This is a genomic window from Microbacterium sp. UFMG61, from assembly GCF_015354505.1.
Taxonomy (GTDB): Bacteria; Actinomycetota; Actinomycetes; order Actinomycetales; family Microbacteriaceae; genus Microbacterium.
The window spans coordinates 54,698-103,431 of sequence record NZ_JACAFP010000004.1 but is presented as its reverse complement, the minus strand read 5'-3'; the positions used below and the strand labels follow the sequence as shown (position 1 = coordinate 103,431).

The 48,734-nt window shown below is 67.2% G+C and carries 48 protein-coding genes, 1 tRNA gene and 1 pseudogene (1 of these 50 cut by a window edge); 29 read left to right on the top strand and 21 right to left on the bottom strand.

Going from position 1 to position 48,734, the window contains the following annotated elements:
* A pseudogene (locus IXW21_RS18220) lies at window positions 1–586 on the bottom strand (ABC transporter permease); the annotation flags it as partial.
* Window positions 587–853: 267 nt separating this feature from the next.
* Between IXW21_RS18220 and lepA the strand changes: the two are divergent.
* From lepA to hemW, 4 genes are read left to right on the top strand one after another with little or no spacing between them, the layout of a single operon-like run.
* Window positions 854–2,707, top strand: coding sequence for a translation elongation factor 4 (gene lepA, locus IXW21_RS05795; protein WP_194763317.1), 1,854 nt, complete (start codon window positions 854–856; stop codon window positions 2,705–2,707).
* A gap of 1 nt (window position 2,708) precedes the next feature.
* Window positions 2,709–3,230, top strand: coding sequence for a DUF1990 family protein (locus tag IXW21_RS05790; RefSeq protein WP_323742174.1), 522 nt, complete (start codon window positions 2,709–2,711; stop codon window positions 3,228–3,230).
* 10 nt (window positions 3,231–3,240) lie between these two features.
* Entirely contained in the window at window positions 3,241–3,894 is a 654-nt protein-coding gene (locus IXW21_RS05785; protein WP_194763316.1) for a DUF1990 family protein, read from the top strand.
* A gap of 16 nt (window positions 3,895–3,910) precedes the next feature.
* The gene (gene hemW / locus IXW21_RS05780) at window positions 3,911–5,128 is read left to right on the top strand and encodes a radical SAM family heme chaperone HemW (RefSeq protein WP_194763315.1); all 1,218 of its coding nucleotides are present in this window, start codon (window positions 3,911–3,913) and stop codon (window positions 5,126–5,128) included.
* Between the two features lie 16 nt (window positions 5,129–5,144).
* Here hemW and IXW21_RS05775 read toward each other — a convergent pair whose 3' ends face one another.
* Window positions 5,145–6,560: a carboxylesterase/lipase family protein gene (locus IXW21_RS05775; protein WP_228528211.1), complete on the bottom strand. Its 1,416-nt coding sequence runs from the start codon at window positions 6,558–6,560 to the stop codon at window positions 5,145–5,147.
* 90 nt (window positions 6,561–6,650) lie between these two features.
* Between IXW21_RS05775 and hrcA the strand changes: the two genes are divergently transcribed.
* The 12 genes from hrcA to IXW21_RS05715 are packed head-to-tail and all read left to right on the top strand — an operon-like array spanning window position 6,651 to window position 16,681.
* Window positions 6,651–7,682, top strand: coding sequence for a heat-inducible transcriptional repressor HrcA (gene hrcA, locus IXW21_RS05770; protein ID WP_194763313.1), 1,032 nt, complete (start codon window positions 6,651–6,653; stop codon window positions 7,680–7,682).
* A 36-nt stretch (window positions 7,683–7,718) separates the two neighbouring features.
* Window positions 7,719–8,837, top strand: a complete 1,119-nt coding sequence (gene dnaJ, locus IXW21_RS05765; RefSeq protein WP_194763312.1) for a molecular chaperone DnaJ — start codon at window positions 7,719–7,721, stop codon at window positions 8,835–8,837.
* Window positions 8,838–8,847: 10 nt separating this feature from the next.
* Window positions 8,848–9,576, top strand: coding sequence for a 16S rRNA (uracil(1498)-N(3))-methyltransferase (locus IXW21_RS05760; protein WP_194763311.1), 729 nt, complete (start codon window positions 8,848–8,850; stop codon window positions 9,574–9,576).
* Between the two features lie 44 nt (window positions 9,577–9,620).
* On the top strand, window positions 9,621–9,968 hold the full coding sequence (locus IXW21_RS05755; protein ID WP_194763310.1) for an HIT domain-containing protein: 348 nt from the start codon (window positions 9,621–9,623) through the stop codon (window positions 9,966–9,968).
* A 46-nt stretch (window positions 9,969–10,014) separates the two neighbouring features.
* Entirely contained in the window at window positions 10,015–11,040 is a 1,026-nt protein-coding gene (locus IXW21_RS05750; RefSeq protein ID WP_228528245.1) for a PhoH family protein, read from the top strand.
* Between the two features lie 16 nt (window positions 11,041–11,056).
* Window positions 11,057–11,515 carry an rRNA maturation RNase YbeY gene (gene ybeY, locus IXW21_RS05745; RefSeq protein WP_194763309.1) on the top strand — a complete coding sequence of 153 codons (459 nt, stop codon included), beginning with the start codon at window positions 11,057–11,059 and terminating at the stop codon, window positions 11,513–11,515.
* The gene (locus tag IXW21_RS05740; RefSeq protein ID WP_194763308.1) at window positions 11,512–12,807 is read left to right on the top strand and encodes a hemolysin family protein; all 1,296 of its coding nucleotides are present in this window, start codon (window positions 11,512–11,514) and stop codon (window positions 12,805–12,807) included. The genes ybeY and IXW21_RS05740 overlap by 4 nt, the downstream gene beginning before the upstream one ends.
* Window positions 12,800–13,696: a GTPase Era gene (gene era / locus IXW21_RS05735; protein ID WP_194763307.1), complete on the top strand. Its 897-nt coding sequence runs from the start codon at window positions 12,800–12,802 to the stop codon at window positions 13,694–13,696. Before IXW21_RS05740 ends, era begins: the two co-directional genes overlap by 8 nt.
* Before the next feature lie 51 nt (window positions 13,697–13,747).
* The gene (locus IXW21_RS05730; protein ID WP_194763306.1) at window positions 13,748–14,263 is read left to right on the top strand and encodes an RNA polymerase sigma factor; all 516 of its coding nucleotides are present in this window, start codon (window positions 13,748–13,750) and stop codon (window positions 14,261–14,263) included.
* A gap of 5 nt (window positions 14,264–14,268) precedes the next feature.
* Window positions 14,269–15,249, top strand: coding sequence for a hypothetical protein (locus tag IXW21_RS05725; RefSeq protein WP_194763499.1), 981 nt, complete (start codon window positions 14,269–14,271; stop codon window positions 15,247–15,249).
* A complete protein-coding gene (locus IXW21_RS05720) occupies window positions 15,246–15,725 on the top strand; it encodes a peptidase inhibitor family I36 protein (protein WP_194763305.1) in 480 nt (159 codons plus the stop codon). The genes IXW21_RS05725 and IXW21_RS05720 overlap by 4 nt, the downstream gene beginning before the upstream one ends.
* A gap of 14 nt (window positions 15,726–15,739) precedes the next feature.
* Entirely contained in the window at window positions 15,740–16,681 is a 942-nt protein-coding gene (locus IXW21_RS05715) for an NADP-dependent oxidoreductase (protein WP_194763304.1), read from the top strand.
* A gap of 12 nt (window positions 16,682–16,693) precedes the next feature.
* Here IXW21_RS05715 and IXW21_RS05710 read toward each other — a convergent pair whose 3' ends face one another.
* Window positions 16,694–17,338, bottom strand: a complete 645-nt coding sequence (locus IXW21_RS05710) for a hypothetical protein (protein ID WP_228528210.1) — start codon at window positions 17,336–17,338, stop codon at window positions 16,694–16,696.
* A 186-nt stretch (window positions 17,339–17,524) separates the two neighbouring features.
* On the opposite strand from IXW21_RS05710, the gene leuA reads away from it, so the two are divergent.
* On the top strand, window positions 17,525–19,279 hold the full coding sequence (gene leuA / locus IXW21_RS05705) for a 2-isopropylmalate synthase (protein WP_194763303.1): 1,755 nt from the start codon (window positions 17,525–17,527) through the stop codon (window positions 19,277–19,279).
* Between the two features lie 75 nt (window positions 19,280–19,354).
* On the opposite strand, the gene IXW21_RS05700 is transcribed toward leuA, so the two are convergent.
* Window positions 19,355–20,050, bottom strand: a complete 696-nt coding sequence (locus tag IXW21_RS05700) for a trimeric intracellular cation channel family protein (RefSeq protein WP_194763302.1) — start codon at window positions 20,048–20,050, stop codon at window positions 19,355–19,357.
* Between the two features lie 34 nt (window positions 20,051–20,084).
* On the opposite strand from IXW21_RS05700, the gene recO reads away from it, so the two are divergent.
* Together recO and IXW21_RS05690 are read left to right on the top strand one after the other, a co-directional pair.
* Window positions 20,085–20,831, top strand: coding sequence for a DNA repair protein RecO (recO, locus tag IXW21_RS05695; protein WP_194763301.1), 747 nt, complete (start codon window positions 20,085–20,087; stop codon window positions 20,829–20,831).
* Complete coding sequence (locus IXW21_RS05690) at window positions 20,828–21,631, top strand: isoprenyl transferase (protein WP_194763300.1); 804 nt, start codon at window positions 20,828–20,830, stop codon at window positions 21,629–21,631. Before recO ends, IXW21_RS05690 begins: the two co-directional genes overlap by 4 nt.
* Here the strand turns inward: IXW21_RS05690 and IXW21_RS05685 are convergent.
* On the bottom strand, window positions 21,571–22,197 hold the full coding sequence (locus tag IXW21_RS05685; RefSeq protein ID WP_228528209.1) for an AAA family ATPase: 627 nt from the start codon (window positions 22,195–22,197) through the stop codon (window positions 21,571–21,573). The genes IXW21_RS05690 and IXW21_RS05685 overlap by 61 nt on opposite strands.
* Complete coding sequence (locus IXW21_RS05680; RefSeq protein WP_194763299.1) at window positions 22,194–22,769, bottom strand: AAA family ATPase; 576 nt, start codon at window positions 22,767–22,769, stop codon at window positions 22,194–22,196. The genes IXW21_RS05685 and IXW21_RS05680 overlap by 4 nt, the downstream gene beginning before the upstream one ends.
* Before the next feature lie 53 nt (window positions 22,770–22,822).
* On the opposite strand from IXW21_RS05680, the gene IXW21_RS05675 reads away from it, so the two are divergent.
* Entirely contained in the window at window positions 22,823–23,515 is a 693-nt protein-coding gene (locus IXW21_RS05675) for a DsbA family oxidoreductase (RefSeq protein ID WP_194763298.1), read from the top strand.
* Window positions 23,516–23,521: 6 nt separating this feature from the next.
* On the opposite strand, the gene IXW21_RS05670 is transcribed toward IXW21_RS05675, so the two are convergent.
* Together IXW21_RS05670 and IXW21_RS05665 are read right to left on the bottom strand one after the other, a co-directional pair.
* Window positions 23,522–24,292 carry a phosphotransferase gene (locus IXW21_RS05670; RefSeq protein WP_194763297.1) on the bottom strand — a complete coding sequence of 257 codons (771 nt, stop codon included), beginning with the start codon at window positions 24,290–24,292 and terminating at the stop codon, window positions 23,522–23,524.
* A 48-nt stretch (window positions 24,293–24,340) separates the two neighbouring features.
* Window positions 24,341–24,835, bottom strand: coding sequence for a glutathione peroxidase (locus IXW21_RS05665; protein WP_194763296.1), 495 nt, complete (start codon window positions 24,833–24,835; stop codon window positions 24,341–24,343).
* A gap of 59 nt (window positions 24,836–24,894) precedes the next feature.
* On the opposite strand from IXW21_RS05665, the gene dusB reads away from it, so the two are divergent.
* The 5 genes from dusB (at window position 24,895) to IXW21_RS05640 (ending at window position 30,302) form a co-directional block, all read left to right on the top strand.
* Window positions 24,895–26,049 carry a tRNA dihydrouridine synthase DusB gene (gene dusB, locus IXW21_RS05660; protein WP_194763295.1) on the top strand — a complete coding sequence of 385 codons (1,155 nt, stop codon included), beginning with the start codon at window positions 24,895–24,897 and terminating at the stop codon, window positions 26,047–26,049.
* Window positions 26,039–27,433 carry a deoxyguanosinetriphosphate triphosphohydrolase gene (locus IXW21_RS05655; RefSeq protein WP_194763294.1) on the top strand — a complete coding sequence of 465 codons (1,395 nt, stop codon included), beginning with the start codon at window positions 26,039–26,041 and terminating at the stop codon, window positions 27,431–27,433. Before dusB ends, IXW21_RS05655 begins: the two co-directional genes overlap by 11 nt.
* The gene (gene dnaG / locus IXW21_RS05650; RefSeq protein WP_194763293.1) at window positions 27,433–29,319 is read left to right on the top strand and encodes a DNA primase; all 1,887 of its coding nucleotides are present in this window, start codon (window positions 27,433–27,435) and stop codon (window positions 29,317–29,319) included. The genes IXW21_RS05655 and dnaG overlap by 1 nt, the downstream gene beginning before the upstream one ends.
* 36 nt (window positions 29,320–29,355) lie before the next feature.
* A complete protein-coding gene (locus IXW21_RS05645; protein WP_194763292.1) occupies window positions 29,356–30,129 on the top strand; it encodes an ATP-binding cassette domain-containing protein in 774 nt (257 codons plus the stop codon).
* Between the two features lie 97 nt (window positions 30,130–30,226).
* Window positions 30,227–30,302, top strand: a tRNA-Asn gene (locus tag IXW21_RS05640).
* Window positions 30,303–30,445: 143 nt separating this feature from the next.
* On the opposite strand, the gene IXW21_RS05635 is transcribed toward IXW21_RS05640, so the two are convergent.
* The 3 genes from IXW21_RS05635 to def all read right to left on the bottom strand — a co-directional run bounded on the left by IXW21_RS05635 (window position 30,446) and on the right by def (window position 33,331).
* A complete protein-coding gene (locus IXW21_RS05635; RefSeq protein WP_194763291.1) occupies window positions 30,446–31,114 on the bottom strand; it encodes a hypothetical protein in 669 nt (222 codons plus the stop codon).
* Window positions 31,115–32,128: 1,014 nt separating this feature from the next.
* Window positions 32,129–32,644: a septum formation family protein gene (locus tag IXW21_RS05630; RefSeq protein WP_194763290.1), complete on the bottom strand. Its 516-nt coding sequence runs from the start codon at window positions 32,642–32,644 to the stop codon at window positions 32,129–32,131.
* 120 nt (window positions 32,645–32,764) lie between these two features.
* Window positions 32,765–33,331 carry a peptide deformylase gene (def, locus tag IXW21_RS05625; protein ID WP_194763289.1) on the bottom strand — a complete coding sequence of 189 codons (567 nt, stop codon included), beginning with the start codon at window positions 33,329–33,331 and terminating at the stop codon, window positions 32,765–32,767.
* Between the two features lie 61 nt (window positions 33,332–33,392).
* On the opposite strand from def, the gene IXW21_RS05620 reads away from it, so the two are divergent.
* Entirely contained in the window at window positions 33,393–34,388 is a 996-nt protein-coding gene (locus IXW21_RS05620) for a DMT family transporter (protein WP_194763496.1), read from the top strand.
* A gap of 57 nt (window positions 34,389–34,445) precedes the next feature.
* Here the strand turns inward: IXW21_RS05620 and pgl are convergent, their stop codons facing one another.
* The 8 genes from pgl to IXW21_RS05580 all read right to left on the bottom strand — a co-directional run bounded on the left by pgl (window position 34,446) and on the right by IXW21_RS05580 (window position 44,164).
* Entirely contained in the window at window positions 34,446–35,231 is a 786-nt protein-coding gene (gene pgl / locus IXW21_RS05615) for a 6-phosphogluconolactonase (RefSeq protein ID WP_194763288.1), read from the bottom strand.
* Window positions 35,231–36,166, bottom strand: coding sequence for a glucose-6-phosphate dehydrogenase assembly protein OpcA (locus IXW21_RS05610; RefSeq protein ID WP_194763287.1), 936 nt, complete (start codon window positions 36,164–36,166; stop codon window positions 35,231–35,233). The genes pgl and IXW21_RS05610 overlap by 1 nt, the downstream gene beginning before the upstream one ends.
* On the bottom strand, window positions 36,163–37,713 hold the full coding sequence (gene zwf / locus IXW21_RS05605) for a glucose-6-phosphate dehydrogenase (protein WP_194763286.1): 1,551 nt from the start codon (window positions 37,711–37,713) through the stop codon (window positions 36,163–36,165). The genes IXW21_RS05610 and zwf overlap by 4 nt, the downstream gene beginning before the upstream one ends.
* A gap of 22 nt (window positions 37,714–37,735) precedes the next feature.
* A complete protein-coding gene (locus IXW21_RS05600) occupies window positions 37,736–39,343 on the bottom strand; it encodes a glucose-6-phosphate isomerase (RefSeq protein WP_194763285.1) in 1,608 nt (535 codons plus the stop codon).
* The gene (gene tal / locus IXW21_RS05595; RefSeq protein WP_194763284.1) at window positions 39,340–40,452 is read right to left on the bottom strand and encodes a transaldolase; all 1,113 of its coding nucleotides are present in this window, start codon (window positions 40,450–40,452) and stop codon (window positions 39,340–39,342) included. The genes IXW21_RS05600 and tal overlap by 4 nt, the downstream gene beginning before the upstream one ends.
* On the bottom strand, window positions 40,449–42,545 hold the full coding sequence (gene tkt, locus IXW21_RS05590; protein WP_194763283.1) for a transketolase: 2,097 nt from the start codon (window positions 42,543–42,545) through the stop codon (window positions 40,449–40,451). The genes tal and tkt overlap by 4 nt, the downstream gene beginning before the upstream one ends.
* 264 nt (window positions 42,546–42,809) lie before the next feature.
* Window positions 42,810–43,535, bottom strand: coding sequence for a hypothetical protein (locus IXW21_RS05585; RefSeq protein WP_194763282.1), 726 nt, complete (start codon window positions 43,533–43,535; stop codon window positions 42,810–42,812).
* A 104-nt stretch (window positions 43,536–43,639) separates the two neighbouring features.
* Entirely contained in the window at window positions 43,640–44,164 is a 525-nt protein-coding gene (locus IXW21_RS05580) for a hypothetical protein (RefSeq protein ID WP_194763281.1), read from the bottom strand.
* 140 nt (window positions 44,165–44,304) lie between these two features.
* Between IXW21_RS05580 and IXW21_RS05575 the strand changes: the two genes are divergently transcribed.
* Complete coding sequence (locus tag IXW21_RS05575; RefSeq protein WP_396654175.1) at window positions 44,305–45,219, top strand: heme o synthase; 915 nt, start codon at window positions 44,305–44,307, stop codon at window positions 45,217–45,219.
* Here the strand turns inward: IXW21_RS05575 and IXW21_RS05570 are convergent.
* Window positions 45,165–45,611: a hypothetical protein gene (locus tag IXW21_RS05570; protein ID WP_194763279.1), complete on the bottom strand. Its 447-nt coding sequence runs from the start codon at window positions 45,609–45,611 to the stop codon at window positions 45,165–45,167. The genes IXW21_RS05575 and IXW21_RS05570 overlap by 55 nt on opposite strands.
* 86 nt (window positions 45,612–45,697) lie before the next feature.
* Window positions 45,698–46,807 carry a COX15/CtaA family protein gene (locus tag IXW21_RS05565; RefSeq protein WP_194763278.1) on the bottom strand — a complete coding sequence of 370 codons (1,110 nt, stop codon included), beginning with the start codon at window positions 46,805–46,807 and terminating at the stop codon, window positions 45,698–45,700.
* A 233-nt stretch (window positions 46,808–47,040) separates the two neighbouring features.
* Here IXW21_RS05565 and sufB point away from each other — a divergent pair, with 233 nt between their 5' ends.
* Complete coding sequence (gene sufB, locus IXW21_RS05560) at window positions 47,041–48,459, top strand: Fe-S cluster assembly protein SufB (RefSeq protein WP_053096457.1); 1,419 nt, start codon at window positions 47,041–47,043, stop codon at window positions 48,457–48,459.
* 1 nt (window position 48,460) lies between these two features.
* Window positions 48,461–48,734 carry the 5' end (the start) of a Fe-S cluster assembly protein SufD gene (gene sufD, locus IXW21_RS05555; RefSeq protein ID WP_194763277.1) on the top strand. Its footprint extends 932 nt past the window's final position, so 274 of the gene's 1,206 nt are visible here — the first part of the coding sequence; its start codon is at window positions 48,461–48,463; its stop codon lies beyond the right edge, outside the window.

Genomic DNA, 48,734 nt, shown 5'->3' with positions numbered 1-48,734 from the left:
GCGTCAGATGCTGCAGCTTGTCGATGATGTAGGGGAAGAAGCCTTCGACGCCCTTGCTTCCGGCGCCCGTGACGTAGAAGACGCGCACACCTGCCCACTCGTTGAAAGCGATCGCGAGGAGGACGATCCCGAGCGCGGCGACGACGATGGGGATGTTCATCGTGACGATCGACGTCGCCTGACCGATCCGGTCACCGAGCTTGTACTGGCGCGAGGCGGTGTAGACGCCGAGTCCGATTCCCAGGACGGCGCCGAGGATGGTGGCGCCGATCACCAGCTCGCCCGAGACCCACATGCGATAGGCGATCTGGTCGTTCACGGACTGGCCGACGGGGCTCTGCCCCCAGTCCCAGCGGAAGAGGATGCCACTGAACCAGGTCCACCAGCGCTCGAGGAGCGGGACGGTGTCGCTCAGGTTGAACGGCTCCAGCATCCGCGTGATCTCATCGGGAGTGAGCGGAGGGCGGCGACCGACGTAGTTGCTCCGCGGATCGAGGAACGACCAGGCCAGGAAGTAGGTCACGTTGGTCGCGACCACGATCATCAGCAGCCAGCCGAGTGCGCGGCGCACGAGATACTTGATCAAGGTGTTGATTCTCTCTCTGTTTCAGACGCGCTCGGGAACAGCCGACGCAACTCTGAGCCGGAGGGAGACGGCCGTGCACCGCCTGCCGATCTGCGCGAATCGACTCGCCGCATGGTGTGTGACGGAGTCTTATCGCTCACGGGATCCGGTGTCACGGATGGCTCCCGGGCAACCTCGGCAGAATATCACCATCCTGATTGAACTGGGATATTGCACTGGGGAGCCGAATCGGGCATCGGTCGCGCCGCACCGTAGAATCGACGGGACATGTCACCACGCGCCCTCACTCCGCTTCAGCCTGCCGCGACGCCTGCGACGAAGATCCGCAATTTCTGCATCATCGCGCACATCGATCACGGCAAGTCGACCCTCGCCGACCGCATGCTCCAGATCACCGGCGTGGTCTCGGATCGCGACATGCGCGCCCAGTATCTGGACCGCATGGACATCGAGCGCGAGCGCGGCATCACCATCAAGAGCCAGGCCGTCCGCATGCCCTGGGAGCTCGAGGGCGAGACGTTCGCCCTCAACATGATCGACACTCCGGGTCACGTCGACTTCACCTATGAGGTCTCCCGGTCGCTCGCCGCCTGCGAGGGCGCGATCCTCCTTGTCGACGCCGCGCAGGGCATCGAGGCCCAGACGCTCGCGAACCTGTACCTGGCTCTCGAGAACGACCTGCACATCATCCCGGTGCTCAACAAGATCGACCTGCCCGCGGCCGATCCTGAGAAGTACGCCAAGGAGCTGGCATCGCTGATCGGCGGCAAGCCGGAGGACGTGCTGCGCGTCTCGGGCAAGACGGGCGTGGGCGTCGAAGCCCTGCTCGATCGCCTGGTGCAGGAGATCCCGGCCCCTGTGGGCGATGCGGATGCTCCGGCTCGCGCCATGATCTTCGACTCGGTCTACGACGCCTACCGTGGTGTCGTCACCTACGTGCGCATGGTCGACGGCAGTCTCTCGCCGCGCGAGCGCATCCAGATGATGTCGACGGGCGCGAACCATGACGCGCTCGAGGTCGGTGTGTCGAGCCCCGAGCCCATCCCCACGAAGGGGCTCGGCGTCGGAGAGGTCGGCTACCTCATCACCGGCGTGAAGGACGTGCGTCTGTCGAAGGTCGGCGACACGATCACGGCGGCACGCAAGCCCGCGTCCGAAGCCCTCGCCGGCTACACCGACCCGAAGCCGATGGTGTTCTCGGGCATCTACCCGATCGACGGCAGCGACTACGCCGACCTTCGCGAGGCGCTCGACAAGCTGAAGCTCTCCGACGCCTCGCTGCAGTACGAGCCGGAGACCTCGGTCGCCCTCGGGTTCGGGTTCCGCTGCGGATTCCTCGGACTCCTGCACCTCGAGATCATCACCGAGCGTCTCGAACGCGAGTTCGGCCTCGATCTCATCACCACCGCGCCGAGCGTGATCTACGAGGTCCTCACCAGCGACACGGGTGAGACGGTGACGGTGACCAATCCGAGCGAGTACCCCGACGGCCGCATCGGCTCGGTGTCGGAGCCGATGGTCAAGACGGCGATCCTCCTGCCGAAGGACTACGTAGGCACGGTGATGGAGCTGTGCCAGTCGCGCCGAGGGACGCTGCTGGGCATGGAGTACTTCTCCGAGGAGCGCGTCGAGCTGCGCTACACGATGCCGCTCGGCGAGATCGTCTTCGATTTCTTCGATCAGCTCAAGTCCAAAACACAGGGCTACGCGTCGCTCGACTACGAGCCCGCCGGACAGCAGGAGGCGGACCTTGTGAAGGTCGACATCCTGCTGCAGGGTGACAAGGTCGATGCGTTCAGCTCGATCGTGCACCGTGACAAGGCTTACGCATACGGGACGCTGATGACGGAGCGTCTGCGCAAGCTGATCCCCCGCCAGAACTTCGAGGTGCCGATCCAGGCCGCCATCGGTGCCAGGATCATCGCCCGCGAGACGATCCGGGCGCTCCGGAAGGACGTGCTCGCCAAGTGCTACGGCGGTGACATCTCCCGAAAGCGCAAGCTCCTCGAGAAGCAGAAGGAGGGCAAGAAGCGCATGAAGATGGTCGGTCGCGTCGAGGTCCCTCAGGAGGCGTTCATCGCAGCGCTCTCCGGCGACGTCGAGGGCAAGGACAAGAAGTAGCGTGAGGCTGCCGCGGTACGAGCGCGGCCTGACACGGCATCCGCTCCGCGACGTCCCGAAGCGGATGCGCGGCGCCCAGCGTTCGGTGGCGGTGCCGGAGTATGCCCAGGAGTGCGTCGCCGCGCTCATCACCTCATGGGAGTTCAAGAGGCGCGCCGGATTCGAGGCGCCCGGGGACGATCCCGTCGCCGAGCAGGAAGGCCGCCTCGGCAAGACCGTGCTCGGGGTGCACTTCGCTGAGCCGATCCGCGTGGTGTGGGCCGACGGGCACGGATTCGGCTACGAGACGCGCCCGGGGCACCCCATCTACGGAGAGGAATCGTTCGTCCTCGAGGACGGGCGGTTCACCGCGCGATCGATCTCGCGCCCGTCGACCCTGCGATGGTGGCTCCTGACGCCGGTTCTCCGCGTCATGCAGCGCAGGGTGTTCCGTCGCTACATCTCGAGCGTCGAGTCGGAGATCGAGTGCTGCAGACAGGCCCGAGAGCTCGGGGTGAGTGATCGTCCAGGTAATGCCAAGTAGGCTGGCTCTCATGCGGCGCGGGACTTTCCGAGACGACACGGTGGACTATGCGGCCGTGGGTGCGACCCACGCCCCGGATCTGATGCAGTATCCGCCGGAGCGCAGCATCCCGGCCGAGAACTCCTGGCGCATCGGCAGCGGCCTCGAGCGCTTCCAGTCCGCTGGCGAATCGCTTCTGACCTGGACGGCGCAGCGCGCCTCGGGGCTCAGCGTCGATGATGTGCGCCCGGCGCCCGGACCGGCCTATGCGGGCGTGAGCTTCGACGCGGAGGGCACTCCGATCGCCCCGAGCAAGAACGACGTCGAGCAGCGTTTCGACGCCGAGGGCACGCCGTTCGCGGGTCCCGGAATGACTCTGCGTCTGCACGGCAGAGTCGCGGGCATGCGAGCCGACGCGGAGCTCCGCGTGATCTCGGTGACGGAAGAGAAGCGTCGCATCGGTTTCGTCCTCGGCACGGTCGGCGGCTCCGTCGTCCGCGGCGAGGAATCGTTCGACATCGACTGGCGCGAGGACAACGATGAGGTGTGGTTCACGGTGCGGGCGTTCGACGCGCCGAACTCGCTGCTCTATCGCACGGTCCCGGCTCTCGTGAAGCGCCGCCGACGCGAGCTGTTCGCCCGGTATCTGCGTGCCATCTCGCCGCTCTACGCGACGCCGCTCTGATGAACTCAGCCCTCTGATGGCCGGACCCCTGCCGCTCGGCGATCCGGCCCCGGCCGACGGCCGCCTTCCCACCGATCTGCCGATCGACCCCTCTGCGCCGTTCTCCGCGTACCTGCACATCCCGTTCTGCCGTGTGCGATGCGGGTACTGCGACTTCAACACGTACACCTCGGGCGAGCTGCGCGGCGCCAAGCAGGAGGACTACGCCTCGACGCTGCTCGCCGAGATCGCTCTCGCGAAGGAGGTGTTGTCGGATGCCGGAGCGCTGCGCCCGATGGACACCGTGTTCTTCGGTGGAGGCACGCCGACTCTCCTGCCCGCGGGAGATCTCGCCCGGATGCTCGGTGCGGCGACCGATGCGTTCGGTCTGACGGACGGCGCCGAGGTCACGGTCGAGGCGAACCCGGACACGGTGACCCCCGAGGTCCTCGTCACACTCGCGGATGCCGGTGTGACGAGGCTGTCGATCGGCATGCAGTCAGCAGTGCCGCATGTGCTCGCCGCTCTCGACCGCACCCATCGCCCCGAGAACGTGACGACGGCGGTCGCCGCGGCGAAGGACGCAGGCCTCGCCGTGAGCGTGGACCTCATCTACGGCGCCCCCGGTGAGACGCTCGGTGATTGGGAGGCGTCGCTCGACGCGGCGCTCGCACTCGAGTCGGACCACATCTCGGCCTACGCGCTGATCATCGAGGACGGCACGAAGCTTGCACGGCAGATCCGCCGAGGCGAGGTGCCGACGCCGGACGACGATCTGCAGGCCGACATGTACGAGCTCGCCGATGCGCGTCTCGCAGCGGCGGGCTTCGACTGGTACGAGATCAGCAACTGGTCGCGCACGGTGGAACAGCGCTCGCGTCACAACCTCGCGTACTGGCGGGGGAGTGACTGGTGGGGCTTCGGCCCCGGCGCGCACAGTCACGTCGCAGGGCTCCGGTGGTGGAACGTGAAGCACCCGGCCGCCTATGCGCAGCGTCTCGCCGCCGAGGAGTCGCCGGCCGCCGGAACCGAGCGTCCGGACGCGGCATCCAGGACCCTGGAGCGGATTCTGCTGCTGAGCCGCATCCGTGAGGGGATCGCGGTCGCCGACCTGCAGCCGGACAAGCGCACACGCGTCGCCGGCCTGATCGCGGACGGCCTCGTCGACCCCGCCGCCGCGGTGCGCGGGCGCGTGCAGCTCACGCTTCGTGGACGCCTGCTCGCTGACGCCGTGGTGCGCGAGCTCACGGACTGACCACGCGTCGGGGTCGCTACGGCAGCAGGTCGAGTGCCTCTGCACGTCGCTGTGCGGCGGTGAAGGTCTGGGTGTCGAACAGTCGCGTCATCCGTTCGGGACCGAACCGCGGCCACCCCGGGTCACCGGTCTTGATGAAGGCGATCCAGGCCGAGTGCATCTCGTCTGCAAGGTTCTGCGGCGCATCGGCTCCGGCGAGGCGCTGTGCTTCGGGATCCCGGAGGCGATCGAACACGAAGCCCAGCTCGAGGGCGTGGGCTGCACGCAGGTCGCGAACCCGACTCTGCCAGGCGAACTCGTAGACGTACGTCGGCGCTGTGCGCGCCCGGGCCAACCGGGTCAGCGGCGCGCGCAGCATGATGTCCGTGGCGAGCTGACCGAAGATCTCGCCCGTGGAGGCTCCGGGAAAGGCCACGCGATAGGCGGTGACGGCCGTCCGCGGGATCCGCAGGGCGAGACGTGCGAGCAGCAGCTTCGCCTCGCTGATGCCGGCGAGGGCCGCCGGAGGGAACCAGAGGCGATACTCGTCGGTATTGCTCCCGATGAGAAGCGGGATGTCGGTGTCGGCGAGGACCTCGTGCGGCGAGCGGGGAAGAGAATCGGCATCCAGCGCGAACTGGAACCCCGGGGCCCCGCCCAGCGGAGAAGAACCGGCGGCCTGTCGCCTGCGCGCATGGAGCAGCTTCGCGGGAGATGCTCCGAGGAAGCTCGCGCGGTCGGCCCTGATGCCGAGCCGCTTCGCCAGCTGCGTCGTGACGCGGCCCGCTTTCTTCGCGGTCTGCGCCTCGAGCGGTCCGGATTCGATGATCGCCCGCGCGATCATCGAGCGCGACGAGGGGGTCGCGAGCAGACCGGCGACGATCGCGCCCCCGGCGGATTCGCCCATGGCCGTGATCTGCGACGGGTCGCCGCCGAACGAGGCGATCTCGCTGTGCACCCAGGCGAGTCCTGCCGCGGCGTCCTGCAGACCGAGATTTCGAGGGGCCCCGTCGAGCACCGAGAAGCCCTCGGAGCCCAGACGGTAGTTGATCGACGCGAACACGATCCCGGCGCGGGCGAACGCGGTCCCGTCGTAGAGCGGGAGTGCGGCGGTACCCCGCTCGAGCGCGCCGCCGTGGATCCAGAGCACGACCGGCGCCCCCGCGGCATCCTCCGGTGCCCAGACGTTGACCGAGAGGATCTCGTCTCCCGGGATCTCGACCGAACCCAGCAATTCTCCGATCGCCCCGGGGTACGGATGCTGTGGAGCCGTCGGCCCGAACGCCGTGGCGTCGCGGGCGCCCTCCCACGCGGGAGCGGGCTGCGGCCCGCGAAAGCGGTTCGGCCCGAACGGGGAGGCGGCGTACGGGATGCCGAGGTAGCGATGCACTCCGTCGATCGCGTCGCCCCGCACGATTCCGGTGGACACGGTGGCCTGCGGCGCGACACTCATGGTGCTCATCGTAGGGGGATCAGCGCGGCGCGCTCCTCGGCGGGTAGAATTGGCACTCGTAGCCGGTGAGTGCCAGAGGGAGGAGATGCGATGGTCAGCGAGCGAGGCCTTCAGGTCCTCCGTGCGATCGTGCAGGACTACGTCGAGACGCATGAGCCCGTCGGCAGCCGATCCATCGTCGACCGATACTCCTTCGGGGTGTCGGCCGCGACGATCCGCAACGACATGGCGCTGCTCGAAGACGAAGAGCTGATCGCCGCGCCGCACACCTCCTCCGGCCGCGTTCCGACCGACAAGGGATATCGGGTCTTCGTCGATCATCTCGCCCAGCTGCGCCCGCTCTCGGGAGCACAGCGCACTGCGATCGAGTCCTTCCTCACCGATCCGGCCGATCTCGATGACCTCATGGTCCGCACGGTCCGGGTGCTCACACAGCTCACCGGTCAGGTGGCGCTCGCGCAGTACCCCTCGTTCGCCCGCGCGAACCTCACCCACATCGAGCTCGTCGCGCTCGCGCCGACACGTCTGCTCATCGTCCTCGTCACCGACGCAGGTGGGGTGTCCCAGCGCATGGCCCCGCTGCCAGCGGTGGTCGACGAGACTGACATGGCTGTGCTGCGTGCGCGACTCTCCGCGCTCATCACCGGGCGGGCGGTGAGCGACGCCGCCGACCGGCTGCAGACACTGCTCGCGGCCGACGAGCACGCGAACGACCAGGTCCTCCGCGCGCTCGCGACCATCATCATCGACGAGCTCGGCCAGTTCCGGCAGGAGCGCCTCGTGATGGCCGGTGCCGCTACGCTCGCCCGCCGCGAGCAGGACTTCCGCGGCAGCATCCATCCGCTGCTCGAGGCGATCGAGGAGCAGGTCACCCTGTTGCGGCTGATGAGCGAGATGGAGGCCGACTCGCACGGGCTCGCGGCGAGCATCGGCACGGAGAACGCCTCGTTCGGGCTGGGTGAGGCGTCGATCGTGGCGAGCAACTACGCCGCTCCCAGCGGCACCGCTCGAGTCGGCGTGATGGGGCCGACCCGCATGGACTATCCGAGCAACCTCGCGGCGGCACGGGCTGTGGCCCGCTACCTGTCGCGGATGCTCGACGAAGACGAGGCCGCCCGCTGACGCGGGCGTCCTGACACGACACGCAGAAGGGCCATTGTGGCGGATCACTACGAGGTACTCGGCGTCTCCCGCGACGCTTCCACCGACGAGATCAAGAAGGCATATCGACGACTCGCACGTCAGCTCCACCCGGACGTGAACCCGGGTGAGGATGCGGCGGAGCGGTTCAAGCTCGTCACGCATGCCTACGACGTGCTGAGCGACGACGATTCGCGTCGTCGATACGACATGGGCGGGGGAGACGGCGCCGCAGGCAACTTCGGCGGAGGCTTCGGTGGCTTCGGTGACATCTTCGAGACCTTCTTCGGTGCGGCCCAGGGCGGCGGACGTGGCGCGCGACCTCGCTCCCGTCGCGAGCGAGGTCAAGACGCGCTCGTGCGCGTCACCCTCGATCTCGGCGACGTCGTCTTCGGCGCGCATCGCGACATCGACGTCGACACGGCCGTGCTGTGCGAGACCTGCAACGGCTCGTGCTGCCAGGAGGGCACGTCCCCCGTCACCTGCGACATCTGCGGTGGATCGGGCCACGTGCAGCGTCAGGTGCGCAGCCTGCTCGGCAACGTCGTCACCTCGCAGCCCTGCGGCACGTGCGAGGGCTACGGCACGACCATCCCTTATCCGTGCGGCACGTGCGGCGGCCAGGGACGTGTGCGTTCGCGTCGCACGGTGTCGCTCGACATCCCGGCCGGCGTCGAGACGGGCCTGCGCCTGCAGCTCCCTGGATCCGGCGAAGTCGGCAAGGCCGGCGGGCCCAACGGCGATCTGTACGTCGAGGTCACCGTCAACGCCCACCCGGCGTTCAGCCGCGACGGCGATGACCTGCTCGCGACCCTCGAGGTCGCCATGACCGATGCCATCCTCGGCACGGAGACGACGATCCAGGGACTCGATGGCGAGGTCGACCTCGAGATCCGGCCCGGCGTGCAGTCCGGCGACGTGCTGACGATCAAGGGGCGGGGCATCACGCCGCTGCGCGGCACCCAGCGCGGCGACCTCAGGGTCGGCGTGCAGGTGCTGACGCCGACCAAGATCGATTCGGCACAGCGCAGGCTGATCGAGGACTTCGCGAAGAAGACCAAAGCTCCGGCGCCGCAGCTGGCGCAGTTCCAGCAGGGACTCTTCTCGAAGTTCCGCGATCGTTTCCGTTCGCACTGATCGGCGTCCCATGGCACTGCATTTTCTCGTCGAATCCTCGTCGGATACGGCCGTCGGCGACCTCGTGGTGCTGACGGGGGCCGAAGCCAAGCACGCGGCGGTGGTCCGACGGCTGCGCGTGGGCGAGTCCGTCACCGTCGGGGACGGCGCCGGGGTCTGGCTCAGCGGGGTCGCGGAAGAGGTGACCCCCGCACGGGTCGATGTGCGCGTCTCGCAGCGCACGGTCGAGCCCGCGCCGACGCCTCGGATCGTCCTCGTGCAGGCGCTCGCGAAGGGCGACCGCGACGAGTTGGCGGTGCAGGCGGCGTGCGAGCTCGGTGTCGACGAGATCGTCCCGTGGCAGGCGAGTCGCAGCGTCTCGCGCTGGGAGGGTCCGAAGGCCGTCAAAGGCCGCGAGCGGTGGGCGAGCATCGTCCGTGAGGCGGCCAAGCAGGCGCATCGCGCGTGGGTCCCCGAGGTCGTCGCGCCGGTGACGACGAAGGAACTCGCCGCGCGTGCATCGCAGCAGCGGGTCCTTCTGCTCGACCCCACAGCGCCCCTCAGCCTCTCGCAGGTGACGCCCGACGGTCGGGACCTCGTGCTGGTGGTCGGACCCGAGGGGGGCATCTCCGACGACGAGATGTCACGCCTGGTCGACGCAGGAGCCGAACGCGTGCTGCTCGGAGACACCGTGCTGCGAACCTCGACCGCGGGCCCGGCAGCGATCGCTGTGCTGTCGGTGGCCCTCGAGCGCTGGTGACGAGGCTCGGGCCTTCTGCACCACCCGATCAGTAGACTGAGACCATGGCAGAGCCCTCGATCTTCACGCGCATCCTGAACGGTGACATCCCGGGCGAGATCCTGCTGGACACCGGCCGGGTCTTTGCGATCCGAGACATCGATCCGCAGGCTCCTCTGCACGCGCTGGTGATCCCGAAGACCGAGGACTACCGCGACGTCACGGAGCTCGCGGCAGGTGACCCCGGTCTGCTCGCCGAGATGGTGGCGGCTGCGAAGCAGCTCGCCGATGACCACGCGAACGGCGAGTACCGCCTCATCTTCAACAACGGCGCGAGCGCCGCTCAGTCCGTCTTCCACGTGCACGCCCATGTGCTCGGCAACATCGAGGAGAACAAGCTCGTTGGCTTCTGACGATCAAGACATCATCACCGAACGCGTGTACGTCGACGGTGTCGCCATGGTGCAGCTGCTGGGTCCGCAGGACCGCCTGCTGCGGATGCTCGAGAAGGAGCACCGCGAGGTGCAGGTGCTCGTGCGCGGTAACGAGATCACGCTGACCGGGAGCGCGGAGGCTGTCGAGAAGGCGAAGACCCTCGTCGACGAGCTGCTCACCATGACCAAGGCGGGGCACGACCTGGCCCCGAGCGATGTCTCCAGCTCTGCGCGCCTGCTGCGCACCGACGGCGGCCCGCGTCCGAGCGAGGTGCTGGGCGAGGCCATCCTGTCGACGCGCGGAAAGGTCATCAGGCCCAAGACCCTGGGTCAGAAGGAGTACGTCGACGCGATCGAGGAGAACACGATCGTGTTCGGCATCGGTCCGGCCGGTACCGGCAAGACCTACCTCGCGATGGCGAAGGCCGTGCAGGCGCTGCAGCGCAAGGAGGTCACACGCATCATCCTCACGCGTCCTGCGGTCGAGGCCGGCGAGCGACTGGGTTTCCTGCCCGGCACTCTCACCGACAAGATCGACCCGTATCTGCGCCCGCTGTACGACGCGTTGAACGAGATGATGGACCCCGAGATCGTCCCTCGTCTCATGGCCACGGGGACGATCGAGGTCGCTCCGCTGGCGTACATGCGAGGCCGCACGCTCAACGACTCGTTCGTGGTGCTCGATGAGGCGCAGAACACGACGCCCGAGCAGATGAAGATGTTCCTCACGCGTCTCGGTTTCGGCTCGAAGATGGTCGTCACCGGTGACATCACGCAGGTCGACCTTCCGCAGGGATCCTCCGGGCTCCGCCTGGTGACCCGCGTGCTCGACGGCATTGACGACATCCATTTCGCGCGGCTCACGAGCGACGACGTCGTGCGGCACTCTCTCGTCGGCCGCATCGTCGACGCGTACAGCGAGTACGACGAACGCCGCACCGCGCAGCGCTTCGAGCGTGAGCAGGCGGCGGAGTTCGCCAACCGTGCAGAGCGCCGAAGTGCGCAGCGACCCGGACCCCGGGACCGCACGCCGAAACGAGGCCTCTCCTGATGAAACGAGCACAGAAATGATCGAGATCAACAACGAGTCGGCCATCGACGTCGACGAGACGGTGCTCCAGCGACTGACGGACTTCAACCTCGCCCAGATGCATGTCAGCCCCGATGCCGAGGTCGCGATCGTCCTCGTCGACGAGGGCGCCATGGAGGCGCTGCACGTGCAGTGGATGGACGAGCCCGGCCCCACCGATGTGCTCAGCTTCCCCATGGATGAGCTGCGTCCCGGCGCGGAGGACCGCCCGACGGCTCCGGGCCTGCTCGGCGACATCGTGCTGTGCCCGCAGGTCGCCGAGGCTCAGGCGCAGGCGGCAGGACACACGCTGATGGACGAGCTCATCCTGCTCACCACGCACGGGCTGCTGCACCTGCTGGGCTTCGACCACGCAGAGCCCGACGAGGAGCGTGAGATGTTCGGACTGCAGAAGGAGCTCATCCAGGGCTTCGCTGCCGTCGAACGTCGACGATGACTGCGGCTCTCCTGCTCGCGGGAGCGGTGCTGCTGGTCGCCTTCGGCGGTCTCATGGCGGCGATCGACGCGGCCTTCGGTGTCACCTCGCGCTCCGACATCGCGGAGATGGGAACGGAGGGGCGCAACGCCCGGCAACTGGCGCGAATCGCGGTGGACCCGGATGCGCACGTCAACTCGGTCTCCTTCATCCGCGTCCTCGCCGAGACGGCGGCGGCCGTGCTCGTGACCGTCGCGTTCAGCATCCTCTTCGACAACATCTGGTGGGCGATGCTCGCTGCGGCGGTGCTGATGACCGGCATCACCTTCGTTCTCGTCGGTGCGAGTCCGCGATCTTTCGGACGCCAGCATGCCGATCGCATACTCCGGGCCAACGCACCGATCGTGCGCGGTCTGCGCATCTTCCTGGGTCCGATCGCGCAGGGCCTCGTCGTGCTGGGCAACCGTGTCACGCCCGGCACCGGCCGCAGCTCGTTCACTTCTGAAGAGCAGCTGCTCAGCATGGTCGACGAGGCCGCGTCGAACGATCTCATCGAGGCCGACGACCGCGATCTGATCCACTCGGTGTTCGACTTCACCGACCAGTTCGTGCGCGCGGTCATGGTTCCGCGCACCGAGATGGTCACGGTCGATGCGACCGCCACCACCGACGAGGCCATGACGCTGTTCCTGCAGCGCGGTGTCTCGCGGATGCCGGTGGTCGACGACGACGCGGACGATGTCGTCGGTGTGCTCTACCTGAAGGATCTCGTGCAGTTCGCGTACCGCGACGAGAGCGCATGGCGGGCCGCGTCGATCCGACCGATCTCGCGCCCCGCGACGTTCGTCCCCGAGTCCATGCGCGCCGAGACGCTTCTGCAGCAGATGAAGCGCGACGCCGTGCACGTGTGCCTGGTGATCGACGAGCATGGCGGCATCTCGGGGCTCGTGACGCTCGAAGACCTCATCGAGGAACTCGTGGGAGAGATCTCCGACGAGTACGATCGAGTGGCAGCAGAAGTCGTCGAACTCGGCGACGGACGATACCGCGTGAGCGCCCGACTCTCGCTGGAGGATGTCGGCGATCTGTTCGGACTCGAACTCGAGGACGACGATGTCGACTCCATCGGCGGCCTGCTGGGCAAGGCCCTCGGCCAGGTGCCGCAGCCGGGAGCCATGGCGACCGTCGAGGGACTCACCCTGACGGGCGGCGCGTCGAGAGGGCGCGGGCGCGGCATCGCGACGGTGTTCGTCGAGCGCGCAGCGAATGATCCTGCATCAGCAGGGCACGAAGGAGACCAGGACGATGACTGAGCAGACGCGAAGCGGGTTCGTGACCTTCGTGGGGCGACCGAACGTCGGGAAGTCGACGCTCACCAATGCGCTCGTCGGCGAGAAGATCGCCATCACCAGCGAGAAGCCCCAGACGACGCGACGTGCCATCCGTGGAATCGTGAACCGCCCCGAGGGTCAGCTCGTGATCGTCGACACCCCCGGCATCCACAAGCCGCGGACGCTTCTCGGCGAGCGGCTGAACGACCTGGTAGAGCAGGTCCTCGGCGACGTCGACGTGATCGGATTCTGCGTGCCGGCGACCGAGAAGGTGGGCCCCGGAGATCGGCGGATCGCCGCGTCCCTCGACGGCTACCCGCGCGCGAAGAAGGTCGCGATCGTGACGAAGACCGACGCCGCAGGTCGCGATGAGATCACCGAACGGCTCCTGGAGGTCGATGCCCTGCGCGAGGACTGGGCTGCGGTGATACCGCTGTCCGCTCTGACGCGCGATCAGCTCGAGGTCCTCGCGGACGAGGTGCTCTCCCTCATGCCGACGGGCCCCGCCCTGTACGGCGAAGGTGTCACGACAGACGAGTCCGAGGAGGATCGCATCGCGGAAATGATCCGTGAGGCGGCGCTGGATGGTGTGCGCGACGAGCTGCCGCATTCGATCGCCGTGGTGATCGACGACATCGCTCCCCGTGAGGACAGCGACCTCACCGACGTGCATGCCTCGATCGTCGTCGAGCGCGACAGCCAGAAGGCGATCATCATCGGCCACAAGGGCAAGAGACTCGCCGATGTGGGCCGTCGGGCACGCGTCGGCATCGAAGAGCTCCTCGGCACCCGGGTCTTCCTGGGACTGCACGTCAAGGTCGCCAAGGAATGGCAGCGCGACCCGAAGCAGCTCGGTCGACTCGGCTTCTGAGATGGAGGTCCGACACGCTGAGCGGGTCGGGTGCTCCACCGGACGTCACAGATGAGCACCCGCGGCGACGACGCCGAGAAGCAGAAGGATCGAGCCTTCAGTGCGCTCTTCGATTCGAACTGGGCGCGCGTACGGCATCACGTCGAGGGTGTCGTCGACGACGACGCCGAGGTCACCGAGATCGTCTCCGAGATCTTCCTCCTCGCCTGGTCGCGCCTCGACCCGATGAAGCCCGTGGATCATCTGTGGCTTCTGCGCGCGGCCGACCGCGTGCTGCGCTCGCGCGCGGCTCGCGCGGTCACGCGACGAACGGCTCTCGACGCGGTGCACCAGGGGATGTCCGGTGCGGAGGGCGCCGCTGACCTCACCATGCGGGTGCGCGTTCTCACAGCTTTGGGTGTCCTATCCAGGACTGAGCGGCGTATCATCATGCTGACATACTGGGATGCGCTCGCGGTGGGGGAGATCGCTGAGATACTGCGCAGCCCGAAGATCCGAGTGAGGAAGGCGCTGCGTCGAGCACAGCGGAAGCTGCGCGCGGCGCTCGGACTGGAGGAGGCGGGGTGACGGCGATGGGCGACCACGCGCTGCTGGATCGAGTGTTGACGGACGCGGATCCCGCCCGGACCCCTCGCGATGCGCATCCCGATGCCGCGGCGCTGAGGATGCGCGACAGGATCATCCGCGACTCGAGGGCTCCGCGACGCAGTCGTGCCGTCGCCGTCGGGTGGGCATCCGGCCTCGCGACGGCCGCCGCAGCCGCTGTGGTCGCCGTCGCGGTTCTCGTGCCGCAGGGCGACGCGGTCGCCGAGGGTCTGGATCCACTCGACTTCACGTCGGCGATGAGCACCGCAGCCACCGTCGAGACCGCGCAGGAGGCGCTCGCATCGGGCGACGGTCCGGTCGCTCCTGAGCGGCTCGTGCGATCGGCGAGCTGGGCCTTCACCATCGACGGCAGCACCGGTGAGACCGAGGTCGTTCCCCAGCTGACCGTCCTGGAGTGGGAAGCGGACCTATCCGGACACGTGACGAGCGTGCTCGGTGTTCCCTACGATCCCGCTGACGCGACCGCGAACATGGGCGCCGAGGTGAGCAGTTCGGGACAGGTCTCTGTCGATCTGCCGATCGAGCCCGGCCAGTTCGCGACCGCCGTTCCGGAGCCGTTCGGGAACAGCGAGCGCGACGTCGAAGCGGCTCTCTGGGCATTCGGGATGCCTGCGGATCCCACCGGGGCCGAGCTGCTGACGGCCATGACGACGATGTTGCAGCAGTGGACGCTGACCGACCAGCAGCAGTCGCAGATGCTCGGCATCCTGGAAGCCACGGGCGACGCGCAGGGGCTGGGGTCGACGGTCGACCGCCTCGGGCGTCCGGCGACCGGCCTGCGGGTCGTGTCCGACGACGGCACAGCGAGCGATGTCGTGCTGATCTCCGCAGACACCGGTCGCATCATCGGGATCGAGCGCACCAATCTCGAGAACACCGACCTCATCGATGCCGGTGCCGTGGTGTCGTACACGCTGTGGGATGTGGACGAGAGTCTGATCCGATGAGATCCGGGCGGATCGTCACCGCGGTCGTCCTCGGCGTTCTCGCGGCAGGGACCCTGAGCGGAGCTGCGCATGCCGAGGGGTTCGGCGATGAGGAGGTCGCGACCCTCATCGTCGAGGTGATGGACGAGGTGCCCGGCGGGGTGATCATCGACAGGAACCACGCCGTGTGGCCCGAACTCGGCATGACGCTGACGGTGCCGACTCGCAGAGAGATCAGCCTGCGCGCGGCGGTCGGCTCCTGCGCCACCGGCCAGGTGTGCGCCTTCACCGGAGCTTCGCTCACCGGAGCCAAGCTGAGCTGGACGACGTGCTCGACGCACAGCATCCCGTCGAGCTTCGTCACGAGATCGATCGCGGACGCGCGCTCGAGCGGATACGCCCAGGCGCGCAACGTCACCACGGTTCTCGCGACGGCTGCCGCGAACGGGTGGGCGAACGTGTCAGGCACGGCGACCAACCTCCGCTGCGTGCTCTGAGGAGAGGAGAGCACATGACCGTCGCCGAGCGATGGATCGCGACCACCTGGGGCGGGCCCGAGACCTGGGAGTTCGTGGAGACCCTCGTGCCGGATCCCGGACCGGGGGAGGTCACCGTTCGCGTCCTCGCTGCGGGGGTGAACCCGGCGGATGCCAAGCATGTCGCGACGCCTCGTGACGGTGTCGAGCTTCCCGTGCCGATCGGGTACGAGATCTCGGGCGTCGTGACGGCCATCGGTCCCGACACGCGAATCGGTTCCGGCGAGGTCTCCCTCGGCGACGAGGTGATCGCTTTCCGTGTGCGCGGAGGCTTCGCGACGGAGCTCACCTTCCCGGCGGAGAAGGCGTTCGTCAAACCCACGACGCTCACGCATGCCGCGGCCGCGAACCTGCTGCTCGCCGGAACCACGGCGGCCGAGATGCTGCACGTGACCGGCGTGACCCCGGGGGAGACGGTCCTGCTCCACGGCGCGTCGGGTGCGGTAGGGGTCAGTGTGCTGCAGCAGGCGGCGCTGCGCGGAATCACCGTGATCGGGACTGCGAGCGAGGCGCGCGCGCAGGTCGTGCGCGACTTCGGCGGAATCCCGGTGCGATACGGGCCCGGTCTCGCCGACCGCGTGCGTGCTCTGGCAGGCGACGACGTCGTCGCATCGCTCGATGCGGTGGGAACGGACGAGGCGATCGACGTCTCGCTCGAGCTCGTCGCCGACAGGAGCCGCGTCGTGACTATCGCCGCTGCCGCCCGTGCCGCCGCCGAGGGCATCCTCGCCATCGCGGGCTCTCAGCCTGCGAGCGCGCGTTTTCGCGATCAGATCCGCGGCGAGCTCGTGGCGCTGGCGCAGAACGGCGAGTTGGCCGTACCGTTGGCACGGACGTTCCCGCTGGACGAGGCGCCGGCGGCGCTCGCACTGTTGGCAGAAGGGCATCCGGGCGGCAAGCTCGCGCTCATTCCGTGATCTCGGCGCGGCCTAGCCGACCGTCCGGATGGCTGACGTGACGATGACGACGCCCTTTCTGTACGCGGTATCGACGGCATCCTGCAGAGTTCCGTCGTCCCACACCACCTGCATCCAGACGTAGCCTCGCTCAGGCCAGGCAGTCAGCGCGTCGGTGCCGAGCCATGCGAACACCTCGTCCTGGATCAGAGACAGGTCGCGGTCGTCGGTGTGCCCGTCCACTCCCCGCGTGGGATCCTCGATCGGCATCGGGTCATACAGGGCGAGCAGGATCGGCGGATCGGTGAGCATGAATCGCTCGCCGTCATACGTACCTTGTGCGGCATAGGAGCCCCACCGGACCTCCCCGCTCGACTCGCTGCCCTCGACCTGATCCCACGTCCATCCGTCGACCGGTACGCCGACGCACTGTGGCGGGTACGACTCCATCACGATGCCCAGGCAGATCTCGACGTCACCGGCGGCATCGATCACCATGCCGGCCGCGGTCACCGGCCCCTCGGGCGGAGCGACCACCGGCGCAGTCGCAGGAAGCCCCACCGGTGAGCTCGTCGGGGCGGGGGAGGAGCCCGCATCCGCCGAACACCCCGACAGCACGAGAAGCGCGGTCGCAGCGACTGCAGCGGCGGCAGACGCGAGAGTGCGTGAGATCGTCATACTCCCCAGTGTCGCGCGCGCCGTGATCGTCTCACAGTGCTGCGACTCTTCCTGCTACCATGGCCGCATGCCTTTCGGCGGTCTGCTTCTTCTTAGCTGCCGCGACGAGTCCTCAAGCTAGGGCCTTCCTCGTCGCGGCGCTTGTGTTGGCCCGTACACATTTCTGACGAAGAGAAGACGCCCATCATGCACAACACCCAGCGCCCGTCTGCGATGCCGATCCACAAGTATCGGCCGTTCCACGAGCAGATCGCCGTCCACCTGCCTGATCGCACCTGGCCCGACGCCCGTATCACCGAGGCTCCCCGCTGGTGCGCCGTCGACCTGCGCGACGGCAACCAGGCGCTCATCGACCCGATGTCTCCCGAGCGCAAGCGCGTGATGTTCGAGCTGCTCGTCAGCATGGGCTACAAGGAGATCGAGGTCGGGTTCCCCTCGGCGAGCCAGACCGACTTCGACTTCGTCCGTCAGCTCATCGAAGAGAATCTGATCCCCGACGACGTCACGATCCAGGTGCTGACCCAGGCGCGCGAACACCTGATCGCCCGTACCTACGAGTCGATCGCCGGCGCGAAGCAGGCCATCGTGCACCTGTACAACTCGACCAGCGTGCTGCAGCGCGAGGTCGTGTTCCGCACCGACAAGCAGGGCATCATCGACATCGCTCTCGAGGGTGCGCGCCTGTGCCGTCAGTACGAGAAGACGATCCCCGACACGCAGGTCTACTACGAGTACTCGCCCGAGAGCTACACGGGCACCGAGCTCGAGTTCGCCGTGGACGTCTGCAACCAGGTGATCGAGGTCTTCGAGCCCACTCCCGACCGCAAGGTCATCATCAACCTGCCGGCGACCGTCGAGATGGCTTCGCCGAACGTCTACGCCGATTCGATCGAGTGGATGAGCCGCAACCTCGCGCACCGCGAGAACGTGATCCTGTCGCTGCACCCGCACAATGACCGCGGTACCGCGATCGCTGCGGCCGAACTCGGCTACATGGCCGGCGCCGACCGCATCGAGGGCTGCCTGTTCGGCAACGGCGAGCGCACCGGCAACGTCGACATCGTGGCGCTGGGCATCAACCTGTTCACGCAGGGCATCGACCCGCAGATCGACTTCAGCGACATCGACCAGGTCAAGCGCACGGTCGAGTACTGCAACCAGCTGCCGGTGCCTGAGCGCAGCCCCTGGGCGGGAGACCTGGTCTTCACCGCGTTCAGCGGCTCGCACCAGGATGCGATCAAGAAGGGCTTCGAGGCGATGGCCGTCCGTGCTGAGGCCGAGGGCGTCACGGTCGACGACATCGAGTGGGCCGTGCCGTACCTGCCGGTCGACCCGAAGGACCTCGGTCGCTCCTACGAGGCCGTGATCCGGGTCAACTCGCAGTCCGGCAAGGGCGGAGTGGCATACCTGCTGAAGGCCGACCACGCGATCGACCTGCCGCGCAAGCTGCAGATCGAGTTCTCGGGCGTCGTGCAGACGAAGACCGACGCCGAGGGCGGCGAGGTCACGAGCGAGCAGATCTGGTCGATCTTCAACGACGAGTACCTGCCAGCCGCCGACACCGAGGCCAAGTGGGGTCGGTTCGAACTGCTCTCGACGCAGACCCGCAGCGACATGTCGGGCGACGTGGTCCTCGATGTGACACTGCGCGACGATGACCAGCAGGTGGCGGTGACAGGCAACGGCAACGGCCCGATCGCCGCGTTCATCGAGGTGCTGCGCGGGCAGGGCTTCGACATCACGCTCTACGACTACGTCGAGCACGCTCTCAGCGCCGGCGGTGATGCGCAGGCCGCGGCCTACGTCGAGCTGCAGATCGGCGACCAGCGGCTGTGGGGCGTCGGCATCGACGGCGACATCTCGACCGCGTCCCTCAAGGCGATCGTGTCGGGCGTCAACCGCTCGATCCGCACTCGTCAGCAGGAGCTCGCCGCGGTCTGAGCCTCCGAATGAACGAAACGCCCCACCCGTCGTCGGGTGGGGCGTTTCGTCTGCCTCGCTGATGAGGGGTTGCGGTCACTCGGCGGTGGGCTTGATGATCGGGATCACACCCGTCTCGGCGGCGACCTTGCGGCGGTACAGACGTCGTTGCTCAGGCAGCGACACGTCGAAGCTCACCGCGAGCACGCGGATGATCGCGGTGACGATGATGCCGAGCACGGCGGCGAGCGGGATGGGCATGCCGAAAGCGTTCGCGATCACGATGAACGTGCATCCCGCTCCGGCGGCCACGGCGTAGAGCGACCCGACGTGCATGATCGCGGTCGGCAGCCCCATCAGCATGTCCCTGAGGACGCCGCCGCCGACGGCGGCGCATGCTCCGATGAAGACCGCAGGCACCGGGGGGATGCCGAAGGCGATGGCCTTGCTCGTGCCGAAGGCGCCGAACATGCCGATGACGACGGCATCGAGGACGACGATGACCCGGTTGAGCCGATTGAAGAGACCGGCCAGCAGCATACCGAACAGGGATGCTCCGGTCGCCGTCAGCAGATACCAGTTGTTCTGCAGGGTGGCCGGAGTCTGCCCGAGCAGGATGTCGCGGATGAGACCGCCGCCCATGCCGATCATGATCCCGATGATGGCGACACCGAGCCAGTCGAGTCGTCGCTGCCCCTGGAAGCCCGAGGCGAACATCGCACCCTGCACCCCGCCGAGGCCCACGCCGAGCAGGTCCGCCCAGAGCGGAATGATGAAGAGCGGTTCGGTCACCCCTCCATTCTTCCGCACGGAGGATAATCGAGGAGTGCCCACCTACCGAGACGAAGCGGTGATCCTGCGCACCCACAAGCTGGGCGAGGCGGATCGCATCGTCACGATGCTCTCGCGCGGTCACGGCAAGATCCGCGCGGTCGCCAAGGGAGTGCGTCGCACGTCGTCGAAGTTCGGATCTCGCCTCGAGCCCTTCATGGTCGCCGACGTGCAGCTCTACCAGGGTCGTTCGCTCGACATCGTGCAGCAGGCGGAGTCTCTCGGGTCGTACGGATCCGACATCGCGGCGCACTACGACAGGTTCACCTCCGCCAACGCGATGGTCGAGACCGCCGATCGGCTCAGCGATTCCGAGGCCACCCCCCAGCAGTACTTGCTGCTCGTGGGCGGGCTGCGGGCGCTCTCGCGCGGCGAGCATTCGCCGCGCAGCATCCTCGACTCGTATCTGCTCCGGGTCATGGCGCTGTCGGGGTGGGCGCCCTCGCTCGGAGACTGCGCTCGGTGCGCCGCCCCGGGACCGCATGCGCATTTCGTCGGACAGCTCGGTGGGGCCGTCTGCGTGAACTGTGCACCGGCCGGCAGCCCGCGGGTGGCCGACAGGACACTCTCTCTGCTGCGCGCCCTCATGGCCGGCGAATGGGATGTCATCGATGGAGCACCGCTCGCCGACACGGCAGCGGCATCGGGCCTCGTCTCCGCCTATGCCCAATGGCACCTGGAACGCGGCATCCGCTCGCTCGCGCACCTTGTGCCCGACGAACCCCGAGAAGGAGCGCTGTGAGCCCCAAGCCCTACACGCACAAGGATGCAGTGGCGTACCGCCCGCTCGATTGGACGGGCGTGTATCCGCCGACCTTCCCCGCAGTGCCGGAGCATGTCGCGATCGTCATGGACGGCAACGGACGCTGGGCGAACCGCCGCGGTCTCAATCGCGTCGAGGGTCACAAGGCGGGGGAAGAGGTTCTCCTCGACGTGGTCGCCGGCGCGATCCAGGCCGGGGTGAAGCACCTCTCCGTCTATGCCTTCTCGACCGAGAACTGGGCGCGGTCTCCTGAAGAGGTCCGCTTCCTGATGGGCTACAACCGCGACGTGCTGCATCGTCGTCGCGACCAGCTCAACGAGTGGGGTGTCCGTGTGCGCTGGGCCGGCCGCAAGCCGCGCCTGTGGGGCAGCGTCATCAAAGAGCTGCAGTACGCCGAGCAGCTGACCAAGGACAACGATGTGCTCACGCTCACCATGTGCGTGAACTACGGCGGTCGCGTAGAGCTGGTCGACGCCATGCGGTCGATCGCGGCCGATGTGGCGTCCGGCAAGGTCAAGCCGAATGCGATCAGCGAGAAGATGATCCGTCGCAAGCTCTACGTGCCCGACATGCCGGACGTCGACCTCTTCGTGCGCAGCTCGGGGGAGCAGCGCACCTCGAACTTCCTGCTCTGGCAGGCGGCCTACGCCGAGATGGTGTTCCTCGACACGCTCTGGCCTGACTTCTCCCGCGAGGAGCTGTGGCGCTCGATCGGCATCTACCTGTCGCGCGACCGCCGCTTCGGCGGAGCGATCGACACCCCGGATGCTTCTGCCTGAGCCCGCAGCCACCGTTCCGTCTCGCGCGGGTGGCGCAGTCTGACGATCGTCAGGTGCGGGAAGCGCTCTCTCTTCACTGGCATCTGCGTCGACCAGAACCGTCGGGTCTTCGTCTGCCAGGCGAGGATGCTGCGCGCGGGATCGCGCGTCGTCAACAGCTGCCAGAGCGGCTTCTCGACATTCCCGTTGTACATGGGCGTCCTCAGGATGCTGCGGCTCAGTGTGCGGCGCAGCAGACGCATCCGTACGAGGGGCCAGGGGTAGTCGAGCCAGATCACGAGCTGCGCCCGCGGCGTCATGATCTCATCGGTGCCCTTGCTCGTGTACTGCCACTCGGTGATCCAGCGGTCCTCCGCGGCGAACGCGCGCACGTCGTCGAGGAAAGCGGGTCTGGGTATCCACCCCGGTCCGTGGTACAGAGCGTCCATCTCGTGACGATCGAGATCCCAGAGTGTCGCCACCCGTGCAGCGAGCGTCGTCTTTCCGGACCCCGTGACGCCCGCGATGAGCACCCTTTCGGGACTGAAAGGCAACGGGTCATCGGCGGTCAGCAGCGGGGCGCTCATCGATGAGTGTCCGGCCTCGACGCTGCCAGCCACCTGTCGACGTCGCGAGGGTGGGACAGGCGGATCACGACGAGGTGAGGATGCTCCGCCAGCACGTTCGGCATCCGTTCCTCCCACTTGTGACGAGTGTCCTTCTGCCAGCGCAGGATATCGTTCTCACCCGTCCAGGCGTCCCGCTTCCAGAGGGGTGGCTCGACGTTGCCGTTCCAGAGCCGGGTGCGGAACACGCGTCGCGAGATCGTGCGCCGCAGCAGGCGTCGTCGCACGAGCGGGTAGGGGTAGTCCAGCCAGACCACCAGCTGAGCGCGCGGCGCGAGAATTCGGTCGGTGCCCTTGCTGGTGTACTGCCACTCGGTGATCCAGCGGTCCTCCGCGGCGAACGTGCGCACGTCGTCGAGGAACGACGGACGCGGAGTCCAGTTCTGGCCGTGGAACAGCCCGTCGATCTCCACGTGCCGCAGGTTCCAGAGCGACCCCAGCCGCTGAGCGAGGGTGGTCTTGCCCGAACCTGTCACCCCTGCGACCAGCACCCTCTCGGGGCTGAACGGCAGCGGATCATCGGCGGGGAGCATCCGAGAATCCTACCGACGGAATAGCCCACGGACTCATGCGGTTGGATGTGAGTGTGAGTGAAGCCATCTCGATCGACATCTGGTCCGACATCGCCTGCCCCTGGTGCTACATCGGCAAGCGCAACCTCGAGAAGGGACTCGAAGCCGTCGCCGGCGACGATGACGCGCCGCAGGTGAACATCACCTTCCACTCGTTCGAACTGTCGCCCGACACCCCCGTCGACTTCGACGGCGATGAGATCGACTTCCTCGCGGGGCACAAGGGCATGCCCCGTGATCAGGTGGAGCAGATGCTCTCGCACGTCACCGGCGTGGCCGAGAACGCCGGTCTCGAGTACCGATTCGATCTTCTGCAGCACACCAACACCGTGAAGGCGCACGAGCTGCTTCACTTCGCGAAGGCCCAGGGCGTGCAGCACGAGATGGAGGAACGACTGATGTCGGCGTACTTCACCGAGGGCAAGCACGTGGGACGCATCGACGACCTGGTCGCCCTCGCGGTGGAGGTCGGACTCAATCCCGACGACACCCGCGACGCGCTGGTGTCGTCGGGACACCTCGCCGACGTCCGTCAGGACCAGGCTCAGGCTCAGGCCTACGGCATCCAGGGTGTGCCGTTCTTCGTCATCGACGGACAATACGGCATCAGCGGTGCGCAGCCGCCGGCAGCGTTCGAGAACGTGCTGCGCGACCTGTGGAGCAAGCGCGGACAGGACGAGAGCGACCTCGAAGAGGCTGCGGTCTGATCACTCTCAGGCGTCGCCGTCCGGCGACGCCTGAGTCAGAGCGGTGAGCCAGACGGACCTGTGCGCGTCGACGTAGTCGACAGCGGCAGTCCAGTGCACGCCGTGCCCTTCGGCGAACATCGATGCCCATGGTTCGCGTCCCTGCGCGTGCGACGTCGCGAGCAGATCGAGCATGGCGGCGGCACGCTCGCGCATCGCCTCAGGCAGGCGCTCGCGTAGCCCGACACCGGCACCGTAGCCGTCGATGAAGGCGCGCAGGTCGCGTCCCGCGTCCTCGGGCGGCAGCTGCACGCGCGAGAGCGTGAACGCCTGCGCGGCGTAAGCGAGATCCCAGAGCCGTGTGCTCGGTGCCGCGGCGTCCCAGTCGATGAAGACCCAGCGATCTCCGATAACCAGGTTCCAGGGTGCGAGGTCGTTGTGGCACACGAGGTCGTCTCCCGGGGCCGGGATGGCCGTCTCCCAGACCGCGTCACGGGGCGGGGAGAAGAAGCCAGTCGCGTCGTGGATCGATCGCACCATCGCTCCCACGCGGCGCAGGTGATCGTGCGTGAACGGCGCCGCGTGCAGCGCGAGAGTCCCCGGCACGAATTCGATGATCTGGCGCCCCTCGTCATCGCGCCCGAGCGGCTCGGCGACGTCGATCCCGTGCTCGCGCAGATGCCGCATGAGCGCGTGCACGCCGTCGGTCGCAGGGGTCCAGCTCTTGCGCACCGTGGCGCCGACCCGGGTGACCGAGCCGCTCGCATTCCCGCCGCTCAGCGGTTCCTCGTCATGCATGCGCTGTCCTCCGAGCACCGGATCGCCTGCCGGCTCACCGCCGCATCGTCAGCGGGTCAGAGCCGCCTCGATCGCCCCGACGATCTCCGGGTCGTTCGGCTTCTGCTTCGGACGGAAGCGCACGACCTCGCCGTCGGGCAGCACCAGGAACTTCTCGAAGTTCCACTCGACGCGACCCGCCTTGCCGCCGGCATCCGGGGTCTGCTTCAGCGTCTTGTAGAGATCGGTGGCGTTCCTGCCGTTGACCTTCACCTTGTCGGTGATCGGGAAGGTGACACCGTACGTGGTCGAGCAGAACTCGAGGATCTGATCGACCGAACCCGGCTCCTGACCGAAGAACTGGTTGCAGGGGAACCCGACGACGCTGAATCCGCGATCGCTGTAGAGGCGCTGCAGCTCCTCGAGCTGCTCGTACTGCGGGGTGAGTCCGCACTTCGAGGCGACGTTGACCACCAGCACCACGTCGGCACCGAGATCGTCGAGCGTCTTCTCCGTGCCGTCGGCGTCGGTGAAGGGGATGGAACGGACAGCGGGATCGGTCATGTTCACAGCTTAGATCGATGCGCCGCGACCGGCTCCTTGTCTGGGAGAATGGAGAGGACATGACTCTCGCCACCGCTTCAGCTCGCACCCTCAACATCGGTCCGATCGCCCTCGACGTGCCGGTGGTCCTGGCACCCATGGCGGGGATCACCAACACCGCCTTCCGTCGGCTCTGTCGTGAGTATGGCGCGGGGCTGTACGTGAGTGAGATGATCACGTCCCGCGCGCTGGTCGAGCGCAATGAGACGACGATGCGTCTGATCCGCCACCACGAGTCCGAGACGCCGCGATCGATCCAGCTGTACGGAGTCGACCCGCACACGATCGCCGAGGCCGTGCGCATCATCGTCGCCGAGGACCACGCCGACCACATCGACCTGAACTTCGGCTGCCCGGTGCCCAAGGTCACGCGCAAGGGCGGGGGAGCGGCCCTTCCGTGGAAGAGCTCTCTCTTCTCGCAGATCGTCACGCAGGCCGTGAAAGCCGCCGGCGACATCCCTCTGACGATCAAGATGCGCAAGGGCATCGACCCCGACCATCTCACCTTCCTCGACGCCGGGCGCGCTGCCGAGGATGCGGGTGTCGCGTCGATCGCCCTGCACGCGCGCACCGCCAGCGAGTTCTACTCCGGCCACGCCGATTGGAACGCGATCGGTGAGCTCAAGCAGGCCGTGACGAGCGTGCCGGTTCTCGGCAATGGCGACATCTGGTCTGCCGACGATGCTGTGCGCATGATGCAGCAGACCGACTGCGACGGGGTGGTCGTCGGACGTGGATGCTTGGGCCGGCCGTGGCTGTTCGGCGAGCTGGCCGCAGCCTTCGGTGCCGAGTCGCATCCGGTCGATGCCACGCTCGGGTTCGTGGCCGATGCGTTCCGTCGTCACGCGGAGCTGCTCGTCGAGTTCTTCGAGGACGAGGATCGTGGCTGCCGCGACGTCCGCAAGCACGTCGCCTGGTACTTCAAGGGCTATCCGGTCGGAGGCGACATCCGCACCGGACTCGCCACGGCATCGAGCCTCGCCGAGATCGACGATCTGCTGGGCCGACTCGACCACACCGCTCCCTATCCCGGCGCGGATGCCGAGGGCCAGCGCGGCCGTTCGGGTCGTCCGAAGCGCCCCGCTCTGCCGGACAAGTGGCTGGAGTCGCGTGAGCTCGCGGCCTCGGCGTCGGAGATGATGCGAGGGGCGGAGATCGAGAACAGTGGTGGCTGATCTGCAGGCGGGCGCGGCCGCGGGGCGTGCCGACGGCTATGATCCGCGCGACGCCGAGCGCTTCTTCGCCGAGACCCACCGTTCCGAACGCGACGACTTCGCCCGCGACCGCGCCCGCGTGCTGCACACCGCTGCACTGCGTCGACTCGCTGCGAAGACCCAGGTGCTCAGTCCGGCGAGCACGGCCGACTTCGCCCGCAACCGTCTCACGCATTCGCTCGAGGTGGCACAGGTCGGTCGCGAGCTGGCCACGGCTCTGGGAGTCTCGGCGGATGTCGTCGACACTGCCTGCCTCAGCCACGACCTCGGTCACCCGCCCTTCGGCCACAACGGCGAGCGCGCGCTCAACGAGTGGGCGGCGGACATCGGAGGCTTCGAGGGCAACGCGCAGTCGTTGCGGATCCTCACCCGTCTCGAGGCCAAGGTCATCGACGATTCGGGCCAGTCGGTCGGGCTCAACCTCACGCGGGCCAGCCTCGACGCGACGTGCAAGTACCCCTGGACGGTCGACAGTCCGGTGCCTGATCCGGGCGGTCGACTCAAGTTCGGGGTGTATCCCGAAGACGAGGCCGTATTCCGGTGGATGCGCGAGGGGGCTACTGGCCGCCTGCGCTGCATCGAGGCCGAGATCATGGACCTCTCCGACGACATCGGCTACTCGGTCCACGACTTCGAGGACGCGATCGTCAACGGCTACGTCGATGTGGCGCAGCTCTCCGACCCGCGTGCACACGACTCGCTGATCGACCGCATCCAGCAGTGGGTGGGCTACGACTTCACGCGCGACGAACTCGCCGACGCGCTGTACCGACTGGCCTCGCAGCCGATGTGGCTGAAGTCCTTCGATCGGTCGCGCCACGACCTCGCACGGCTCAAGAACCTCACGAGCGACTTCATCGGCCGATTCGCCCGGGCCGCGGTCTCGGCGACGCGCGAGGCGTATGCGGGGTCGGTGCTCGTGCGGTACAACGCGCACGTCGTCGTGCCTCGCGTCATCGAAGCTGAGATCGCCGTGCTCAAGGGGATCATGGGCCAGGCGATCGTGACGATCGACGCCCGCAAGGGCGTCTACAAGGAGCAGCGTCGGGTGCTGACCCGACTCGCAGACGCGCTCTGGTCGACCGATGCGCTGTGGTCTGCGGGAGCAGATGTGCTCGAGCCCGCCTTCTCCGCGGACTTCGTCGCGGCGACCACCGACGCCGAGCGCGCGCGCGTGGTCGTCGACCAGATCGCGAGTCTCACCGACCAGAGCGCTATCGACTGGCACAACCGGCTCGTGGGAGAGATCGATCCTGCCGAGGTCGGCATCTGGAATCCGCGCCACGCGCGCCCCGGAGCACGCGTGCACACGCCGCGGCAGGCGGTCGTCGAAGGGGCCGGCTGATGCCCCGCATCCGTCAGGCCGATGTCGACGAGGTCAAAGCTCGCACGAACATCGCCGACATCGTCGGAGAGCGGGTCTCGCTGAAATCCGCCGGTGTCGGTTCGCTCAAGGGCCTGTGCCCGTTCCACGACGAGAAGAGCCCGAGCTTCCACGTCCGACCTCAGGTTGGGTACTACCACTGCTTCGGGTGCGGGGAGTCCGGCGACGTCTACTCGTTCCTGCGCGAGATGGACCACGTCAGCTTCACCGAGGCCGTCGAACGGCTCGCGGGACGCATCGGCTACGCCCTGCACTACGAAGACGGAGGATCAGCCCCCGAGACGAGCGGTCGTAGTCGCCTCTACGCGGCGAACACAGCAGCGGCGGAGTTCTTCCGTGCGCAGCTGCTCACGCCGGATGCGGAGGCGGGGCGACGCTTTCTCGGCGAGCGCGGCTTCGATGCCGGTGCCGCGGCTCATTTCGGAGTCGGCTTCGCCCCGCGCGGGTGGGATGGGATGCTCAAGGCGCTCACAGCGCAGGGATTCACGCGTGAGGAGCTCAGCACTGCGGGGCTCGTGTCGACGGGACAGCGCGGCGTGTACGACCGCTTCCGTGGCCGTCTGGTGTGGCCGATCCGCGACGTGTCCGGCCAGACGATCGGCTTCGGCGCCCGCAAGCTCTTCGATGACGACCAGGGGCCGAAGTACCTCAACACCCCCGAGACGCCGATCTACAAGAAGGCCCAGGTGCTGTACGGCCTCGACCTCGCGAAGCGCGACATCGCCCGCGGCGATCCTCGCCGTGTCGTCGTCGTCGAGGGGTACACCGATGTCATGGCGTGCCACCTCGCGGGGCTGACCACCGCGATCGCGACGTGTGGCACGGCGTTCGGCACCGACCACATCAAGGTGCTTCGCCGGGTCATGGGTGATGACAACGCCTCCGGAGAAGTGGTCTTCACCTTCGACGGCGACGAGGCAGGCCAGAAGGCGGCGCTCCGCGCGTTCACCGAGGACGACCGCTTCAACGCCCAGACCTTCGTCGCCGTCGCCCCGGACGGTCTCGACCCCTGCGACCTGCGGTTGCAGCGCGGAGACTCGGCAGTGCGGGCTCTGATGGAGACCAAGCAGCCGATGTTCGAGTTCGCGATCGACCGCAAGCTCGGCGGTTTCGACCTCTCCACGGTCGAAGGGCGGGTGGGTGCGCTCCGCGCCGCGGCGCCCATCGTCGCCGAGATCCGTGACCGACTGCTGCGTCCGGGCTACGAGCGCGTGCTGGCTCGCCGATTGGGCATGGACCCGACCGAGGTGCACGGCGAGGTCGAGCGCGCTGCGCGCGGAGCGGCCAACAGCAGCGGCAGGCATGAGACGAGCAGACACGAGACAGGCAGGCGCGAGGGCGCGAGCGACGCGCAGCAGTCGGGTGCGCCCGCGGTCGCCGCGGTGACGCTCGCGAGCCTTCCACGCACGGCGGATGTCGCCGTCGAGCGCGACGCAATCATGGGCGCGCTCCAGTACGGCCACCGCATCGACCAGGCCCTGCTCACGCGTGCGCTCGAGCAGCCGTTCCGGACGCCCGGGCTCGACGCTGTTCGCGAGGCCGTGGCCGCCGCCCCCGACCGCACCCGGGCGGGCTGGGTGACCGAGGCCGTGAACTCAGTCCGTGAGCCCTATCGTTCTCTTGCCGGTGAACTCCTGATGACGCCTTTCCCGGCGCGCAACGAAGAGGGCGCGGTCGTCTCGACCACCGATCTCGCCCGGCGACTGATCCTGCGTGCTCTCGAGCGTGAGAAGCAGGAGCTGCTCGGCGCGGTGCAGCGCGTGCCCGCCGATTCCGACGGCGGCCGTGCGCTGCGTATGAGACTGCGCGACATCGACGTCGAGCGTCAGCGCTTCACCGAGTCGTAACGAGGCGCACCCACCACCGCAGGGCAGGATGGGAACATGTCTGTCCGGCCTGAATCCACCAATGCGATCGACTGCTCCGACCTGGTGATCGACCGGATCGGGCACAGCGGTCCGACGCGCGCGATCGACGGCGTCACGTTCGCGCTCGCACCTGGAGGGCTCATCTGCGTCGCGGGCCCGACGGGTTCGGGGAAGTCCACGCTCGTGGCGGCTCTCGCGGGGTCGACGGACGCGTCGGTGCGCGTCGTCGGCGGCAGAGCCCAGGTCTGCGGGGTCGATGTGCGTCGGCCAGGGCGCAAGCATCGGCTGCTGACCTATCGCACAGGCTTCGTCCCGCAGGGAGCAGGCGCCGATCTGCCGCCTCAGCTCACCGTCAACGAGGTGATCGCGGAGCCCATCCTCATCCGCGAGAAGCGTGTCAACGCCAAGGCACTCTCGATCCGCATCGCGACGCTGCTTGACGAGCTGCATCTCCCTCTCGGACTCGCGGCGAAGTTCCCCTACGAGTTGAGTGCGGGGATGCGTCAGCGGGTCGCGATCGCGCGGTCCTTCGTGCTCGAGCCCCGCGTCCTCATCGCCGACGAGATCCTCGCGAACCTCGACCTCGAGGTGCGCCCCGTCGTCTTCGACGCCATCACTCGCCGCCGCAAGGAGGAGGGGATGGGAGCGCTTCTGGTGACCAACGACGCCGACTTCATCCGCGAGCTCAATGCCGAGACGCTGATGCTCCGTTCCGGCCACGTCGTGGCCCGCGGGGTCGGCAAGGACCTGCTCTGGGCCCCCAATGCCGAAGCCGATTCGCAGCCGTGATCGCATCGGCGGGCGACACGCCCGATGTGCGGACGATGTCACGAGCAGCCTCGGGAGTTTGCTAGGATTGACGAGTTGCCCGCGCAGCGGAGCACATTCCTCGGTAGCTCAATTGGCAGAGCAGCCGGCTGTTAACCGGCAGGTTCTTGGTTCGAGTCCAAGCCGGGGAGCCAATACCCCCGACCTTCGTCTGAAGGTCGGGGGTTTTCCCTTTCCTGGGGGAGCGCGGGCGGGTACCCGATCGACGGATGTCGGTATGCAGAAGGGGACCCCGCCTTCGGCGGAGCCCCCTTCTGTGAGATCGGGTGCGGCAGCGCTACCTGTCGAACTGGTCGGTTCCCAGAGCGCTCCCGTCGGGCAGAGCGCTGCTCAGCTCATCCCCGGAAGTGACTCCGGTCAGCGGCCAGTACAACTCACCAGCCTCCGTCATGACCGCGAAACCCTGCACATGCGGAACATAGAGGGGTTTGTCAGCGGGCCTCCCCTCCGTCCATCCTTGAGAATCGATCTCACCGGACCCCGTGGACCGTTGAGGATTCGGCAAGACGTCTGCGTAGAGCACTACGTCGGTTCCCGGCGGGAGCGCCTTGAGCCACTCGTCGACTCCCGTCATTGGTGCGGACCACAAGGCGAAGTAAACACTCTCGTCGGCATTTCCTTGAACGATCTTGCTAGCCGTGACCTCGACGACGACCGTGGGGATGTCGGAGAATTCGTCATCGAAACGGCCGAATTCTGGGCCAAACTTGATGTCGCGAACCTGTCCTACAATAACAACGTCGACGTCCTTCGCAACGAGTGCGTTGGATGAGAGCGCCTCATAATTGAAGCTGAGCGTTGCCATCACGTTTTCGAGGCCCCGCCGGTCGGCATACCCGTTTGCGGTGTCTCCGCTCGAGTCCGTACCGGCGCAGGAGCTCAGAAAGATCAACGCAGCTACGGTGCCCGCCGCAGCTATGGCTCTGCGTATCACTACTTTACTCATCAGAGATCCTCTCAATACGTGTTCAAATGTGTGACGTGGTGCCCCGCATAAGTGGTGAGCGTGAGTAGGCCACTCGTCATACAGCCGCCGTAGGTCGAGCCGTGCGTCAAGCCAACAATGTGGCCGATCTCGTGGCACAATGAATGCCGCTTGACAGCACTCGATTTGCCGGCAAGGGCCGAGCCTAGAATTAGGGTACTCTGATCGCAAGTGGTTGCTTTTCCGGCAGTCAGTTTGGTGCAAAGGCTGGCGGCAATGAATCCAGCCGGAAGCCCCGATGGGAACTCTGGAGAAACAGCAATATAGCCACCTATGTCAGTCTGCGTTCCGCACGTGGGAGAATAAGTCTGGTATAGCGGGTTCGATTGATTGTTCAAATTCGCCATTTGCAGCCCGAAAAGGCTCCCGTATGCGTCTACCGGCCAGGGATATACAGTGCAGTAATCCACATTTCGGTCGTCGGTAAGGCAGCCAGTGTTGCCACTCGAATTCCACGGACATATGCCGAAGCTGTCGGCATTCGCCGGCTGGGCAACTCCGATTCCGACTCCAACCAGGGATGCAATAAAGAGTGCCACTAAAGTTCGCTTCAAATTGCGCACTTGGTTTCCTCTCCAAGGCATCGACATCGAGTCCGTGCAGAGTGAGAGTATCGACAAAGTGATTGTTGCGCAGTATATTCCGATGCTCGTTCAACATCTGTCTAACGAAAGACCTCGACCTGCCCTGCGCTTACCTGCACGCGCCCTGCCTGACCACGTTCGGCCGTCTCGATAGATTCGGCGTCGAAGCCATCGGGGCGCTGCGCTTGAATGACGAGGGTATCGCCGTGATCATTCGGCCGATTCGCAGGGCGGGCGACAGATCCGATCTTCACCTGAATCGGGATGGGTCCCCCTGTGGTCACAACTCCGAGGGGGGTGATCGCGCCGCTGTGCTCATGTACATCGGCAAAGCACGAAGAAGGGGACCCCGCCCGGTGGCGGAGTCCCCTTCTTCTGTGTTGCGTGCGGGTCAGCGTGCGGCGCCCTTGAGCGATCCGGTCGTCTGTCCCGCCTCATCGAAGATGATGCACTGGATGACACGATCGTTCAGCTCGTCCCAGGTCTGCTGGGTCGGCGTGATCGTGGTCACCTGCAGAGCGGAGTCCTGGTAGCCGACACCGACGAACGTCGTGTACGCGTCGCCGATGCATTCTTCGGATGCTGCGTCCACGGACTCATCGGAGAACTCGCCGTCCTCCATGGTGATCTCGTGGTAGACCTCCATGTCGTGCGGCTGGTCGCACGGCACGACGTCGATGTCCTCGAGCTGTCCGGTGCCGCTGTCCATCGTGCAGTCGCCGAGCTTCAACGAGAAGATGTCGATGTTCGCGCTCTCGGTGACCTGCCCGGTCTCCTCGTCGCGGTCGGCGTCTCCCGAGCCACCGCCCAGGATCCCGTCGAGTGCGCTACAGCCGGTCAGAGCGACCGACAGCGCCACAGCAGCACCCGCGAGTGCCAGCGCGCGTCGTGTGCGCAGTTTCATCATGATGTTCCCCTCCAGAGCGTCTTGGTGAGCGGGCACAGAGAAGCCCGCCTCCAGCACGCTATCCGTCTCCGAGTCTGTGATGCAACTCGGAGGAGCCTGTGATTGGGCTGAAAGGTAAGGTCAGCCTTCCAGGTCGTCGACGCCGGGCATCCAGCTGGCGCCCGGACGTCCCCAACCCCGCTTCTTCGCGATCTTCTGCACGGTCTTCCAGTCGCCGTCCGAGAGACGGTCGATGTAGAGGATGCCGTCGAGGTGATCGAACTCGTGCTGCATGATGCGTGCGCGCCACCCGTCGACCGCGATCTCCACGGGATTGCCGTCGAGATCCGTGCCGGTGACACGCACCCGCTCCGACCGGCGCAGTGCGAAGCGCTCTCCCGGGAAGGACAGGCACCCCTCGGACTCGAGGTCGTCGTCGGGGGCGCCGGGCTCGAGCGGCACCATCCACAGTTCCGGGTTGATGATCACGCCGCGCCAGGGCTGCTCGTCGTCGTCCACATAGGAGTACGTATACAGCCGCAGGGGAACGCCGACCTGGGGTGCGGCGAGACCGACACCGGGAGCGATGTCCATGGTCTCGAACATGTCGGCGACGAGCGTTCGGATGTCGTCGGTGATCTCCTCGACGACGGAGGCGGGGGAGTGCAGGACGGGGTCGCCCATGATGCGAATCGGAAGTACAGCCACGCCATAACCCTACTCGGAGCATGTCGCCGGGTAGGGTCGTAGGGTGAGCATTTCCGTATGGATGACCGGGGCGGAAGACGTCACCGAGCAGCTGGTCGGTGCATTCCAGAACCCCGGGCTGCTCCTCGGCATCCCTCTGGCCCTCGCCGGCGCCGTCTTCATGTCGCTCGGCGCGCAGTATCAGCACCGCGGCGTCGAGAAGGTCGAGCGTCTGAGCGGGTCGACCGGCACGAGCGGGCTGACCTTCGCGCAGGTGAAGGCGTTGATGACCCGTCCGTCCTGGATCGCCGGGACGTTGATGCTGGGTCTCGCGATCGTTTGTCAGCTCGCCGCGCTCGTGCAGGCACCGCTCATCGTCGTCCAGCCTCTGGGTGCCATCGCGCTCGTCATGACGACGCTGTTGAACGCGCGCATATCGGGCCACACGCCGACACGGCAGTCGATCACGGCGATCGTCGCCTGTGTGGGCGGCATCTTCCTCTTCGTCTTCTTCGCCGCGATCTTCGCGACCGAGAAGGATGTGACCGATACCGAACTCTTCACGATCCTCGCGATCCTGCTGGTCGTCATCATCGTGCTCGGAGCATGCTGGCTCGTGCTCCGCCACCGCATGCGCGCCCTCTTCTACGTCATCGGAGCCGGCATCCTCTACGGCTTCGTCGCCACTCTCGCGAAGGTCGTCATCAAGCGCGTGCAGGCGGGCAACTTCGAGTGGATCACGATCGTGTGCGTGATCGCGCTGATCGCCGCCGCGGCGGTGGGCGCCTACTTCGTGCAGACCGCATACAGCTCGGGTCCGCCCGACCTCGTCATCGCCGGATTGACCGTCGTGGACCCTCTGATCGCCGTTCTCATCGGGATGACGATCCTCGGTGAGGCAGCCGCAGCGCCGCCATGGGTGCTGGTCATCTTCGGCATCGCCGGCGCGATCGCGGTCTGGGGAGTCGTCGGTCTGGCGCGATACCACCCGCAGGTGCTGAGCGACAGCCAGGACCTCGGCATCCCCCGAGGAAGCGACGCCCCGGCGGACGGTCCGTCGAAGGACGCCGACGCCTGACAGGCGCAGCGAAAACGCCGAGGCCCGGAGGCGCTCGGCGTTTTCGCTGGACGACGGTCAGTACGACTGGTCGATGAGGTCGGGAGAGACCTCGGAGGCCGCGGCGTCGTCGACGAAGAAGACCGTGCGCTTGCGGCCCTTGGCTCCGGCCACCGGCACGCTGGTGTAGCTCGCGCCGGCGAGAGCCAGGCCCAGAGCAGATGCCTTGTCGGCCCCGGTGAGCACGAGCCAGACACGCTTGGACGCATTGAGCACCGGGCGCGTGAGCGTCACACGCTCGGGCGGTGGCTTCGGCGAGTTGCGCACCGGCAGCGCGGCGACATCGGTGACGGTCACCTCCTGCCTGTCGGGGAACAGCGAGGCGATGTGACCGTCGGGGCCGACCCCGAGGAAGCACACGGCGAATGACGGCCACGGGTGCTCGTCGGTGCCGAAGCGCGCGAGTTCCTCCGCATACGCCGTGGCGGCCTCGTCGAGTGTCAGGCCTTCGCCTGCGGCCGCGACCTCATGCACGTTCTCCGGCGGGACCGGGATGTGATCGAGCAGAGCGGCTCGTGACTGCACGGCGTTGCGGTCGGCATCCGTCCGGGCCACGAAGCGCTCGTCGCCCCACCAGAAGTGCACCAGTGACCAGTCGATCTCGTCGGACCGGGGGTCCTCGAGGGTCGCGCGCAGGACCGCACCGCCCATGGAGCCGCCGGTGAGGGCGACGTGGGCGATGCGGCCGTTGCGAGTGCGTGCCCGCAGCCGAGTGAGGAACCGGTCAGCGACCCGAGCAGCCAGGGCTCCCGGGGTGCTCTCGACCACGACCCGCTTCTCTGCGGGCGTCGGCTGCGTCGACATCATTCTCCTGTCTCGGGCGGGCCCAGCTTTTTCCAGCCCTCGGTGATCACTCGACCGTACAGGACGTCGGGGTCGAGGCGACGCAGCTCCTCTGCGAGGCACTCACGCAGAGTGCGACGCGGCAGGTGCAGGTCGTGATCGGGCTGCTCCGGCTGCGTCAGGACGGCCACGCCCGGCTCGGGACGCTCGAGGAGGATGTCACCGGACGCACGTGTCAGGCGCACCGACTTGATGCCCTCCTGCCAGTGCTCGGGGTCCTCGTAGTGCCATGTGACCGTGATGTCGAGTGCCATCTGCAACCAGGCCGCGAGCAGGGCGGTGGATGGCGATGCCGATCCGCCGCGCACCTCGACAGCGGTGACCTCTTCGAACGGGGGCTGATCGAGCACAGCGGCGAGCTGCTCGCGCCAGTGCGTCAGACGCGTCCAGGCGAGGTCGGTGTCACCGGGGGCGTGCGTCTCGCCGAGCAGCGCGAGCCGGTCGCGCACATCGGGAGCCGTGGCGGCATCCGTGATGCGGCGCTGCGCGATCCTGCCCAGCGGCGAGTTGGCGGGAGAGGCGGGAGCCTCTTCCGGCCACCACGCGACCACCGGTGCGTCGGGCAGCAGCAGGCCGGTGACGAGGCTCTCCTCGTTGCTCGCGGCGTCGCCGTACGCGTGGAGGACGACGACCTCGCTCGCGCCGGCGTCACCTCCGACGCGGATCTGCGCGTCGAGACGGGCGTCGCCGTCGCCCGTGGTGAGCACGATGACACGCATCGGGTGCTCACGGGATGCGTCGTTCGCCGCGTCGATCGCTGCTTCAGCGACGCCGTTGCGCGCGGAGATGATCAGCGTGAGCACGCGACCGAGGGCGACCGCACCGCCGTCTTCGCGCACCTTGACGAGCTGCTTGGCGACCTGGCTGACGGTCGTGTCGGGAAGGTCGATGATCACGGGCGTCTCCAGACTCGTCCGTCACGGGCAAGGAGGTCGTCGGCGGATGCCGGACCCCACGAACCGGGTGCGTACTGGTCGACCGGGCCGCCTTCGGCAGCCCAGAACTTCTCTACGGGGTCGAGGATCTTCCAGGAGAGCTCGACTTCTTCATGCCGCGGGAACAGCGGCGGGTCGCCCAGCAGGACGTCGAGGATCAGTCGCTCGTACGCCTCGGGGCTCGCCTCGGTGAACGCGTGGCCGTAGCCGAAGTCCATCGTGACATCGCGCACGTTGGTGCCGTTGCCCGGAACCTTCGACCCGAAGCGGATCGTCACTCCCTCATCGGGCTGCACGCGGATGACGAGGGCGTTCTGCCCGAGCTCCGAGGTGTTCGAGCGGCCGAAGAGATGCTCCGGCGCCTTCTTGAACACGACGGCGACCTCGGTGACACGACGACCGAGGCGCTTGCCGGTGCGCAGGTAGAACGGCACGCCCGACCAGCGACGCGTGTCGATCTCGAGCTTGATCGCGGCGTACGTCTCCGTCGCGGACTCCGGGTTCATGCCGTCTTCGTCGAGGAATCCGGTGACCTGCTCGCCGCCCTGCCATCCGCCGGCATACTGTCCGCGGGCTGTAGCGAGGGAGAGATCGTCGGGCACGTGCACCGCAGCGAGGACCTTCTCCTTCTCGGCGCGGAGGTGCTCGGCGGAGAGCGAGATCGGCTCCTCCATCGCGGTGAGCGCGAGCAGCTGCAGCAGGTGGTTCTGGATGACGTCGCGCGCTGCGCCGACACCGTCGTAGTACCCGGCACGGCCGCCGACGCCGATGTCCTCGGCCATCGTGATCTGCACGTGGTCGACGTAGTTGCGGTTCCAGATCGGCTCGTAGAGCTCGTTCGCGAAGCGCAGCGCCAGGATGTTCTGGACCGTCTCCTTGCCGAGGTAGTGGTCGATGCGGAAGATCGAATCCGCCGAGAACGCCACTTCGAGAGCCGCGTTCAGCTCGCGAGCCGATTCGAGGTCGTGACCGAACGGCTTCTCGATGACGACACGACGCCAGCGCTCGTCATCGTCGTCGTTCGCGCCCACGAGACCGGAATCCTTGAGCTGCTTGGCGACGAGCGGGAAGTCCTTCGGCGGGATCGACAGGTAGAACGCGTGGTTCCCCATCGTGCCGCGCTCGACATCCAGCTGGTCGACCGTCTCGCGCAGCTTGCGGAACGACTCGGGGTTGTCGAACTCGCCGCTGACGAAGCGGATGCCCTGCAGCAGCTGCGCCCATGTCTCCTCACGGAACGGGGTGCGGGCGTGCTGCTTGACGGCGTCGTAGACGACCTGGGCGAAGTCCTGGTCCTCCCAGTCGCGACGGGCGAACCCGACCAGCGCGAATCCGGGCGGCAGGAGACCGCGGTTGGCGAGGTCGTAGACGGCGGGCATGAGCTTCTTGCGCGACAGGTCACCGGTGACGCCGAAGATCACGAGGGCGCTGGGCCCTGCGATTCGGTTCAGCCGGCGATCATCGGGGTCACGCAGCGGGTTGTGCCCGCGCGAAATGGGAACAGACATCGGTGGGGGATTCTCCTGGCTGTTACTTCTGTGCTGCTTCGAAGAGGGTGAGGACGTCAGCCGACGAATCGGTGATCGTCAGTGACACGACCGGCCGGCCGTGCGCGGCGAGGACGCCGGCGTCGCCGGCGGCCTGAGCCTCGATGAGCTGGCCGAACGTGAACGGACGTTCGGGGATCTCGAGATCCACCTCGGTGCGCTCCAGGATCTGCAGGAAGACGCCCTGTGCGGGGCCGCCCTTGTGATACTGGCCGGTCGAGTGCAGGAAGCGGGGTCCCCAGCCGAAGGTCGTCGGCCGGCCGGAGTCGGCTGCGACGAGCTCGCGGATGCCTTGCAACTGCGGCACATCGAGACGGTTCACGTATGCCTGGATCGACACGTAGCCGTCGTCGGCGAGGCGTGCCCAGAGTGCGTCGAGCACTCCCTCGACGGTTCCGGACTCTGCGAGAGCGGGGTCGGACACGCGGACCTCGACGCCGTTCTCGACGAACGCCGGGTCGGTCGGGGCGGGACGTGCGTCGAGCAGACCACGCGCGGCGACCTTCGCCGACTCGACATCGGGCTGGTCGAACGGGTTGATCCCGAGCAGATATCCCGCGATCGCCGTGGCGTACTCCCAGACGATGAGCTGTGCGCCCAGCGATCCGCTGACGAGGATCTCGCCCGCATGACGCTCACGCAGGTGGAACTCGTTCGCGTCGTCGACCAGGCGCACGATCTGCAGATCGGCCGGCGTCGAATCGAGCTCGGGAGAGACAGGCAGCAGGACGACGGGAAGGATCCCGGTGCCCGCCTTGCCCGTGGACTCCGCGATGAGCTGCTCGATCCAGTCGGGCAGCCCGTTGATGTGCGTTCCGTCGGTGATGAGACCGAGCTTGTCGCGACGCGGCGTCGTCGAGGCGATCGCCGCCGCCAGACGCAGCGCGGGGTTCTCTGCGGAGTCGACGGCGACCTCGAGGAGCGAGGCCTCGGCCTCGTTCAGGAGCTCGTCGATGTCGGCGCCCGCGAGGCCCGAGGGCACGAGCCCGAAGGCGGTGAGAGCCGAATAGCGTCCGCCCACGTTCGGGTCGGCGTTGAAGACGCGGTACCCGGCCTCGCGAGCCGAGGTGTCGAGGGGCGATCCCGGGTCGGTGACCACGACGATGCGGTCGACGGGATCGATGCCGACATCACGGAACGCCGCTTCGAAGGTGCGACGCTGCGAGTCCGTCTCGACCGTGGAGCCGGACTTCGAGGAGACCACGAGGACGGTGCCCTCGAGTCCCTCGTCGAGCGCGGCGAGCACCTGTCCGGGGGCCGTCGAGTCGAGGATGGTCAGGGGCACACCGCTCGTCTGCGCGATCACCTCGGGGGCGAGCGACGAGCCGCCCATGCCTGCCAGCACGACCCGAGTGACGCCCTTGGCGTGCAGCTCATCCCGCAGGGCCGCGATCTCCGCGACCAGCGGGCGGGAGATCGACACGGCCTCGACCCAGCCGAGGCGGGTGGCCGCCTCGGCTTCGGCCTCGGGGCCCCACAGGGTGGCGTCGCCACCCGTGACACGCGACGCGATGAGATCGTGCACGAGTGCCGGCACGGTCTCATCGATCGCCGCGCGCGCCGCGCCCGAGGCGTGGATCGCGAATGTCATCGCTGCGCCTCGAGCCCTTCGCGCACCTGGGTGAGCAGGTCGTGCCAGGAGTCGATGAACTTGGCGACACCCTCGTCTTCGAGCACCTGGGTGACATCGGTGAAATCGATACCGAGGTCTGCCAGGCCGGCGAAGACGGCGCGTGCTTCTTCGTAGCCACCCGTGATGGTGTCTCCGGTGACCACGCCGTGGTCGAACGTCGCCTCGAGCGTCTTCTCGGGCATCGTGTTGACGACGTCCTTGGCGACGAGCTCGGTGACGTACAGGGTGTCCGGCAGCGCCGGGTCCTTGACGCCGGTCGATGCCCACAGCGGACGCTGAGCGTTCGCGCCGAGCTTGATCAGGTCCTGTGCGCGCTTCTCCGCGAACTTCTGCTCGTAGAGCTCGTAGGCCAGACGGGCGTTCGCGAGTCCGGCCTTGCTCTTGAGAGCCTCGGCCTCATCCGAGCCGATGGCGGAGAGACGCTTGTCGGTCTCGGTATCGACGCGCGACACGAAGAACGAGGCGACGGAGTGGATGCTCGACAGGTCGAAGTCGGCGCTGTGCGCGCGCTCGAGTCCGGTCAGGTACGCGTCGATGACCTCGGCGTAGCGCTCCAGGCTGAAGATCAGGGTCACGTTGACGCTGATGCCCGAGGCGATCGCCTCGGTGATCGCCGGCAGTCCGGCCTTCGTCGCGGGGATCTTGACCAGCAGGTTCGGACGGTCGACCTTGGCCCACAGCTGCTTGGCCTGGGCGACCGTGCCCTCGGTGTCGTGTGCGAGGTCGGGGGAGACCTCGATCGAGACGCGGCCGTCGACATGACCCGACTTCTCCCAGACGGGACGGAAGACATCGAGCGCCGCAGCGACGTCCTGCGTGGTCGCGGCGAAGACAGCCTCTTCGGCCGTCGCACCGGACGCGGCGAGCTCAGTGACCTGAGCGTCGTACGACGTGTTGTTCTTGTCGGTGATCGCGTTGGCGAAGATCGTCGGGTTCGTGGTGACGCCGACGACGTTGCGGGTCTCGATCAGCTCGGCGAGGTTGCCGGAGGAGATGCGGGTGCGGGACAGGTCGTCGAGCCAGATGCTGACGCCGGCTGCGGCGAGGTCTGCGGTGGGGGTGCTCATGCGTTCTCCTTGATGGTCTCGCGGGCGGCCGCGATGACGGCCTCGGTGGTGATGCCGAACTTCTCGAACAGGGTCTTGTAGTCGGCGGAGGCGCCGAAGTGGTCGATGCCGACCGAGCGGCCGCGGTCGCCCACGATTCCGCGCCAGCTGAGGACGGAACCGGCCTCGACCGAGACCCGAGCGGTGACGGCCTTCGGGAGCACCGACTCGCGGTACGCCTCGTCCTGCTCGTCGAACCACTCGAGCGACGGGGCGGAGACGACGCGCACGTTCACGCCCTCGTCGGCCAGCGCTGCACGTGCGTCGACGGCGAGCTGCACCTCGGAACCCGTCGCGATGATGATCACGTCGGGGGTGCCGTTCGGAGCCTCGGCGAGCACATACGCGCCCTTCGAGACACCGTCGGTGGAGGCGAAGACGTCGCCGTCTGCCGCACCCTGGCCGCGCTCGAACACCGGGATGTTCTGACGCGTCAGCGCGATGCCTGCCGGGCCTTCGTGGCGGCGCAGGATCTCGAGCCACGCGGCCGAGGTCTCGTTGGCGTCCGCCGGGCGCACCAGGGTGAAGTTCGGGATGGCGCGCAGCGTGGCGATCTGCTCGACAGGCTGATGCGTCGGGCCGTCCTCGCCGAGTGCGACGGAGTCGTGCGTCCAGACGAAGATGCTGGGCACGTTCATCAGTGCGGCCAGACGCACCGGCGGGCGCATGTAGTCACTGAAGATGAGGAACGTGCCGCCGAAGGCGCGGGTCGGGCCGTGCAGCACGATGCCGTTGACGATCGCACCCATGGCGTGCTCGCGGATGCCGAAGTGGAGAACGCGTCCGTAGGGGTCGCCCGACCATTCGTGAGTGGACCACTCGGCGGGGATGAAGGACTTCGAATCCTTGATCGTGGTGAGGTTCGACTCGGCGAGGTCGGCCGATCCGCCCCAGAGCTCGGGGAGCTCGGCGGCGAGTGCGTTGATGACCTGGCCGGAGGCCGCGCGGGTCGAGACGTCCTTGCCGCTCTCGAAGACCGGGAGAGCTGAGGTGATGTCCTCAGGTAGCGCCTTCGCCTCGAGGCGGTCTAGCAGGGCCTTGCGCTCGGGGTTGGCGGCGGCCCACGCGTCGAAGGACTGTTGCCATGCGGCGCGCGTCTCGGCGGCACGGTCGGCGAGCGCGCGGGTGTGGGCGATCACGTCGTCCGCGATCGCGAAGTGCTCCTCGGCGTCGAAGCCGAGGACCTTCTTCGTCGCGGCGAGCTCTTCTCCACCGAGGGCGGAGCCGTGGATCTTCCCGGAGTTCTGCTTGCCGGGCGACGGCCAACCGATGATCGTCTTGAGGATGATGAGCGAGGGCTTGGAGGTCTCACCCTTCGCGGCCTCGATGGCGGCGTGCAGCTCGGCGACGTCCTCGACGTACTCGCCCGTCTTCTTCCAGTCGACGGTCTGCACCTGCCAGCCGTAGGCCTCGTAGCGCTTGGCGACGTCTTCGGTGAAGGCGACGTTGGTGTCGTCCTCGATGGAGATCTGGTTCGAGTCGTAGATCGCGATCAGGTTGCCGAGCTCCTGGTGACCGGCCAGCGAGGAGGCCTCGCTCGTCACGCCCTCCTGGAGGTCGCCGTCACCGGCGATCACGTAGACGAAGTGGTCGAAGGGGCTGGTGCCCGCCGCGGCCTCGGGGTCGAACAGGCCGCGCTCGTAGCGGGCGGCATAGGCGAAGCCGACGGCAGAGGCGAGGCCCTGACCGAGCGGGCCGGTGGTGATCTCGACGCCCTTGGTGTGTCCGTACTCGGGGTGTCCGGGGGTGAGCGAGCCCCAGGTGCGCAGCGCCTTGAGGTCGTCGAGCTCGAGTCCGAAGCCGCCGAGGTAGAGCTGCACGTACTGCGTCAGGGAGGAGTGTCCGACCGAGAGGATGAAGCGGTCACGGCCGAGCCAGTCGGTGTCGGTCGGGTCGTGGCGCAGCACACGCTGGTACAGCAGGTACGCGGCCGGGGCGAGGCTCATCGCGGTGCCGGGGTGTCCGTTGCCGACCTTCTCGACGGCGTCCGCGGCCAGCAGACGAGCGGTGTCCACCGCGCGCCGATCGATTTCTTCCCACTGCAGTTCCGACACGGTGAAGCCCTTCTCAGACAGTTCGAGAGCGCCCGGAAAGCAGCATCGATGTCCGCGTCGTTACGGAAGGAATGTGATGTGCACCGGGCACGCGAGTCTTTTCAGCATAGCGCTGTGATCAGACTCGTTACCTCCCTTTACAACGTGCGGCGAGGCGTGTAATTCCCGGTTCGAGAGCTTGTCTCCCGAGCCCTTGGAACCACGGCTCACGACGCGCGGAACGCCGTTCCACCGCACGTCTCTGAGGGCACCGGAGACCGTGGGTCAGCATCCGATACCGTCAGGGTCTTCGGTGCAGGTGTGGGCGACGAGGGCGGTGCGGGCCTCGAGGATGCGAATGGTCTGGGGTGTTCCCGTGGTGGTGATCTGCCCGGCGAGCGGGATCCATCCGGTGCCGAGGTCGATCTCGACCGTGTAGCCGGTGATGAGAATGACGGAGTACTCGCCGCGCTCTCGGTAGACGTGCGTCGCCGCGGTGGGGGAGAACTGGGGCAGCCCGAGTGCCTCCCAGGTCTGGCCGGGTGCGGTGAGGGTGGCTGTGGTGCCGTCGCCGTAGTCGTACGCGTAGGTATCGGGAGTGAATCGAACGGTGAGGGGGATGCCGAACAACTCGCCGGCCTGGGTGTGGGTGGTGGCGGTGGTGGTGAAGTTGGTGGGGAGGTCAGCGATGCCGACGTTGCCCGGTTCGGCCTTGGCGGAGACGGGCGGGGGCGCGAAGCGTGCCAGGTCGGTGATGGTGATGGTGGGGGTTGCGGGTGCTGCGGGCGCTCCGTTTTCTCGAAGCGGGGACGGCTCGCCCGGACGGGTGGGTTCATGGCAGCGGACGGTGCCGGAGTCGTCCATGCAGTCGGCGAGGCGGATCGCCCGGTCGCTGGGTCGTGCGGGTTCCGTGGAGGTGTCGGGTGTGTCGGCATTGCGGGTTCCGGGGATGCCGGGGGTGCTCGTGGTCGCGGGGGTGCCGGGGCGTTGCTGCGTGCCAGAGACCGTCACCGAACCTCCGTTGCTCCCGATGACTACATCAGCGCCTCCCACTCCACCTCCGTCTTCAGCGCTCCCCGGAGCGAACAACAAAGCGGCGAGGGCGATCCTCGATATCACCCGGCGCACTTTGACTCCTCAACGCGATCAGCGTGGTCGATCAGAAGCCCGCTACTCGACTCGATGAATCGGACTCGCAAGGCGTTTAGGTCAGGTCTCGACTCCGGCAGGACTGAGCGTCCGTCCGCCCCCGTGACGTCCGACATGCTCACATCCACGCAGATCACTGCGGTCACTGTGTCCAAGAGTGGCGACGCGTCCAGGGGCTTGAACGCGACGACTGTGGTGGATCCGACGAAGGAGTACCCCTCCGCGTGCAGCTCTGAAAGTGTGGTTCGATCAGCCTTCTGAAAGTCCCCGGTGGCGAGTTCGAACACTGCTTCAAACGTTCCGGGATCTCCGAGGTCGATGGAACTGAAGGCCTCGTTGTACGCCCGGTACACCTCTTCCGCTGCGGCGAAGGCCTCGGCCTCGCTGGCGAACGCGGGAGTCGGCGTCGGTGCCGTCGCCGCTCCGGGCGCGCAGCCGACGAGAAACAGGACGAGTGCGGGCACCACGACGACCGCGCCGCGAGACACCATGGAGGAGCGACATGGGCGGTGGCGTGGAATCACCCGGTCACGGTAACCGTGATCGCGGCGCTCGCGTGGGCGTTATCCACAGCACCGCTGTGCCTTAGACTGGAAAAGCTGTCGTGACGCGTGCGGAGGAGGCGATCGAGATCTCGACGATGTCTGATCAGACCGTTGTGAAGAAGTCCATCGGTCGTACCGTGAAGGCGTACGTCGCCCTCACCAAGCCGCGCGTCCTCGAACTGCTGCTGGTGTCGACCGTCCCGGTGATGTTCCTCGCACAGGGCGGTCTCCCCGACATGCTGCTGGTGCTGGCCACCGTGATCGGTGGGTCGTTGAGCGCCGGTTCCGCCGCCGCGTTCAACATGTATCTCGACCGCGACATCGACGCGCACATGCACCGCACCGAGAATCGTCCGCTGGTGACGGGGGAGATCACGCCCCGAGGGGCGCTCATCTTCTCGTGGACTCTGGCTATCGTCTCTACTGTCTGGCTCCTGGTCACGACCAATTGGCTCGCCGCGGCGCTGTCCGCCTTCGCGATCTTCTTCTATGTGGTCATCTACACGATGATCCTCAAGCGTCGCACCGAGCAGAACATCATCTGGGGCGGCATCGCCGGATGCTTCCCCGTGCTGATCGGCTGGGCCGCGGTCACGGGTTCGCTCGACTGGCCGGCCTTCATCCTCTTCGCCCTCATCTTCCTGTGGACTCCGCCGCACTACTGGCCGCTGTCCATGAAGTACAAGGACGACTACGAAGACGTCGACGTGCCCATGCTCGGCGTGACCCGCAACGCCTCACAGGTCGGTCTGCAGGTCATCCTGTACGCCTGGGCGACCGTCGCCTGCTCGTTGCTGCTGATCCCGATCGCGAACATGGGCCTCGTCTACGGCGTCTCCGCCGCGGTGTTCGGCGGATGGTTCATCTACGAATCACACCGTCTGTACAACCAGGCGGTGCGGGGGAACGAGGCGCGGCCGATGCGAGTCTTCCACGCCTCGATCACCTACTTGACGCTGATCTTCGTGGCCGTCGCGGTCGACCCGCTGCTGCCCTTCTGAGTCTCGTCGTCCTCGTCGGCGTCCTTCTCGGCGTCCGATGCGGGAGTCGTGATGTGGGCATTCGAGGCCTCCGGCTCGGTCTCGCTCTCCGACTCCGACGTCCAGTCGATGGGCTCCACCACGACGGGCTTCGCTGACGGCACGAGTGCCTGCACGGCCATGAGCGCGACGGCCAGAAGGATGCCGATGACGCCGGCGCCGAGCAGAGCGGCTCCGACCACGACGAGCGACTGTCCCACGTAGACCTCGATGCCGGTCGCGGTGCCGTCGAGCAGTGTGCTCGTCATCGTTCCGACCTGTCCGGCGACGAGCCATCCGCCGACTCCCGCCGAAGCGAGCGAGAGGACGAGGAGGAGCCAGAAGCCGATGCTGCGTGTCAGTGACTTGTTCATGTCAGCCACGGTGCACGACGAAGTGATGAGCCCGTGATGTCGCAGCTATGCATCCACTGTGCGCGGCGCGGACCGCCGCCGGTTTCTCAGCCCTGCGCGTCGACCGGCTTCTTGAGGTGGAGCACCACGACGGTGTACGCGGCTGCGGAGAGCGAGGCCAGCACCATGTGGATGCCGACGAGCAGCGGCGGAAGGCCCTCGCGTGCCTGCCAGACGCCGACGCCGACCTGCACGAGAATCGCGATCACGAGGACCAGAAGCCAGCGGCGCGGTTCGAGGTGCAGGATCCAGGCCGAGACGGTGAGGGCGAGCACGAGCGCGGCGAGGATGTACCCGGGCCACGAGTGCACATGGGCGAGGACCGTCGCGTCGAACCCGTGCCGGAGCACGTCGGCATCGCCCGAGTGGGGCCCGGAACCGGTGGTGAGCACGCCGAACACGATCGTGACGGCGAGTGCGAGGCCGGTGACGTGGGTGAGGATCGCGAACCACTTCGGCACCGCGCGCTCCCGCACGCCCGTGGGCGCGTACAGGCGCACCAGGAAGGCAGCGGTGACGCACACCAGCAGCAGCGACGAGACGTAGTGGAATCCGACGATGAAGGGGTTGAGCCCGGTGAGCACGGTGATGCCGCCGACGAGCGCCTGGGCGACGACCCCGGCCAGGACGAGCCAGGCGAGGATCACGAGGTCGCGCCGCTCGGGGGCGAGCCTCATCGAGCGGACGATCGCCACGATCACCGTGATGAGGAGCGCGCCCATCGCGAACGGGGTCGCCGGCAGGTCGATGAGCGTCGCGATGAGGAAGACGACGCCGGCCGCGACGATGCCGCCGGCGGCGAATCGCAGGGCCGAGAAGACCAGCTGTTTGCCGCCGACCCGCGCGAGCACCAGCAGCAGGACCGCGAGGGCGATGATACCGACGACTCCGGTCATCACGCGGTTGCCGAACTCGATGATGCCGTGGATGCCCTGATCGGCGTAGATCGGCACGAGCGACTCGGGGGTGCAGAGCGGCCACTCCGAGCATCCGAGTCCCGATCCTGTCAGGCGGACGGCGCCTCCGGTGCCGATGATGATGGTCTGAGCCAGGAATGACAGCCAAGCGAACACCCGGAGCGCACGGCCCCACAGGGCGGCGTGGGTCGACGGTGCATCCTGTGCAATCGTGGGGGAGGCGATCGGGGTCTCGGGCATAAGTCTCTCCGAACCGCGGCGGACACGGCGAGCGGCCCTGTCTTCAGGCGGAACCTGTAGAATCGGATTGTTGTGATGAGCGCTGACCGCGCTGCACCATCACTAACAGTTTAGGCGCGATGGAAGCGCCGGTGATGAGGGCCCACCAACGGCACCCGCTCCCGCAGACTCGACGGGGATCAGGTGTGTCGGGGCGGATTACACCGTTTTGGGACCTGTGAGGAGAGTGTGTGATGTCGGATGTGCTGATCGACCGCCCGGAGCTCGATGGCCTGGGGGTGTACGAATTCGGATGGCATGATGAGGATGCTGCCGGAGCCATCGCCAAGCGCGGAATCTCCGAAGAGGTGGTCCGCGGGATCTCGGCGCTCAAGCACGAGCCCGAATGGATGCTGAAGACCCGTCTCAAGGGATACCAGCTCTTCGGACGCAAGCCGATGCCGACGTGGGGTGCAGACCTCAGCGAGATCGACTTCGACAACATCAAGTACTTCGTGCGCTCCACGGAGAAGCAGGCGCAGTCCTGGGAGGACCTGCCTGCCGAGATCCGTGAGACGTACGAGCGCCTCGGCATCCCCGAGGCCGAACGCCAGCGTCTCGTGGCCGGCGTCGCGGCTCAGTACGAGTCCGAGGTGGTGTACCACCAGATCCGCGAGGACCTCGAAGAGCAGGGTGTCATCTTCATGGACACCGACACGGCTCTGCGCGAGCACCCCGAGTTCTTCGAGGAGTACTTCGGCACCGTGATCCCGGCCGGCGACAACAAGTTCGCCGCGCTGAACACCGCCGTCTGGTCGGGCGGCTCGTTCGTCTACGTTCCCAAGGGCGTGCACGTCGAGATCCCGCTGCAGGCGTACTTCCGCATCAACACCGAGAACATGGGCCAGTTCGAGCGGACCCTGATCATCGCCGACGAGGACAGCTACGTCCACTACATCGAGGGCTGCACCGCTCCGATCTACAAGTCGGACTCGCTGCACTCGGCCGTCGTCGAGATCATCGTGAAGAAGAACGCCCGCGTTCGGTACACGACGATCCAGAACTGGTCGAACAACGTCTACAACCTCGTCACCAAGCGTGCGGTTGCGCACGAGGGTGCGACGATGGAGTGGGTCGACGGCAACATCGGCTCCAAGGTGACGATGAAGTACCCGTCGATCTACCTGATGGGCGAGCACGCCAAGGGCGAGACCCTCTCGGTGGCCTTCGCGGGCCCCGGCCAGCACCAGGATGCCGGCGCGAAGATGATCCACATGGCTCCGTACACGCAGTCGTCGATCGTCTCGAAGTCGATCGCGCGTGGCGGCGGACGAGCCGGATACCGCGGCGAGGTGCGAGTGGACGCGAACGCGCACCACTCCGCGAACACCGTGCGCTGTGACGCCCTGCTCGTCGACACCAAGTCGCGCTCCGACACCTACCCGGCGATCGACATCCGCGTCGACGACGTGCAGCTCGGCCACGAGGCCACGGTCTCGAAGGTCAGCGAGGAGCAGCTCTTCTACCTGCAGTCCCGTGGCATGCCCGAGGACGAGGCGATGGCGATGATCGTGCGCGGCTTCATCGAGCCGATCGCTCGAGAGCTGCCCATGGAGTACGCGATGGAATTGAACAAGCTCATCGAGATGGGCATGGAAGGATCGGTCGGCTGAGATGACGGCCCAGACGACGACGCCGACGGCGTCGCATCATTCGAGCGCGCATGTCGACCCGGCCGCGCAGGTCGCGGACGCCGGATTCGTTCCGGTGCAGACGCGTTCCGAGCGCCCGCATTCCTTCGAGCCGGCGGATTTCGGTGCGCCGACCGGTCGCGAGGTCAACTGGAAGCACACGCCCGTCGCGAAGCTCGCGCCGCTCTTCGAGGTCGCCGGCTCCGCTGAGGGCGTGAGCTACACGTTCGGCGCCGGACAGCAGTACGTGTCTGCGC

Bases quoted from the DNA above. Each gene is read 5' to 3' on its own strand.
- lepA (WP_194763317.1), top strand. From the start codon at position 854: ATGTCACCACGCGCCCTCACTCCGCTTCAGCCTGCCGCGACGCCTGCG.
- IXW21_RS05785 (WP_194763316.1), top strand. From the start codon at position 3,241: ATGCGGCGCGGGACTTTCCGAGACGACACGGTGGACTATGCGGCCGTG.
- hemW (WP_194763315.1), top strand. From the start codon at position 3,911: ATGGCCGGACCCCTGCCGCTCGGCGATCCGGCCCCGGCCGACGGCCGC.
- IXW21_RS05775 (WP_228528211.1), bottom strand. From the start codon at position 6,560: ATGAGTGTCGCGCCGCAGGCCACCGTGTCCACCGGAATCGTGCGGGGC.
- hrcA (WP_194763313.1), top strand. From the start codon at position 6,651: ATGGTCAGCGAGCGAGGCCTTCAGGTCCTCCGTGCGATCGTGCAGGAC.
- IXW21_RS05760 (WP_194763311.1), top strand. From the start codon at position 8,848: ATGGCACTGCATTTTCTCGTCGAATCCTCGTCGGATACGGCCGTCGGC.
- IXW21_RS05755 (WP_194763310.1), top strand. From the start codon at position 9,621: ATGGCAGAGCCCTCGATCTTCACGCGCATCCTGAACGGTGACATCCCG.
- IXW21_RS05750 (WP_228528245.1), top strand. From the start codon at position 10,015: ATGGTGCAGCTGCTGGGTCCGCAGGACCGCCTGCTGCGGATGCTCGAG.
- ybeY (WP_194763309.1), top strand. From the start codon at position 11,057: ATGATCGAGATCAACAACGAGTCGGCCATCGACGTCGACGAGACGGTG.
- IXW21_RS05740 (WP_194763308.1), top strand. From the start codon at position 11,512: ATGACTGCGGCTCTCCTGCTCGCGGGAGCGGTGCTGCTGGTCGCCTTC.
- era (WP_194763307.1), top strand. From the start codon at position 12,800: ATGACTGAGCAGACGCGAAGCGGGTTCGTGACCTTCGTGGGGCGACCG.
- IXW21_RS05730 (WP_194763306.1), top strand. From the start codon at position 13,748: ATGAGCACCCGCGGCGACGACGCCGAGAAGCAGAAGGATCGAGCCTTC.
- IXW21_RS05725 (WP_194763499.1), top strand. From the start codon at position 14,269: ATGGGCGACCACGCGCTGCTGGATCGAGTGTTGACGGACGCGGATCCC.
- IXW21_RS05720 (WP_194763305.1), top strand. From the start codon at position 15,246: ATGAGATCCGGGCGGATCGTCACCGCGGTCGTCCTCGGCGTTCTCGCG.
- IXW21_RS05715 (WP_194763304.1), top strand. From the start codon at position 15,740: ATGACCGTCGCCGAGCGATGGATCGCGACCACCTGGGGCGGGCCCGAG.
- IXW21_RS05710 (WP_228528210.1), bottom strand. From the start codon at position 17,338: ATGACGATCTCACGCACTCTCGCGTCTGCCGCCGCTGCAGTCGCTGCG.
- leuA (WP_194763303.1), top strand. From the start codon at position 17,525: ATGCACAACACCCAGCGCCCGTCTGCGATGCCGATCCACAAGTATCGG.
- IXW21_RS05685 (WP_228528209.1), bottom strand. From the start codon at position 22,197: ATGAGCGCCCCGCTGCTGACCGCCGATGACCCGTTGCCTTTCAGTCCC.
- IXW21_RS05680 (WP_194763299.1), bottom strand. From the start codon at position 22,769: ATGCTCCCCGCCGATGATCCGCTGCCGTTCAGCCCCGAGAGGGTGCTG.
- IXW21_RS05670 (WP_194763297.1), bottom strand. From the start codon at position 24,292: ATGCATGACGAGGAACCGCTGAGCGGCGGGAATGCGAGCGGCTCGGTC.
- IXW21_RS05665 (WP_194763296.1), bottom strand. From the start codon at position 24,835: ATGACCGATCCCGCTGTCCGTTCCATCCCCTTCACCGACGCCGACGGC.
- dusB (WP_194763295.1), top strand. From the start codon at position 24,895: ATGACTCTCGCCACCGCTTCAGCTCGCACCCTCAACATCGGTCCGATC.
- dnaG (WP_194763293.1), top strand. From the start codon at position 27,433: ATGCCCCGCATCCGTCAGGCCGATGTCGACGAGGTCAAAGCTCGCACG.
- IXW21_RS05645 (WP_194763292.1), top strand. From the start codon at position 29,356: ATGTCTGTCCGGCCTGAATCCACCAATGCGATCGACTGCTCCGACCTG.
- IXW21_RS05635 (WP_194763291.1), bottom strand. From the start codon at position 31,114: ATGAGTAAAGTAGTGATACGCAGAGCCATAGCTGCGGCGGGCACCGTA.
- IXW21_RS05630 (WP_194763290.1), bottom strand. From the start codon at position 32,644: ATGATGAAACTGCGCACACGACGCGCGCTGGCACTCGCGGGTGCTGCT.
- IXW21_RS05620 (WP_194763496.1), top strand. From the start codon at position 33,393: ATGACCGGGGCGGAAGACGTCACCGAGCAGCTGGTCGGTGCATTCCAG.
- pgl (WP_194763288.1), bottom strand. From the start codon at position 35,231: ATGTCGACGCAGCCGACGCCCGCAGAGAAGCGGGTCGTGGTCGAGAGC.
- zwf (WP_194763286.1), bottom strand. From the start codon at position 37,713: ATGTCTGTTCCCATTTCGCGCGGGCACAACCCGCTGCGTGACCCCGAT.
- IXW21_RS05600 (WP_194763285.1), bottom strand. From the start codon at position 39,343: ATGACATTCGCGATCCACGCCTCGGGCGCGGCGCGCGCGGCGATCGAT.
- tal (WP_194763284.1), bottom strand. From the start codon at position 40,452: ATGAGCACCCCCACCGCAGACCTCGCCGCAGCCGGCGTCAGCATCTGG.
- IXW21_RS05580 (WP_194763281.1), bottom strand. From the start codon at position 44,164: ATGGTGTCTCGCGGCGCGGTCGTCGTGGTGCCCGCACTCGTCCTGTTT.
- IXW21_RS05570 (WP_194763279.1), bottom strand. From the start codon at position 45,611: ATGAACAAGTCACTGACACGCAGCATCGGCTTCTGGCTCCTCCTCGTC.
- IXW21_RS05565 (WP_194763278.1), bottom strand. From the start codon at position 46,807: ATGCCCGAGACCCCGATCGCCTCCCCCACGATTGCACAGGATGCACCG.
- sufB (WP_053096457.1), top strand. From the start codon at position 47,041: ATGTCGGATGTGCTGATCGACCGCCCGGAGCTCGATGGCCTGGGGGTG.